This is a genomic window from Cupriavidus sp. UME77 (assembly GCF_014170355.1).
Lineage (GTDB): Bacteria > Pseudomonadota > Gammaproteobacteria > Burkholderiales > Burkholderiaceae > Cupriavidus > Cupriavidus basilensis.
Genome location: NZ_LZZU01000090.1, coordinates 170,751 through 228,114, shown reverse-complemented (window position 1 = coordinate 228,114; position 57,364 = coordinate 170,751). Strand labels below are relative to the sequence as shown.

General features: G+C 64.0%; 50 protein-coding genes and 1 pseudogene (2 of these 51 only partly in view). 31 read left to right on the top strand and 20 right to left on the bottom strand.

What is annotated here, in order from left to right:
• Positions 1–429, bottom strand: partial view of a catalase/peroxidase HPI gene (gene katG, locus A9975_RS34745; protein WP_183036688.1) — the 5' portion only. The gene continues 1,827 nt to the left of window position 1, outside the view; 429 of the gene's 2,256 nt are visible here — the first part of the coding sequence; it begins with the start codon at positions 427–429; its stop codon lies beyond the left edge, outside the window.
• A gap of 298 nt (positions 430–727) precedes the next feature.
• On the opposite strand from katG, the gene A9975_RS34740 reads away from it, so the two are divergent.
• The 3 genes from A9975_RS34740 (at position 728) to A9975_RS34730 (ending at position 3,037) form a co-directional block, all read left to right on the top strand.
• Entirely contained in the window at positions 728–1,201 is a 474-nt protein-coding gene (locus A9975_RS34740) for an aminoacyl-tRNA deacylase (RefSeq protein WP_183036687.1), read from the top strand.
• A 26-nt stretch (positions 1,202–1,227) separates the two neighbouring features.
• Complete coding sequence (locus A9975_RS34735) at positions 1,228–2,250, top strand: class I fructose-bisphosphate aldolase (protein WP_183036686.1); 1,023 nt, start codon at positions 1,228–1,230, stop codon at positions 2,248–2,250.
• Between the two features lie 328 nt (positions 2,251–2,578).
• A complete protein-coding gene (locus A9975_RS34730) occupies positions 2,579–3,037 on the top strand; it encodes a CHRD domain-containing protein (protein WP_183036685.1) in 459 nt (152 codons plus the stop codon).
• Positions 3,038–3,410: 373 nt separating this feature from the next.
• Here the strand turns inward: A9975_RS34730 and A9975_RS34725 are convergent, their stop codons facing one another.
• On the bottom strand, positions 3,411–4,232 hold the full coding sequence (locus A9975_RS34725) for an aminotransferase class IV family protein (RefSeq protein ID WP_183036684.1): 822 nt from the start codon (positions 4,230–4,232) through the stop codon (positions 3,411–3,413).
• A gap of 152 nt (positions 4,233–4,384) precedes the next feature.
• Between A9975_RS34725 and A9975_RS34720 the strand changes: the two genes are divergently transcribed.
• Complete coding sequence (locus A9975_RS34720; protein ID WP_183036683.1) at positions 4,385–5,320, top strand: LysR substrate-binding domain-containing protein; 936 nt, start codon at positions 4,385–4,387, stop codon at positions 5,318–5,320.
• A gap of 23 nt (positions 5,321–5,343) precedes the next feature.
• Here A9975_RS34720 and A9975_RS34715 read toward each other — a convergent pair whose 3' ends face one another.
• The 7 genes from A9975_RS34715 to A9975_RS34685 all read right to left on the bottom strand — a co-directional run bounded on the left by A9975_RS34715 (position 5,344) and on the right by A9975_RS34685 (position 14,809).
• Positions 5,344–8,115 carry a LuxR C-terminal-related transcriptional regulator gene (locus A9975_RS34715; protein WP_183036682.1) on the bottom strand — a complete coding sequence of 924 codons (2,772 nt, stop codon included), beginning with the start codon at positions 8,113–8,115 and terminating at the stop codon, positions 5,344–5,346.
• Between the two features lie 94 nt (positions 8,116–8,209).
• Positions 8,210–10,096 carry an acyl-CoA synthetase gene (locus A9975_RS34710; RefSeq protein WP_183036681.1) on the bottom strand — a complete coding sequence of 629 codons (1,887 nt, stop codon included), beginning with the start codon at positions 10,094–10,096 and terminating at the stop codon, positions 8,210–8,212.
• A 15-nt stretch (positions 10,097–10,111) separates the two neighbouring features.
• Positions 10,112–11,245 (bottom strand): DUF5938 domain-containing protein, encoded by a 1,134-nt coding sequence (locus tag A9975_RS34705; protein WP_183036680.1) that lies wholly within the window; start codon positions 11,243–11,245, stop codon positions 10,112–10,114.
• 57 nt (positions 11,246–11,302) lie between these two features.
• Entirely contained in the window at positions 11,303–12,070 is a 768-nt protein-coding gene (locus tag A9975_RS34700) for an SDR family NAD(P)-dependent oxidoreductase (protein ID WP_183036679.1), read from the bottom strand.
• Complete coding sequence (locus tag A9975_RS34695) at positions 12,067–12,828, bottom strand: SDR family NAD(P)-dependent oxidoreductase (RefSeq protein ID WP_183036678.1); 762 nt, start codon at positions 12,826–12,828, stop codon at positions 12,067–12,069. The genes A9975_RS34700 and A9975_RS34695 overlap by 4 nt, the downstream gene beginning before the upstream one ends.
• Before the next feature lie 192 nt (positions 12,829–13,020).
• Entirely contained in the window at positions 13,021–13,404 is a 384-nt protein-coding gene (locus A9975_RS34690; protein ID WP_183036677.1) for a hypothetical protein, read from the bottom strand.
• Positions 13,405–13,585: 181 nt separating this feature from the next.
• The gene (locus A9975_RS34685; RefSeq protein ID WP_183036676.1) at positions 13,586–14,809 is read right to left on the bottom strand and encodes an MFS transporter; all 1,224 of its coding nucleotides are present in this window, start codon (positions 14,807–14,809) and stop codon (positions 13,586–13,588) included.
• A gap of 121 nt (positions 14,810–14,930) precedes the next feature.
• Between A9975_RS34685 and A9975_RS34680 the strand changes: the two genes are divergently transcribed.
• The 3 genes from A9975_RS34680 (at position 14,931) to A9975_RS34670 (ending at position 20,436) form a co-directional block, all read left to right on the top strand.
• Entirely contained in the window at positions 14,931–15,860 is a 930-nt protein-coding gene (locus A9975_RS34680; protein WP_183036675.1) for a LysR family transcriptional regulator, read from the top strand.
• 401 nt (positions 15,861–16,261) lie between these two features.
• On the top strand, positions 16,262–17,497 hold the full coding sequence (locus A9975_RS34675) for an ABC transporter substrate-binding protein (protein WP_183036801.1): 1,236 nt from the start codon (positions 16,262–16,264) through the stop codon (positions 17,495–17,497).
• The gene (locus A9975_RS34670; RefSeq protein ID WP_183036674.1) at positions 17,494–20,436 is read left to right on the top strand and encodes an EAL domain-containing protein; all 2,943 of its coding nucleotides are present in this window, start codon (positions 17,494–17,496) and stop codon (positions 20,434–20,436) included. Before A9975_RS34675 ends, A9975_RS34670 begins: the two co-directional genes overlap by 4 nt.
• A 144-nt stretch (positions 20,437–20,580) precedes the next feature.
• Here the strand turns inward: A9975_RS34670 and fusA are convergent, their stop codons facing one another.
• The 3 genes and pseudogenes from fusA to A9975_RS34660 form a co-directional block, all read right to left on the bottom strand.
• Positions 20,581–22,629 (bottom strand): elongation factor G, encoded by a 2,049-nt coding sequence (gene fusA / locus A9975_RS34665; RefSeq protein WP_183036673.1) that lies wholly within the window; start codon positions 22,627–22,629, stop codon positions 20,581–20,583.
• Positions 22,630–22,820: 191 nt separating this feature from the next.
• Positions 22,821–23,057: pseudogene (locus A9975_RS38400) on the bottom strand (SgcJ/EcaC family oxidoreductase); the annotation flags it as partial.
• Between the two features lie 125 nt (positions 23,058–23,182).
• Positions 23,183–24,124 (bottom strand): LysR family transcriptional regulator, encoded by a 942-nt coding sequence (locus A9975_RS34660; RefSeq protein WP_183036672.1) that lies wholly within the window; start codon positions 24,122–24,124, stop codon positions 23,183–23,185.
• A gap of 139 nt (positions 24,125–24,263) precedes the next feature.
• On the opposite strand from A9975_RS34660, the gene A9975_RS34655 reads away from it, so the two are divergent.
• On the top strand, positions 24,264–25,490 hold the full coding sequence (locus tag A9975_RS34655) for an FAD-dependent monooxygenase (protein ID WP_183036671.1): 1,227 nt from the start codon (positions 24,264–24,266) through the stop codon (positions 25,488–25,490).
• A 467-nt stretch (positions 25,491–25,957) separates the two neighbouring features.
• Positions 25,958–26,326: a DUF1484 family protein gene (locus tag A9975_RS34650; protein WP_183036670.1), complete on the top strand. Its 369-nt coding sequence runs from the start codon at positions 25,958–25,960 to the stop codon at positions 26,324–26,326.
• Between the two features lie 111 nt (positions 26,327–26,437).
• Here A9975_RS34650 and A9975_RS34645 read toward each other — a convergent pair whose 3' ends face one another.
• Positions 26,438–26,836: a hypothetical protein gene (locus tag A9975_RS34645; RefSeq protein ID WP_255504213.1), complete on the bottom strand. Its 399-nt coding sequence runs from the start codon at positions 26,834–26,836 to the stop codon at positions 26,438–26,440.
• A gap of 43 nt (positions 26,837–26,879) precedes the next feature.
• Positions 26,880–27,113: a hypothetical protein gene (locus A9975_RS34640; RefSeq protein ID WP_183036669.1), complete on the bottom strand. Its 234-nt coding sequence runs from the start codon at positions 27,111–27,113 to the stop codon at positions 26,880–26,882.
• Positions 27,114–27,457: 344 nt separating this feature from the next.
• On the opposite strand from A9975_RS34640, the gene A9975_RS34635 reads away from it, so the two are divergent.
• The 9 genes from A9975_RS34635 (at position 27,458) to A9975_RS34600 (ending at position 37,322) form a co-directional block, all read left to right on the top strand.
• On the top strand, positions 27,458–27,826 hold the full coding sequence (locus tag A9975_RS34635) for a hypothetical protein (RefSeq protein ID WP_183036668.1): 369 nt from the start codon (positions 27,458–27,460) through the stop codon (positions 27,824–27,826).
• 408 nt (positions 27,827–28,234) lie between these two features.
• Positions 28,235–29,875, top strand: a complete 1,641-nt coding sequence (locus A9975_RS38395) for a type VI secretion system Vgr family protein (protein WP_255504212.1) — start codon at positions 28,235–28,237, stop codon at positions 29,873–29,875.
• The gene (locus tag A9975_RS38390) at positions 29,872–30,813 is read left to right on the top strand and encodes a DUF2345 domain-containing protein (protein WP_370565967.1); all 942 of its coding nucleotides are present in this window, start codon (positions 29,872–29,874) and stop codon (positions 30,811–30,813) included. Before A9975_RS38395 ends, A9975_RS38390 begins: the two co-directional genes overlap by 4 nt.
• 8 nt (positions 30,814–30,821) lie before the next feature.
• A complete protein-coding gene (locus A9975_RS34625; protein WP_183036667.1) occupies positions 30,822–32,825 on the top strand; it encodes a zinc-dependent metalloprotease family protein in 2,004 nt (667 codons plus the stop codon).
• Positions 32,780–33,754 carry a hypothetical protein gene (locus tag A9975_RS34620; RefSeq protein WP_183036666.1) on the top strand — a complete coding sequence of 325 codons (975 nt, stop codon included), beginning with the start codon at positions 32,780–32,782 and terminating at the stop codon, positions 33,752–33,754. Before A9975_RS34625 ends, A9975_RS34620 begins: the two co-directional genes overlap by 46 nt.
• A gap of 5 nt (positions 33,755–33,759) precedes the next feature.
• Positions 33,760–34,878, top strand: coding sequence for a hypothetical protein (locus tag A9975_RS34615; RefSeq protein WP_183036665.1), 1,119 nt, complete (start codon positions 33,760–33,762; stop codon positions 34,876–34,878).
• Positions 34,879–34,883: 5 nt separating this feature from the next.
• Positions 34,884–36,119, top strand: a complete 1,236-nt coding sequence (gene tssL, locus A9975_RS34610; RefSeq protein WP_183036664.1) for a type VI secretion system protein TssL, long form — start codon at positions 34,884–34,886, stop codon at positions 36,117–36,119.
• Between the two features lie 17 nt (positions 36,120–36,136).
• Positions 36,137–36,418 carry a PAAR domain-containing protein gene (locus A9975_RS34605; RefSeq protein WP_183036663.1) on the top strand — a complete coding sequence of 94 codons (282 nt, stop codon included), beginning with the start codon at positions 36,137–36,139 and terminating at the stop codon, positions 36,416–36,418.
• 4 nt (positions 36,419–36,422) lie between these two features.
• A complete protein-coding gene (locus tag A9975_RS34600; RefSeq protein ID WP_183036662.1) occupies positions 36,423–37,322 on the top strand; it encodes a hypothetical protein in 900 nt (299 codons plus the stop codon).
• 484 nt (positions 37,323–37,806) lie between these two features.
• Here the strand turns inward: A9975_RS34600 and A9975_RS34595 are convergent, their stop codons facing one another.
• Positions 37,807–38,958, bottom strand: a complete 1,152-nt coding sequence (locus tag A9975_RS34595) for a class I SAM-dependent methyltransferase (RefSeq protein WP_183036661.1) — start codon at positions 38,956–38,958, stop codon at positions 37,807–37,809.
• 212 nt (positions 38,959–39,170) lie between these two features.
• A complete protein-coding gene (locus A9975_RS34590; RefSeq protein ID WP_183036660.1) occupies positions 39,171–40,112 on the bottom strand; it encodes a CysB family HTH-type transcriptional regulator in 942 nt (313 codons plus the stop codon).
• Positions 40,113–40,268: 156 nt separating this feature from the next.
• Here A9975_RS34590 and A9975_RS34585 point away from each other — a divergent pair, with 156 nt between their 5' ends.
• The 7 genes from A9975_RS34585 to cobA all read left to right on the top strand — a co-directional run bounded on the left by A9975_RS34585 (position 40,269) and on the right by cobA (position 47,372).
• Positions 40,269–41,042, top strand: a complete 774-nt coding sequence (locus tag A9975_RS34585; RefSeq protein ID WP_183036659.1) for a sulfite exporter TauE/SafE family protein — start codon at positions 40,269–40,271, stop codon at positions 41,040–41,042.
• Positions 41,043–41,071: 29 nt separating this feature from the next.
• Positions 41,072–42,751 (top strand): nitrite/sulfite reductase, encoded by a 1,680-nt coding sequence (locus A9975_RS34580; protein WP_183036658.1) that lies wholly within the window; start codon positions 41,072–41,074, stop codon positions 42,749–42,751.
• Positions 42,752–42,768: 17 nt separating this feature from the next.
• Positions 42,769–43,350 carry a DUF934 domain-containing protein gene (locus A9975_RS34575; protein ID WP_183036657.1) on the top strand — a complete coding sequence of 194 codons (582 nt, stop codon included), beginning with the start codon at positions 42,769–42,771 and terminating at the stop codon, positions 43,348–43,350.
• Positions 43,347–44,135, top strand: coding sequence for a phosphoadenylyl-sulfate reductase (locus A9975_RS34570; RefSeq protein ID WP_183036656.1), 789 nt, complete (start codon positions 43,347–43,349; stop codon positions 44,133–44,135). Before A9975_RS34575 ends, A9975_RS34570 begins: the two co-directional genes overlap by 4 nt.
• Positions 44,136–44,146: 11 nt before the next feature.
• Positions 44,147–45,109, top strand: coding sequence for a sulfate adenylyltransferase subunit CysD (cysD, locus tag A9975_RS34565; protein WP_174427934.1), 963 nt, complete (start codon positions 44,147–44,149; stop codon positions 45,107–45,109).
• A gap of 140 nt (positions 45,110–45,249) precedes the next feature.
• Positions 45,250–46,554: a sulfate adenylyltransferase subunit 1 gene (locus A9975_RS34560; protein WP_043348915.1), complete on the top strand. Its 1,305-nt coding sequence runs from the start codon at positions 45,250–45,252 to the stop codon at positions 46,552–46,554.
• Positions 46,555–46,601: 47 nt separating this feature from the next.
• A complete protein-coding gene (gene cobA, locus A9975_RS34555) occupies positions 46,602–47,372 on the top strand; it encodes a uroporphyrinogen-III C-methyltransferase (protein WP_183036655.1) in 771 nt (256 codons plus the stop codon).
• A gap of 308 nt (positions 47,373–47,680) precedes the next feature.
• Here the strand turns inward: cobA and A9975_RS34550 are convergent, their stop codons facing one another.
• Genes A9975_RS34550 through lptF form a run of 3 tightly spaced genes read right to left on the bottom strand, consistent with a single transcriptional unit; the run spans position 47,681 to position 50,399 of the window.
• Complete coding sequence (locus tag A9975_RS34550) at positions 47,681–48,085, bottom strand: sirohydrochlorin chelatase (RefSeq protein ID WP_183036654.1); 405 nt, start codon at positions 48,083–48,085, stop codon at positions 47,681–47,683.
• A 38-nt stretch (positions 48,086–48,123) separates the two neighbouring features.
• The gene (lptG, locus tag A9975_RS34545) at positions 48,124–49,278 is read right to left on the bottom strand and encodes an LPS export ABC transporter permease LptG (protein ID WP_183036653.1); all 1,155 of its coding nucleotides are present in this window, start codon (positions 49,276–49,278) and stop codon (positions 48,124–48,126) included.
• Positions 49,275–50,399, bottom strand: coding sequence for an LPS export ABC transporter permease LptF (gene lptF / locus A9975_RS34540; RefSeq protein ID WP_183036652.1), 1,125 nt, complete (start codon positions 50,397–50,399; stop codon positions 49,275–49,277). The genes lptG and lptF overlap by 4 nt, the downstream gene beginning before the upstream one ends.
• 139 nt (positions 50,400–50,538) lie before the next feature.
• Between lptF and A9975_RS34535 the strand changes: the two genes are divergently transcribed.
• The 3 genes from A9975_RS34535 to A9975_RS34525 all read left to right on the top strand — a co-directional run bounded on the left by A9975_RS34535 (position 50,539) and on the right by A9975_RS34525 (position 53,267).
• A complete protein-coding gene (locus A9975_RS34535; RefSeq protein WP_183036651.1) occupies positions 50,539–52,101 on the top strand; it encodes a leucyl aminopeptidase in 1,563 nt (520 codons plus the stop codon).
• Between the two features lie 105 nt (positions 52,102–52,206).
• Positions 52,207–52,677 (top strand): DNA polymerase III subunit chi, encoded by a 471-nt coding sequence (locus A9975_RS34530; protein ID WP_183036650.1) that lies wholly within the window; start codon positions 52,207–52,209, stop codon positions 52,675–52,677.
• Positions 52,674–53,267, top strand: coding sequence for a hypothetical protein (locus A9975_RS34525; RefSeq protein ID WP_183036649.1), 594 nt, complete (start codon positions 52,674–52,676; stop codon positions 53,265–53,267). Before A9975_RS34530 ends, A9975_RS34525 begins: the two co-directional genes overlap by 4 nt.
• 197 nt (positions 53,268–53,464) lie before the next feature.
• Here A9975_RS34525 and ilvD read toward each other — a convergent pair whose 3' ends face one another.
• Positions 53,465–55,138 carry a dihydroxy-acid dehydratase gene (gene ilvD, locus A9975_RS34520; RefSeq protein WP_183036648.1) on the bottom strand — a complete coding sequence of 558 codons (1,674 nt, stop codon included), beginning with the start codon at positions 55,136–55,138 and terminating at the stop codon, positions 53,465–53,467.
• A 164-nt stretch (positions 55,139–55,302) separates the two neighbouring features.
• Here ilvD and A9975_RS34515 point away from each other — a divergent pair, with 164 nt between their 5' ends.
• From A9975_RS34515 to A9975_RS34505, 3 genes are all read left to right on the top strand, one after another.
• Complete coding sequence (locus tag A9975_RS34515) at positions 55,303–56,334, top strand: LysR family transcriptional regulator (protein ID WP_183036647.1); 1,032 nt, start codon at positions 55,303–55,305, stop codon at positions 56,332–56,334.
• 72 nt (positions 56,335–56,406) lie between these two features.
• Entirely contained in the window at positions 56,407–57,219 is an 813-nt protein-coding gene (gene lgt, locus A9975_RS34510; RefSeq protein WP_183036646.1) for a prolipoprotein diacylglyceryl transferase, read from the top strand.
• Positions 57,220–57,254: 35 nt separating this feature from the next.
• Positions 57,255–57,364, top strand: the start of a protein-coding gene (locus A9975_RS34505; protein ID WP_183036645.1) for an HAD family phosphatase. It continues 592 nt past the right edge of the window; 110 of the gene's 702 nt are visible here — the first part of the coding sequence; its start codon is at positions 57,255–57,257; the stop codon falls past the right edge of the window.

Genomic DNA, 57,364 nt, shown 5'->3' with positions numbered 1-57,364 from the left:
GGAAATCTTCTGGCCATATTTCTGCTTGATGGGCCAGAGCAGCCGGCGAGCCTTGTCCAGGCTGACATTGTCCGGCCAGCTGTTGAGCGGCGCGAAACGCTGCTGGCCCCGGCCGCCACCGCCACGGCCGTCACCGATGCGGTATGTGCCGGCGCTGTGCCAGGCCATACGGACAAACAAACCGCCGTAATGGCCGAAGTCCGCCGGCCACCAGTCCTGCGAGTCGGTCATCAGCGCCGCGAGGTCCTTCTTGACTGCGGCGAGGTCGAGGCTCTTGAACGCCTCGGCATAGTTAAAGCTCTTGTCCAATGGATTGGACTTGTCGGAGTGCTGGCTGAGCAACTCTAGCCGCAACTGTTTCGGCCACCAGTCCCGGTTGGTGGTGCCGTCACCGGCGGCGTGGTTGAAGGGGCACTTTTCGTTAGACATGCTCTCTCCTTCGGAGGCGTACCAAACGTGAGTTCTAGTGTGAGTTCTAGCGTGAGTTCTAATATTTCCGCGTCAATGCTTCCACTCGGGACCTGCGTCGGCAGGCCTGCCGCACACAAAATATAGTTGAAAGCGCTCGTCAACCAAATGAGAGGTTTGCAATCGCATCAATAGTGCATCGCTATTGGTGGTCGCTCGCAACCGTGCTGGGGTTAGCCCCACCGATTGTCGCCCGGTGCTTGACCTATAGTTCCGATACGTAAGCAACTGCAGCGATCAGCGCTCGGAGGTTGCAATCATGACCATGGCTACCACGCTGGCAAGATGCCTGAGCAAGAAGCAGAGCCGGTTTGAAACCGTTCCTCGCCCAGGCAGCCCAAGCCGCCCGGCAACCGCGCAAACAGCGTATGTCCCCGGAGACCGGCGCGCCCGAACTGTGGTGCTGGAGGACAACCGAGGCTACCTCGCCGCGGTGATCCCTTCCACCCACCAGCTCAAGCTGTTGGATATCTGCGAACAAACCGGCCGCAAGCTGTCGCTGGCGCATGGGGATGGCGTGCGCGAAGTGTTCAGGGACTGCGACATCGGCGCGCTCCCGCCGGTCGGCATGGCGTACGGCACGCTGACCTGGCTCGACGACAGCCTGCTGACGCATCCCGACGTCTATTTTGAAGCGGGCGACCATGAGGAACTGGTGCACATGAGCACCGAGCAGTTCACCGCCCTCATGGCCGAAGCTCGGCGCGGGCATTTCGCGCACCGGATGATGTAGGGCGCCGCGCAAGGTCGGCGCGCATCATGGATACACGCAGCGAACTGCAAGCCTCCGTGGATGCCCTGGTTCAAGCGGGCAAAGGACTGCTGGCCGCCGACGAGAGCGGGGCGACGATCGCCAAGCGGTTCGAGCGCATCGCTGTGGCATCGAGCGAGGAAAGCCGCCGGGCGTGGCGCAACCTGCTGCTGTCGACAGCAGGTCTTGGTGAATACATCAGCGGCGTGATCCTGTACGAGGAAACGCTGGGCCAGCGCGCCGACGATGGCACGCCGCTGCCAGAACTGGCTGCGCGCCATGGCATCGTGCCCGGCATCAAGGTGGACAAGGGCAAGCTCGCGCTCGCCCACGCACCCGGCGACGAGATCACCGAAGGCCTCGACGGGCTGGCCAAGCGGCTTGCCGTCTATCGCCAGCAAGGCGCGCGCTTTGCCAAGTGGCGCGCGGTGTACAACGTGTCCGACAAACTGCCTGGCCGGCTTGCCATCGAGGCCAATGCGCAGGCGCTGGCGCGTTATGCCGCGATCTGCCAGGAGATGGGCGTGGTGCCGATCGTCGAGCCCGAGGTGCTGATGGATGGCGCGCACGCCATGGCGCGTTGTGCCGAGGTCACCGAGGCCGTGCTGCATGAAGTCTTTCACGCCTTGCACCGGCATGCGGTAGTGCTCGAACACATGCTGCTGAAACCCAGCATGGTGCTCCCCGGCAAGGAGGCCGGGCACGCGGCGCCGGCCGAGGTTGCCATGCAGACCGTGCAGGTGCTCAAGCGCACGGTGCCCGCGGCGGTGCCGGGCATCTTCTTCCTGTCCGGCGGCCAAACGCCCACCGAGGCCACCGCCAATCTCGACGCCATGAACCGGCTCGCCCCGTTGCCCTGGCGGCTGTCCTTCTCCTACGGGCGCGCCTTGCAGGAGCCGCCCCTGCTGGCCTGGCGCGGCGAGGCCGCCAACGCGGCGCAAGCGCAACTAGCGCTGCTGCAGCGCTCACGGCTGAATGGCATGGCGTGCCTGGGGCAATATGACGCGGCGCTGGAGACCGCCGCGAGCTGAGCATTCGGTAGCCGCGGCCAGGGCAGGGCGCTCAAACCGCGAAACAGCGCGCCAGCGGGATGTCAAGTAGCGCTCGGACGCACGGCGCCATGCAGGCCTGGCCGCCAACCACGGTGCTGGATTTGACTGACAGCCGGATCTATCCTTTTCTCGGACTCGTGCCAGCGACCGGTCGGCTGACAGATCTACCCGCCACCGGATGCGCCGGCGCCGGGTACGCTCGCCGCCACGCAACCACAGCAGGCGGCCGCTGTTCAACCGGTGCAATACCGCAATACCGCAATACCGCAATACCGCAATACCGCAATACCGGACTGGAGACAATCAAATGCGTGTTTCAATATCGCGGCGGAACTTTATGTGGCTCTCCGGCCTCGCCTTGGCGGGGGCAATGACGCTGGCGCGGGCGGCGCCAATCTCGTTTACCGTGCCGCTCACCGGCGCGCAGGAGGTGCCTCCTGTCGAGACCAAGGGCAGCGGTGCCGCCGACCTCACCTATGACCCCGGCACGCGGCTTGTCACCTGGACGGTCACGATCAACGGTCTGTCCAGCGAGGCCACCATGGCGCATTTCCATGGGCCCGCCGCAACTGGCAAGAACGCTGGGGTGAAAGTCTGGCTATCCGGGAAGGGCGCTCCGGTCACCAGTCCCCTCAAGGGCCAGGCCACCCTCTCCCCGGCTGACGCACAGGAGTTTCTTGCTGGCGAGATGTACATCAACGTGCACACCAAAGATCATCCCGCCGGCGAAATCCGTGGCCAGGTGCTGCCACCTAAAAGCAACTGATAGCAACTGACCGCAGCTGACAGCAACTGAAGCCGCGCTTGCGCTCAGGTCGGGGCAGCTCAGAGATACGCCGTGAGAAGCGCCGCCGCGGCGGCGCCAACGCCCAGCGCAAGCAGCGCCAGCAGCGCGGATGCCAGTCGCGGCGTGGCGATGCGCGTCCCACAGGATGGTGTGCAGCGCCGTGATCGCATTGGCGACCGATGCGGGCACCCATTCGGTGAGCGGCCCCTTGTCCGCGATGTCGTTGTTGATGTAGAGCCCGCTGAGCGTTTCGCCCAGCATCAACGCGAGCAGCAGCACTATCCACCCGCCAGCCGGGTTGTGGCCGACTTGCACGTCGGCCTCGCGACAATGGGCAATCGTTGCCACGGGCTCACGGCAAGACGGGTTCCTCCATCTGATAAGCCCGGTGAAGCAGCGCCAGGAAGCTCGGCGCCTCAGGCATGGGCGCGGAACCGATCCGGCTCACCGCCACCCCCGGCGTCCAGGAGTTCATCACCGCCGCACCGGCCAGGCCAGGCAGATCGGCCAGCGTCACGGGCTGGACGCGCTGACGCACACCGAGGCGATCCAGTTGCCGGCGGACGATCCCCATGGTCGTGCCTGCCAGCATCCCGGCCTCGGGCCACACGACCGTTTCCGCCTCCTCGTCCCAAAACACCAGGTTCCAGATGGTCCCCTCGCTAAGCCGCCCCTGAGCGTCAACGAAAGCGGCATCGTCGAAGCCTTGGCCCACGGACAGGCGCAGGAAATACGTCTTGGCCACTTCGCCAACGTGCTTCAGGGCGGGGAGCACCCGCTCGTGGGGGACGGCGGCCAACCCCAACGGCCCCTGTGGGCCGGACGCGGGCGGCCCGATACGCACCAGCACGTCAAGCTCGACATCCGCGCCGGCCACGGTGAACTCGCCCGCCGGCGAGCACACGGTGGCCACCAGCGAGACGTCCGCCGGCGCGCATGCCAGCGCCGCGCGCAAATAGGCACGCACCTGATCGTCGGGCAAGGCGCGGCCGAACAACGCCATCGAGGCAGCCCTGAGCCGCTCGAGATGCAGATCCAGCCCACGGACCCGGCCGCCGCGCACCTGCATCGCGGTGAAATGCGCGTAGCCCGCAAAGGCGAGGGGGGCCAACTCGGCGAGCGTTGCCGGCAGGCCGTTGTGTTGAACGATAAAAGAAGACTGGCTGGCTGACATGGGTGGCTGTGACTCCGGTAGTGGCGTGCAATGGGCTTGGCGAACGTCGCGTCCCGCCTGCATGCGCAGGCTTGGCCGCAACTATCGGCTCTTGACCGCGCTTTGAGAAACGAGTATTTCTTGCCGGATCATTAAGAAAGGCTTGAAGATCAATGAAGCGCATGCTGCCGGGCACACGAGCACTGAGGACCTTCGAGGCGGCCGGGCGGCACCTGAACTTCACGCGCGCGGCGCAGGAGGTGGGCTTGACGCCGGCGGCCGTCAGCTACCAGATCAAGGAGATCGAGGACCAACTGGACATCACGCTGTTCGCGCGCACCAGCCGCAGCATCCAGCTGACGCCAGCCGGCGCCGTCCTGTTCGAGGCGGCCGCCGACGCGCTCGACACCTTGCAGCGGGCCACCAGCCGGGCGAGGAGAATGGCTCGGGGACCGGCGCATCTGCGCATCTCGCTAGGCGCGATGTTCGCCACCAACTGGCTGCTGCCCCGGCTTGCGCGGTTCAGGGCCGCCAACCCGACGCTCGAACTCACCTTCGATATCTCCGATCAGGTACGGGACTTCGACGCGGACGACGTGGATATCGCGATCCGCTTTGGCGCCGGGCACTACGAAGACACATGCTCGGACCGGCTGTTCGACACGGTTGTGGTCCCGATCTGCAGCCCGAAACTGCGCGAAGCCGGTGCCCGGCTGCAAACGCCGCGCGACCTGCTTGGCCACACGCTGTGCTATGTCGACTGCCCGGTCGACGGCATGGCCTGGCCCGACTGGCGCATGTGGATGGCCGCGGCCGGCGTCGACGATTTCGACGACAGCCGATGCGTTGCCTTTGCCGATTCGAGCCATGTCGTGCAGGCCGTGATCGACGGCGCCGCCATTGGCCTCGTGGAACTGCCCATGATCGCCAATGACCTGGCCCAGGGCCGCCTGGTGCGGCTATTCGAGATTGGCGTGAGCATCGCGCCGGCGTATGCCTATCATCTCGTCTATCCGGCGCGCAGCAGCCAGGATCCGCGCATCCTTGCGTTCAGCCAATGGATGCGCAATGAGACGGCGCACCCTGGCCAGGGCAGTCATGCCGGCTGACGCCGGACCGCGCGCAGCACGGATCAGAGCAGTGAGTGCTCCTGCGCGCGCGCCAGCGCGCTCGTGCGGTTGCGCACGCCAAGCTTCGCAAAGATGTTGTGCAGGTGCCATTTGACCGTGGCTTCCGACACGAACAGGCTTTGCGCCAGTTCGCGGTTGCCAAGGCCAGCCTTGAGCAGGCGCAGGATCTTCAGTTCGCGCTCCGTCAGCTCCATGGTCCCGGCCGGCGTGGGCGGCGCGCTGCGCACGCCCGTCACGCTGCGGCCGGCCGCCTGGAGCAACTGCTGCAGGTAGCCAAGCGGCACCCGCGTATCGGCGGCGCCCTGCAGTGCATCGCGGCCTGCGGCCATGGTCTCCACCATGGCGAGCAGCAGGGCATCGGCATCGAGCAAGCTGCGCAGCAAGCCGTGCTGCGCGGCAAGCTGCAACGCCTCGTCCAGCGTACGCATTGCCTGCGCCCGGTCACCCGTGCGGTGCTGCTGCACCGCCTTGAGGGCCAGCAGGCGCGCCAGCTGGCCCTGATGGCCGTCGCGCTGCGCGCGGCGGATGGCATCGTTGAGCGCGCCGAAGGGACCCGGCCCGGCGCCTTGCGCGAAACGCAGGCGCAGCCGCATCAGGCAGACGATGTCCTCGTCGGCGGCCGCCAGCAGCGGCGCGGTCTGCGCACCACGCGCGACGAAGCCATACGATTGGGCGAGCTTGAGCGCATCGTCCGGAGCCCCAGCCTGTAGCCGCAGCGTGCAGCGCTCAGCCGCCAGGATCAGCGACAGTCGCGGCAGCCTGAGCCGGTGCCCTAGCGACTCGCCTTCAAGCAAGCAGGCATCGGCCGCCGTGTGCTCGCCGCGCAGGCGCAGCAGCCGCGCGCGCGTGAGGTAGCCCGCCGTGGTCATCTCGACCAGCCCGTGCTCGTCGATGAAGGGCAGGCCCTGGTCGATGAAGCGCTGCGCCTGCGCCAGGTCGTTCTGTTCATAGCAGACTTCGGCGGCCAGCAACGTGAGCATCGAACCCGCGTACGACGCGACGCCGAGGCTGCGCGCAACGATGGCAATGCCGGCCTTCGCCTGAGCCATCGCCTCGTGCTGATCACCACGGCGCATGGCGATCATCATCGCCAGCGCCGAGGCCCAGGCCAGGCCGTAGTCGGCGCGGCACTCCTCAAATGCGCGCCTGGCCACGGCAAGGGCCTGGATACCTTGCTCGAAGGCATCGGACTCGCAGCAGCCGCTTGCCAGCACGTTGGCGACCACGCCGGTCAGGAAGGCGTCGGCGTGCGGCCAGCTCCGCAGCCAGGCTTCGCTGCGCGACTTGGCAAGCAGCGGCTCGCCGGTATGGGCCCAGTAGACGCAGCGGATCATCTCGATCACGCTGCGCAGCGCGCCCTCATCGTCCACAGCAGCGTCCACCGCACCGCTGTCCGCGCAGGCGGCTTCGAGGGCGCGCAGCTCCTGTTCGGCCTCTGGGTAGCGCCGCGTAAGCACCAGCGACCAGGCATGCCCGGTGCGGATCTTTGGCCGCGCATGCACCAGCGCCTGCGGCAGGCGGGTCAGCCAACCCAGCAAGGTGGCGTGTTCGCCGCGGTGTTGCACCAGCTCGCCCGAGAACGAGGCCACGAGGTCGGCCGCGCGTTCCAGGTCGTGGGCCTCGAACGCATGGCGCACGGCCTCATGCGGCAGCTTGTGGCGATGGAACCAGTCGCTGGCGCGCAGGTGCACCGCGAGCATGGCGTCGGCAGGCAGTTCGCGCGCCCGGCCGCGCAGGTAGTCGGCAAACAAGTGGTGGTAGCGGAACCAGGTGCGCGAGCGGTCCAGGCCCGAGAGGAACAGGTTGCGGCTCTGGACTTCGGCCAGCATCGCGCGGCTGTCGTCGCGGTCCAGCACCTCGTCGCAAAGCTCGGCGCAAAACCGGTCCAGCACAGACGTGCGCAGGAGGAACGCGCGCAGGTCGGGCCGCAGGCTGTCGAGCACCTGTTCGCCGAGGTAGTCGGTGATGTCGCGGTCGGTGCCCGAGAAATCCGCGAGGAAGGCCCTTCGGTCGTCGGACCCGCGCAGCGCGAGGGAGGCCAGCTGCAACCCGGCGATCCAGCCTTCGGTGAGGTCATGCAGCGTCTGGACTTGCGCGCGGTCCAGCGGCGTGCCGCTGACGCGGCCGACGAAGTCGGCGGCCTCGTCCAGGCCAAGGCCGAAATGCGCGGCATCGAGTTCGAGCAGCTCGCCGCGCAAGCGCAACTGGCTCACCGAGAGCGGCAGCCGGGTGCGGCTGGCCAGCACCAGGCCGATGTTCGGCGGGAGGTGAGCAATCAGCCATTCCAGCTTGCGGTGCAGGCCTTCGTGCTGCACCAGGTGGAAGTCGTCGAGCACCAGTATCAGCCGCCGATCGTGGCCGAGCAGATCGTGCAGCAGCGATGTCACCAGCGCATCGAGCGAGGCCATGTTGCCGCCATCGGCCTGCGCGAGCGTGTTGCGCCCCAGGCGCGCGTCGGCATGGTGCAGCGCCGCAGCGAGGTAGCGCATGAAACGCAGCGGGTCGTTATCCTCGGCGTCGAGGCTGAGCCAGGCCGTGGTGATGCCAAGCGGCTCCAGCTGCGCGGCGAACTGGGCCAGCGCCGTGGTCTTGCCATAGCCGGCCGGCGCCGTCACGCTCAGCAGGCGCTGCGCCAGGCCCGCATGCAGCAGGCTCGAGAGCTGCGGGCGCGCCAGCAGGCGCGCTGAGAGTTGCGGCGGAGCCAGCTTGGCCTCGACCAGCACCGCAGCCGATGTTTCGGCCGACCGCCTACCACGTGCCCGTTGCTGCGCCATGCTGGTTGTCCCCGGTCGATCTTTGGCGGCCCAGTTTGCCATATTGGGCGTCAACCCGGGCGTATTGAACGTCAGCCCGGGCATCAACCCGCGCTCACGCCGGCACTTCCTGCCATTCGATGCGCCAGTGCAGTGGCAGGCGTCCGAGTTCGGCCTCGGCCCGCTGCATCAAGGCCATGCCCTGTGCGCCGGCAGGGCGATGCGCGACCACATGCGATTCGATCCCGTGTTTCGCGTGCGGCTGCACATCCACCCGCACCTCGATGGCGCCGCAGACCTTTTGCAGCGTATCGGCCAGCGCCTTGGCGATCGCCAGTTCGCGCAGCTTCGGCTTGAAGATCTTGTTCACGGCCGTCAGCGGCATGGTCTCGAGGATCACCACGTCGACCGGCACCGCGGCGCGTTCGGCGATGGTGGCGCGGGCATGGGCCAGCAGTTCGGCGGCCTCGCAGGCCTGCCCCTTGCGCAGCGTCACATAGGCCATCGGCAGCTCGCCCGCATAGCCGTCCGGCTTGCCGACCGCGGCGGCAAGCTCCACTGCCGGATGCCGCATCAGGCCTTCCTCGATCATGCCCGGGTCGATGTTGTGGCCGCCACGGATGATCAGGTCCTTGGCCCGGCCCGTGAGCCAGAAGTAGCCCTGTGCATCCTGGCGCCCGAGGTCGCCGGTGTTGAGCCAGCCATCGGCCAGGCAGACGCCGTGGTTGTCGCTGTCCTTGACGTAGCCGGAGAACACATAAGGCCCGCGCAGCAGGATGGTGCCGATCTCGTCGACCGCGGCCTCGCGCCGCACCTCGCCATCGGCGCCCAGGTGCGCGACTTTCATCTGCTGGTAGGGCATGCGCAGTCCGATGGAGCCGACCGCGCGCTCGCCATCGCGAGGGTTCAGCGAGCTGACGCAAGTGGCTTCGGTCATGCCGTAGCCTTCGAGCAGCTTGAGGCCGGTTGCGCTCTCGAAACGCTGGAACAGCTCGGGCGACAGCGGCGCAGCGCCGCAGATGGCAAAGCGCAGCGAGCTCAGGTCGGCACCCTCGCGCGGCACATTGAGCAGCGCCGAGAGCACGGTCGGCACCGCGCTGAACAGCGTCGCACGGTAGCGCTGCACCGAGCGCCAGAAGGCCGCGAAGGTGCGCGGGTCGCGGTAGCCCGCGCTCGACAGCAGCACCACATGGGCACCGACGCTGAACGGCGCCAGGCCGGTGACCATCATCGCGTTGGAGTGGAACAGCGGCAGGCCGCAGAGCAGCGTATCCGCCGGGGTCATCGCCACCGCGGTGGCCACGCCCCAGGCATTGGCTGCCTCGTTGAAATGGGTGCGCCGCGCCAGCTTGGGCGTACCGGTGGTGCCGCCCGTGTGGAAATAGGAGGCGAGGTGATCGCCCTGCGGCGGCGCGGCGATCAGCGCATCGGCGGGTTGCGCGGCCAGCAGGGCATCGAAGTCCACCGCCCAGGGCGGGCAGGCGCCCAGTCCGCCCACGCGCACCACCGCGCGCAGGCTTGGCACCTGGCTGCGCAGCGCCTCCACCTTCTCCCAGATGCCGGCCTGGTCCTGGCGTCCCTGCGCCAGCAGCACCACGGTGCCGGCCGCATTGAGGATGCCGGCCATGTGGTCGACTTCGAGAAACGGGTTGACGGGGTTGACGATGCCCACCGCCTCGGCGCCCCACAGCGTGAAGTGCGTCTCGGGCAGGTTGGGCAGCAGGTAAGAGACCACGTCGCGCCGGCCCACGCCGAGGCTCGCGAAGGCATTGGCGGCCTGGGTGACGCGCGCGGCAAGCGCGGCGTAGTCGTAACGCACTTCGCCGTCGGCCGGGTCGCCCGAGGGCACGAAGGTGAGGGCGGGCGCGCGCGGCGTGGCGGCGGCCGCGCGGCGCAGCGCGGCATAGCTCGACACCGGCTGCGCTAGCCGGCGCTCGATCGGTAGCCGCTCCAACGCCTCGATATCGGCCAGGTTCCGCAGAGGCAAGACAGCCTTGGTCATGGGTGCCGGCCCGCCTCAGTGGTGAACGATCAGTTCGGGCTTCGCCACCAGGCCAAAGCTGCGCAACTGGCCCAGCAGCTCATGGTGCCCGAAGGCCTGGCAGCCCGAGGCAAAGCCGACCCGCTTCGGCGCCTGCTGCAGCAGCGCGTGGGCGGCATACGCCTGCAGCAGGCCGGTCTGCTTGTAGTTGCAGTTGCCAAAGATCACGCAGTGCGCGCGCCCAAGCGGGCCCGAGGCATGCACGGAGTCGACCGACTTGTTCAGGCGCGGGTTCTCGCGCGGCGGCATGCTGTTCATCACGCCGGCCGCGGTCTGGGCCAGCGCCGCATAGCGCTCGTCGGGGTTCATGCCTTCGGTGGCCTTGAGGGCGGCCTCGACGATCTTCGGCACGCCCAGCATCAGCGGCTTGTTGAACACCCCGCCCAGCACCTTGACGTTGGCCACGCGCGGGTCCTTGCGGAACCACACCGGGTGCGAGGTGCCGCCCCACGGCAGCGCAAGCGCCATCTCGTGCTGGCCCGGGATCGCGAGGTTGTAGAGGCCCGCGTCGGGCTGCCACTCCACCAGCCGGTTCTGCTGCAGGTGGAAAGCCTTGGACGTCGCCGCGTTGACCAGGATGGTCTGGGTCGAGGCGATGGTCGGGCTGCCGCCCCAGAACACGGCGATGTCCAGCGTGTCCAGTCCCGGCGTTTCCAGGCACAGCTGCGCGGCGATCTCGCCGGTGGTGTACATCTGCGCCAGGCCGGGCGACAGCAGCAGCCCGGCCTGCGCGAACTTCGCGCCGTACTGTTCGTCGAGCGTGATCAGCCAGTCCTGCTCGCCGGTGGTGTCCGTGTAGTGGCACCTGGCGGCCAGGCAGGCCTGGACCACTTCCGGCCCGAACTTCGCGAACGGGCCGACGGTGTTGAGCACCACGCTGGCGCCGCGGAACAACTCGGTCAGCGCCTCCGCGTTGTGCTGCACCTCGACGACTTCGTAGTCGGCGGTCTCGATGCCGGGCACATTGGATTGCATGGCAGCGTGGAGCTTTTGCGCGCTACGCCCGGCCGCGATGAAGGGGATGCCGTACTCGCGCAGGTACTCGCACACCAGGCGGCCGGTGTAGCCGCTGGCGCCATAGACGACGACCGGTTTCTTGTTGTTGCTCATGGAATGGCTCCTGAAATCTTGAAGTCTTGAAGTCTTGAAGTCCTGAAGGTATGACGCTCAAAGCAGGGACGAGCTCACGCCGCCGTCCAGGACGAAGCCGCTGCCGTTGGAAAAGCTCGAGCGTTCCGAGGCCAGGAAGACGGCGAGTTGGGCGACTTCCTCTGGCGTGCCGTAGCGGCCCTGGCGCTGCGCGATGACGGCGTTGAAGTCGGGGATGTTCAACTGCTGCTCGAACTCGCGCCGGTGCGAGCTGACCAGCTCTGTGTCGACAAAGCCCGGCAGGATGGCATTGACGCGGATATTCTGCGCGCGCAATTCGATCGCCGCCGTCTGCGTGAGCGACACCACGCCGGCCTTGGCCGCGGCATAGCTGCCGATCAGCGCGCAGGCCGCCTTCGCGGTGACCGACGCCATCGTGATGATGCTGCCGCCGCCGGCCGCGATCAGGGCGGGCGCCGCATAGCGGATGCACAGGAAAACGCCGTCGAGGTTGGTCGCGGTGACCTCGCGCCACTGCGCGTAGCTTTGCGTCGCGAGCGGGGCGACCACGGCGATGCCAGCGTTGGGCACCATGATGTCGAGCCGGCCGTGCTGCTGCACGCAGGCGGCGACCAGGGCCTCGACCTGCTCGGGCACGCGCACGTCGCAGGCCACGGCGCTGGCACCCGGCAGCGTGGCCGCGACCCGCTGTGCCGCGCCCAGGTTGAGGTCCGACACGACGACCTTGGCGCCTTCGGCCGCATACGCGCGGGCAATGGCTGCGCCGAGCCCACGGCCGGCGCCGGTGACGATTGCCACCTTGTCCTGGAGAAGAAGCTTGCTCATAGCAATCCGGCAGACAGCCCGCCGTCCATGATGTAGTGGGAGCCGGTGGTCCAGCTGGCGGCGTCGGAAGCCAGGAACGCGGTCATTTCGGCCACTTCCTGCGGCGTGCCGAGGCGCAATTGCTTGACCGCGACCAGCGCGCTGAACGGCACCCCGACGATGGCTTCCACGGTGGGGATCAGCCGGTCCACCATCGCGGTGCTGACAAAGCCGGGGCAGACCGCGTTGACACGGATGCCGGCGGGACGCAACTCGGCCGCGGCCGTGCGCGTGAGCTGGATCACGGCGGATTTCGAGGCCGCGTAGGAGCCGAACAGCGGCACGCCGTTGGTGCCGGCTAGCGACGAGATGTTGACCACCGCACCCTTGCCCGAGGCGGCAAGCGCGCCCAGCGAGTGCTTCATGCCGAGGAACACGCCCATCACGTTGATGCTCATGAGGCGGCCGACCTCTTCCTCGCTCTGCTCGAACAGCGGCTTGACGATCTCGATGCCGGCGTTGTTGACCAGCGTGTCGAGCCCGCCGAAGGCGTCCGTTGCCGCCTGCACCGCGCGGGCCCAGTCGGCGCTCCTGGTGACGTCGCAGGGCACGAAGCGCGCCTGCGGGCCCAGTTCGTCCGCGGCGCTGGCTGCCCCGGCCTCGTCGATGTCGGCCAGCATGACCCGTGCGCCGCGTTCGACGAACAGCCGGGCAATGGCAAGGCCGAGCCCCTGCGCCGCACCGGTGATGAGGGCGTTGCGGCCCTGTAGTTCGATCATGTCGTTGTCTCCTGTCCGCCTGTGATCGGCGGTGGAGACATTGCAACAGGCGCAGGCGGATGCGCAGCCCACCGAAAGGTTGGTTTTTTGTGCTGCGACGCAGCAGGGCCTGGCGCGCGCATTTGCGCTTGTGCGAGAGCCCGGAGGCTCCGGGGCGGCCTTGCTGCTACCTGACCGGGTAGTCGACGTGCTTCACGGCAGCGCGCCGGGAGGCAATACGCTCAACCCCGAAGCACCACTCGACGTCGTCCTGCGCTGGCTCCTGAGGACACCACCCTCGTCGAACTCGAAAAGGACCGTCGACGACCGGATCTCGCCGCCTGAGAACAGCGGGCCAATGAACGGAATAAAGCTCTCGGGGTGCGGCTTGGAGGTCGCGAAGGCGTAAATCAGTATCGTGGATCCGTCTCGCAGCGTCGTCGTGGAGGTGGGCGCCCCAAGCTGCGCGGTAACGTCGTCAAGGGTAGAGAAGTCGGGAATGAAGTTCGACAATTGCTCCGGCTTCACGTCGACGCCCGTCGACACACAGGCAGCCAACATGATGCAAGTCGCAATCAGTGCATACACACGCTTCATGCCGACACCGCCGTACTGTTGGGCCGTGACTGAGAACAGAACGTGCTGATGGCCATGATGCCAGCCAGGCCGCGCGATGCGTCCGGCACGTCATAGACAAAGGATAGAACTTTGCCGTGCGCTTCGCTGAGGCACCCGGCCTACGGGTTTCCACCGCGACAACGCTGATACCGTGCATGGATCAAGCGTTCCGCGCCGCCTCCGCGCGTGATGTCAGAACAATCAGGAAGGCCGCGACCAGCAACAGGGCTGCGCTCGCTTCGAAGGTGCTTTGGTAGCCGCTGCTGTCAAACAGCAAGCCCCCCACGGTAGAGCCTATGGCAATGGCAAGCTGGACAACGGCCACCATCAGCCCGCCGCCGGCCTCGGCGTTCTGCGCAAATGTCCTCGCCACCCAGCTCCACCATCCTACGGGCGCCGCGGTGGCAACCAGCCCCCAAAAACCCAGCAGTGCAACGACGGCAGCCGTCCAGCCTCCAAAAGCGATCAATGCCACGGCGATGGCGGCCATCATGATCGGTATGGCAATCAGCGTCTGGTAGAAGCGCCGCTTGAGTACCGTGCCGATGAGCGTGGTACCGACGAAGCCTGCAACACCGATCAGCAGCAAAATGAGCGAGAGCGCGGATACGCCAACCTGCGTCACCGTTTCCAGGAACGGCCGCAGGTAGGTGAACAACGTGAACTGCCCCATGAAGAAGAGGCCAGCCCCGAGCATCCCCAAGGTCACTACCGGATTCCGAAATAGCGCGAAGACGTTGCAGGAGCCGGCGCTACGCGGCTCCACGCGCATGGAAGGCAGGCTGATCCATTGCCACGCCAGCGCGATCAATGCCACCGGCACCAGGCAAAAGAAGGCGCCACGCCATCCAATGACCGAACCCAGGTAGCTGCCCAGCGGCGCGGCCACCACCGTGGCCAGTGCGTTGCCGCCATTGAAGATGGCCAAGGCGCGCGGCACTTGGCTGGCTGGAACCAGCCGCATGGCTGTCGCCGCCGACATGGACCAGAATCCGCCCACGACCACGCCAATGAGCGCACGGCCTGCCATGTAGGTGAAATAGTCAGGCGCCATCGCGACGACCGCGCCTGACAGGGCCATGACGCCCGTCAGCCCCAGCAGCAGTGTCTTGCGATTCATGCTGCCGGCAAGCGTGGAAATGAACAGGCTCGTCACCACAGCGAATGCGCCGGAGATCGCGATGCCTTGCCCCATCATCCCCTCGGTGACATGGAGATCCGCAGCCATGGGCGTCAGCAGGCTGACGGGCATGAATTCCGAGGCGATTAGCGCAAAGACGCACAGCGTCATCGCAAAGACGCCGCTCCAGAACGCCGGTTGCTCCCCAGCCTCTCGCTGGGTGGCGGTGTCGCCCGCAGGGGCGGTACAAACGTTCGTTGTCATGACATTGAAATTGACTTTCTCATGCCCTGTATCTTCGCGAACGCAAGCCGCCTTGACTAGCTAATGAATACTTAAATGGGATATAAGCTAGGCTACTGAATATGCCCTGGGAGACTGCGCCGTGGCCAGACGCAACCTCAACGATCTCTTGGCGTTCGTCACCGTGGCGCGCGAAGGCAGCTTCACCCGTGCCGCCGCTACGCTGGGCGTGACGCAATCGGCCCTGAGCCAGACCATTCGCGGATTGGAGGAGCGATTGCAGATCCGGCTGCTCACGCGCACCACACGCAGCGTTTCGCCAACCGTAGCGGGCGAACGGCTGGTGCAGGCCATCGGCCATCGCTTCGACGAGATCGAGGCGGAGCTCGATGCCTTGACCGAATTGCGCGAGAAGCCCGCCGGCACCGTGCGCATCACCTGCGGTGACAACGTGCTGCACAGCATTTTGCTGCCCAAGCTCACGCCGCTGCTGCGCGAGTACCCGGACATCAAGCTGGAGTTCGACGTGAACTACGGCTTGCGTGACATCGTGGCTGACCGGTTCGATGCCGGCGTGCGCCTGGGCAACACCATCGATAAAGACATGATTGCCGTGCCCATCGGGCCGCCGTTGCGTCTGGCGGTGGTGGCCTCGCCGGCATATTTTGCTGCCCACCCCATCCCCAGGACGCCAAATGACCTGACGGCGCACTGCTGCATCAATCAGCGCATGGCCACGTCAGGCGGGTTGTACGTTTGGGATTTCGAGCGCCGAGGCCGCCGGGTGAACGTGCGCGTCGATGGCCAGCTGATCTTCAACACCGCACAGCCCCAGGTGGACGCGGCGCTGGCCGGGCTGGGCATCACTCTGCTGCCCGAAGATGAGCTGACGCAGCATATCGAAGCAGGCCGGCTGGTGCGCGTGCTGGAGGACTGGTGCCCGAAGTTCGAGGGCTACCACCTGTACTACCCCAGCAGGCGCCAGCCCTCGCCGGCGTTTACGCTGGTGGCGCAAACGCTGCGCATCGTTGGCCCTGGTGCGGCAAGTGGGACAGCTGGAACAAGGCATTGAGCCATCAGCAATCCACCGGTTGAATCCCCAGTCAGGCGCGCCCGTTCGGCTATCATGCTGACCAGCCATATTGGCAACGATGCGTCATGGCGGGGAGTTCGGGTTTGTCCCGGTACAGTATTCGCGCTCGTTGTCGATATGCAGTGTGGGCACCACCCCGTTTACTTCGCCTAACCCGACGTCATGGCCAAACACACGCATCGTAGCCGTCGTAAGCGTTTCCTGATGCGGGTTGGCTCTGCATCCATGCTGTGTGTTCAAGCCCTATCGCTTTCCGGCACGTCAAAAGTGCCTGCTGAAGCACGGCTAATCCATTCCGAATCCGCAAAGTGAATCACCAGGCGCGACGCATCGGGTTTGCCTCCCTGCTGACGGGCCTGGTCAGCCTTCTTTTATTGCTGTTGTCCGGTTGCCAACAGCAAGACAACGCCTCGCCAGGCGCAGCCGTGCCGGCCACGACCTCCATTACCGCGCTGATATGGGCGCCGGACTGGCCGGAGGAGATGCTCCAGATTGCAGCGGAATTCAGCAAGCTCAATCCAGACGTCCGCGTGAACGTGCAGTTCATGATCGGCAATTCGGTCGAGGAGAATATCAAGCCCCGGATCGCCTCTGGCAACCTGCCGGATCTGGTGAGTGTCAACCCGAACGCCTATGCGGCTGAGTTGGCCGATCAGGGCATCCTGGCAGACGTGAGCACCACATCGGCGTGGAACAACATGCTCAGCCCGCTCAAGGGGGACTGGACCAGTCGCCAATCCAAGCGTTTTGGCATATCCGGCGGCGTGGCGACAACGCTGATCTACTACAACAAGGCGCTGTTCGAGAAGGCTGGGATCAAGGACCTGCCAACCAATTTCCACGAGTTCCTGATGGTTTGCGAGCAGCTCAAGCTTGCGGGCGTCACACCCATCATGTGGAGCGGCGGCTTTCCGAACATGCTCGGCAACGGTCCCTTCAGCTTTGGCTTTGCCAACAATGTGGTGGCGCGCGAGCCAGCCTGGAAGCAGAAAATCGGCGATGGCACGCTGGACCTGAACACGCCTCAGGTCGCCGATATCTTTGCCAGTATTGCGCTGATGCCGCAACGCGGCTACGTGCAAGACGCCTTCATGGCGACGGATTACGACGAGGGCATACGGCTGTTCAAGGAAGGCAAGGTCGCCATGGCTTTTCACGGCAGTTGGGCGGCTGGCCATTTGCTGCATGGCAACCCTTTCGAGGTTGGCGTGTTGATTCCGCCCTGGAACGCGCCCGGCAAGCGCGTGGTGCCTGTGATCGGCAGCGAAACCGGGTTTGCGGTGTGTGACACACCCAACAAGGCCGCAGCCATGCGTTTTCTCGAATTCATTGCCGGCAAGGGGTTCTCCATTCTCCAAAGAAAACGCCAGAACATCCCCCCATTCAAAGAAGGCGCGGGAACGCTCGCGAACGATCAGAGAATGGTCGACTACACCAACATGGTCAGCCGCTATCCGGTCACCGCCAGCCCCTACTATTCGGTTCTACCCTCCAACTCGATCGAGCAACTCCATCGATTGATGCAGGACGTGCTGACCGGGAAGATCACGCCCGCACAGGCAGCCAAACGCCTCGACGCGTCGGTCAAGAATGAAGCAAAGATGCACTACAAATGAGCTCAATCACAGGTTCGCTGCGAAGCGCCTTCGCCTATCTCTCGCTGGACCTGCTGCGCCGTGTCGAAATCCGCTACCGGCTGATGACCGCGTTCGGCCTGCTGTCGCTGATACCGATACTGATTTCGGGCTACATCTCGTATGTGGAGTCCACCGCCGCGATCAAGGAGAAGGCGGAGATCTTCTCCAAAGAGATGGTCAAGCAGGTATCCAAGAACATCTCGCTGCGCATGGAGCAGGTCGAGACGGAAAGCAGCCTTCTTGTCCTGTCTGACCGCGTGCAAAACGCGCTGACAAACGTGGTCAAAGGCAGTGCAAAGGAGCAGAACGAGGCGCGCCAGGATATGACCGGGCTGCTGCTGCAGCACTACGGCTCGGTTGACTTCATCAACCAGAAGTATCTGCTCGACAAGAACAACCGCATCATGGACACCCAGGCGTTCGCGCAACTCACGCGGGGTGTCATGCGCCTGGTCAAGCAGGCTCCCGAGCGCAATGGCCGGGCTTACTGGGGTAGTTACGACAACGGCGCCGGACAACAAAACCTCGGGATGGTGCGTGCCGTCATCGGCAAGAGCAACAATCAGCGCATCGGCAACCTGGTCCTGGTCATTCGCCCCGACTATTTCTCGACCATGTTCAATGACGTCGCCTTGGGCAGCGGAACGGAGATCTACGTGCTCGATGCCAGCAACCACAAGCTGGTTGTCCGCACCGACGGCATATCCACCAACACCGACAGCACGGCCGAGCCCGACCTGATCAGACAAATCGCGAACAACGCGCTAAACGGGGAGCCGAGCGGGTTCGTCGACTTCGAGGGCATGCGCCAGGGGCGCTACCTGGCCGCGTACACAGGCATTCCCGGCACCACATGGATCGTCGTCAGCACAATCCCCGAGAAGAGGCTGACGGCGGAGGCACAGTCCGTGCGCAATCAGATCGTACTGGTTGGCATCCTGGGTTTCCTGCTCTCGATCTTCCTGGCCTACTTTATTTCCCACAGCATTTCGGCACCACTCAAAGAGCTGGTGCGAAAGATGCACGACACCGGCAACGATGCGGGCGCCGAGGCGCAGGCGCTGGCGCGCACCGATGCCAGCGGCAAGGACGAACTAGACTGGCTCGCGCAGTGTTTCGAAAGAATGAGTGGCGCCATCAAGCAGAAGATCCAGAAGATCAACGAGATCAACGCCTCCCTGGAGCAGACCGTCGACGAGCGAACCGCGGAGCTCGTCACCAGGGAGCTCGAGTCGCGAACGTTGATCGAGAACTCGCCGGACACCATTACCCGCTACGACCGAGACCTCCGCCGCACTTATGCCAATCCCGCCTTCTGTAACGCGGCGGGGTGCAGCCTTGCCGAATCGCTCGGCAAGCGGCCCTCGGAAGTCCCCGGCGGCGCCAATGCGCTGATCTACGAGGGGAAGATCGCCGAGACCATTGCAAGCGGGAAAAGTGGGCAATTCGAGATGAGATGGCTCAGCAGGGATGGACAGGAACATTGCACCCATATCCGCCTGACGCCAGAGATTGACCGCTCAGGCAAGGTCAACTCGGTGCTGGCCGTGGGCCGGGATTTATCTGACCGGATGGCGTTCGAGGCGACCATCTGGAAACAGGCCAATTTCGATGCGCTGACCCATCTGCCGAATCGCCAGATGTTTCACAGCCGTCTCGAGCACGAAGCCAGCATCGCGGATCGCTCCTGGCAGCATATGGCCTTGATGCTGATCGACCTGGACCGCTTCAAAGAGGTCAATGACTCCCTGGGACACGACACAGGCGACATCCTGCTGATCGAGGCGGCCAGGCGCATCATTTCGTGCGTGCGCGAATCGGACATCGTCGCTCGCCTCGGCGGCGACGAGTTCACCGTCATTCTGCCCAACACGGGCGATACCGAAAGCATTGAACGCATCGCAAAGGCCATCATCCACAAGCTGGCCGAGCCCTTCGCGCTCGGCACGGATGAGGCATTTATCTCCGCCAGCGTCGGCGTCACGCTTTACCCCGACGACACCAGCGAGCTGGATGTCCTTTTCAAGAATGCCGACCAGGCCATGTATGCTGCCAAGAACGCCGGGCGCAACCGCTTCAGCTACTTCACGCCCGACCTGCGCGTAGCGGCAGAAAAGCGCCTGCGCCTCACCAGCGATCTGCGTGCCGCCCTGCCTGGCGGACAGTTCAAGGTCTACTACCAACCCATCGTTGACCTGGCCACCGGAGAAATCCGTAAGGCCGAGGCGCTGATCCGCTGGCTGCACCCCGAGCGCGGCACCATCAGTCCGCTGGACTTCATTCCCCTGGCCGAAGACACGGGGCTTATCGTGCCGATCGGGGATTGGGTGTTCAAGCAGGCCGTGCATCAGGCCCGTCAATGGCGCGGCCGCTTCCACCCGTTTTTCCAGATCAGCGTCAACATGTCGCCGATGCAGATCCGGCAAGACAGCCAGGTTTGTGCGCAATGGTCCGACTATCTCATGCGGGAAGGGATGCCGGGGCAGAGCATGGTGGTTGAAATCACCGAGGGCCTGTTGCTGGACGCTGAACTGAACAAGAAGCTGCTGATCTTCCGCGACGCCGGCATCGGCGTCTCGATCGACGACTTCGGCACCGGCTACTCGTCGCTGGCCTATCTCAAGCGCTTTGATATCGACTACCTCAAGATCGACCGTTCCTTCGTGCAGAACCTCGGCTCTGACGGCGACAATCAGGCGCTTTGCGAGGCCATGGTCATGCTGGCGCACAAGCTGGGATTAAAGGTCATTGCCGAGGGGGTGGAGACAACCGAGCAGCGCGATTTTCTCATCAACGTGGGCTGTGATTTCGCCCAGGGCTTTTTGTATTCCCAGCCGGTTCCGCCGGATCAGTTTGAGGGCCTGGTATGGCCGGATATCGAGAAACGGCAGGGTAGCCAGGCGTGCGTCACGATTTAGTGGCTGAAGGAGGCGGCTCGCCCGGACATGCAACGCCGCAAGGGCAGGGGACGGCTGAAGACAGCCGAGCCATAGCGCAAGCCCGGCAGTCTTCACCGCCATGCCCATTCCCGCATTGCGGCATTGCGGCATCCCGGCAACCCATCAATCCACGCCGTTGCCATGCGCCTTATGTTGCGACGCCATCACCTGCTGCTGGGCGGGCGGCACGGCTTCGTAGTGACTGAGCTGGATCGTGTAGTTGCCGTGGCCGCCTGTGATGCTGTTCAGGCGCGACTGATAGTCGTTCAACTCCGACAGCGGCACCTGTCCCGCCACCAGAACGCTATTGCCCGCCGCGGTGCGCGTGCCACGCACCTGGCCGCGCTTGGCGGAAAGGTCGCTGATGATGTCGCCCATTGCCGCCTCGGGCATCGTCACCTCGATATCCACGATTGGCTCCAGCACGCTCGGCCGCGCCTTGAGCACGGCCTCGATAAAGGCCTTGCGCCCCGCAGCTGCGAACGCCACCTCCTTCGAATCCACCGAATGGCTCTTGCCATCGAACACGGTCACGCGCACGTCCTGCATCGGAAAGCCCGCCAGCGGCCCGCACTCCAGCACCTGGCGGATACCCTTTTCCACGGCGGGAATGAACTGGCCCGGAATCGCGCCACCCTTGACCGCATCCACAAACTCGAACCCCGTGCCGCGCGGCAGCGGCTCCACGCGCAGCTGCACCTCGCCAAACTGGCCGGCGCCGCCCGTCTGCTTCTTGTGGCGATGATGCCCCTCCGCCTTGCCGCCGATGGTTTCGCGATAAGCGATCTTCGGCGGCCGCGTCACCACCTCCAGCTTGTACTGGCCGGTCAGTCGCTCCAGCGCGCAGCGCAGTTGCAGCTCGCCCAGGCCAAGCATCACAGTCTCATTGGTGCCCGCCGGATGCTCAATGCGCAGGCAAGGGTCTTCCGCGCCAAGCTTTTGCAGGACTTCTGACAAGCGCTGCTCGTTGCCGCGGCGCGCCGGCTCGATCGCCAGGCCATAGATCGGGGTGGGGAAGTCGAGCGGGGCCAGGTGGATGTTGCCATCCTCGCTGGCATCATGCAGCACGGCATCAAAGGCGATCTCATCGATCTTGGCCACGGCGCAGATATCACCCGGCCCGGCCTGCGGCACCTCAACGCGCTCCTTGCCCTGCAGCATCAGCAGATGCGCCACCTTGAACGGCTGGCGCGCATCGCCGATAAACAGCAGGCTGTCGCGCGTGACCGTGCCCTGGTGGATGCGGAACACAGCCATCTTGCCCAGATACGGGTCCATCGTGATCTTGAAGACATGCGCCAGCACATGCTTGTCCGGCACCGGCTCCGCGCGAATCGCCACCTGGCGCTCGCCCGCATCACGGTAAAACAACGGCGGATTGCCCTCGGCCGGGTTCGGCAGCAAGCGCACAAACACATCCAGCAGCTCCGTGACACCAGCCCCGCTGGCCGCCGAGGTAAAGCAGATCGGCACCAGATGGCCCTCGCGCAGCGCCCGCTCGAACGGCGCATGCAACTGCTCCGGCGCAATCTGCTCGCCCTGCTCCAGATACAGCTCCATCAGCTTCGGATCGATCTCCACCACCTGATCCACCAGTGCCTCGTGCGCCGACGCCACCGACAGGAAATCCGCCTCGCCCGCCGGGTTAAAGAAGCAATCCACCACCTCGCCACCGCGCCCCGCCGGCAGGTTGATCGGCAAGCACTCCTTGCCAAACGCCTCCTGGATATCCGCCAGCAGCTTGGGCAGATCCACCTTCTCCTTGTCGATGCCGTTGACCACGATCATCCGGCACAACTTGCGCGCCTGCGCCCAAGCCATCATGCGCCGGGTCGTCATCTCGATGCCGGTCTGCGCGTTGATGACGATGGCCGCCGTCTCCACCGCCGCCAGGGCGCTCATCGACAGCCCGGAGAAATCGGGGTAGCCGGGCGTGTCCAGCAGGTAGATGCGGGTGTCGCGATAGTGGAGGTGGGCCACCGAGGTGGTGAGCGAGTGGTGGTACTTGCGCTCCAGCGGATCAAAGTCGCAGACCGTGGTGCCGCGCTCCACGCTGCCAGGCATGTGCAGCGCACCTCCCTTGTGCAGCAGCGCCTCCACCAGGGAGGTCTTGCCGCACCCCGCGTGCCCCAGCAGGGCGACGGTACGAATTGCATCGGGACTATAAAGCATGGTCGCCCTCGTCCGGCAATGGCAGTGAGATCATTATTGGCGATATGGGGTGGGAACGCCATGTGGGGTGAATCTGGATCTGGGGTGGGGTGGCGGCGGTGTGCGTGGTGGGAGTGCGTGGAAGGGGATTCTTTTTTAGTGCACTGCACAATGATTGTTTCGTTCCTGCAATTCACTTGGCGATGCCGTCGTTACGGGGTCACTGCAGTTTCCGCTGCCAGCAGGTTTGCGTCGCGGGTAAGTCGCCAACGGCCGTCTGGGTCTTTGCGCAGGATGGTCAGCGTGTAGCCGGAGCGGTGCATGGCTGGGCTGCCGTCGGGCGGCGTTACGGTCATGCGGATGTGGTTGCGGAGATAGGCCTAGTTGCCTAGGACTTGGACTTCCTGGATGTCGTAGGTGCGACTACGGAAGTTCGGAGCTGAGTCGGATCGATCGAGCGCTGGCCGGCGACGAACTTCCGAGTTCGGCCAGAAGCGGACGTTGAAAAAGTCATGCCGAGCAACTGCTTACGCTCCGAGAAATTCCACTTTGAGCCCGGCGCGCCACTTCGGTCCTAAACCGTCCCACGCGGTCTGGGGTCCATGGGAAGGCTCGCCGATCCAGCCAACCGTACCTGTATCAATTCCAGCAGCGCCCGAACACGCGCAGTCACGGAATGGCGATGGCTGTATGCCCCCAACAATTGCAGGGGGGCGGGACACAGATCCAGTGGTACCTCCTGCAATCGGCCCGTAGCAAGGTCTTCCTGGCAGGGATAGGCCGCCACAATCGCGAAGCCGATGCCTTGGCGTGCGCCTGCCACGGCCAATTCCCCGCTGTTGACGCGGTAGCGGCTGCGTACCGGCACTTTGACGATTTCGCCTGCTGCGTCCTGAAACTGCCAGGGCTGGCCCTTCAGCGCACTGAGGGTGGTGATACAGGGCAGAGACTTCAGCTCGCGCACGTGGCGTGGCATGCCGGTCCTAGCCAGCAAGGAGGGTGCAGCAACCACGATACTGGGCAGTATGGCGAGTTCGCGGGTGATGAAGGCACTGTCCTCCTGATGGCCCCGGTGGAAGACGATGGAAAGGTCAACGTCCTCTCGAAGCACTTCCAGTCCGGTCATCCGGGTATCGCATTCCAGCTCGATGCCTGGATGGAGGCTACAGAATTCGGCGAGGATGGGAGCCAGCAGCCTTGGCGCTTCGCCGGGCATGCACATTTTCAGAGGACCACGCAGTTCGCGCTGTACCGCACCAAGCTCTTCCTGCGTAGAGAGCAGAGTATCGAGCAAGGGCTTGGCGCGTTCGTAGAGCAGTCGACCGGCTTCCGTCATACGCAGGTGGCGGGTGCTTCGCTCCAGCAGGCGCACGCCGAGTCTGCGCTCCAGCGCAGCGACATGGCGGCTGACGTTGGACGAGGGGATGGCCAACAGACGCGATGCGCCAGCAAAGCTCTGCTCATCAACAACTGCCGTGTAGACACGGACCGTATTCAGATCGAGTCCATCGCGCATTGATTATCCCGTTTTAGGTATGAAATCCTTCCATTTTTACACGCTAGTTCTCTTTAATGACGAAATCTAAGATGCCATTTTGCACGATGCGAAACGGTGAGCCGTGCATCGGGCACCGTATGGACAGGAGAGATTCAACGTGGAAATTGGAATACTTGGCGGCGGCATCGCGGGCCTGAGCGTGGCATTGGCCTTGCGCAAGCAGGGTTACAACCCTCGGGTCTATGAGCGCCGAGCGGAGCCGGCAACCCTGGGGGCCGGCGTGACGCTTTGGCCCAATGCCAGCTTTGTGCTGGAAGAACTGGGGCTATTGCAAGACATCGACGCCATTGGTGGTCGACCGCTAACAATGCACCGCCAGGATGCTGTGGGCAATGCATTGGGAGGCCTCGATATTGCCTTGCTGGACCGGACGATGGGATACCCGACCTACACGGTGCTACGCCGGCACTTGCAGGAGGTGTTACTAGATCATGTAGCCCGGGCCAGGATACCGGTGGAGTTCGGACACCGGGCGGTGCGGATTGAGCTGGATGCCAATGGCAGGGCTGTGGCCCATTTCGAGAACGGTGCGAGCATCCGCCCGGATCTGCTCATTGGCGCCGACGGCCGCATGGATTCTGTGGCGCGCAAGTTTGTCGCGGGTGACAACACACCTGTCTATCAGGGCTTCGTGAACTGGATTGGCGTAGCTCAGGGGCAGCATGCGTTAGTGGACGATATTTCGATTCAGGATTTCTGGGGGGCGGGCGAGCGCTTTGGTTGCGTCGCGATTCGACCCCAACTGGTGTATTGGGCTGCGGCCCAGGCTCGGCCCCTATCTGAAGCCATACCGACCGCAGATATACGCAAGGAGGTCGAAGATCTGTTCGCGGAATGGCCCGAACCGGTCTCGCATATCATCCGTGCCACGCCCGCAAATGCCATCCGGCTGATTGCGGTGCATGACCTGGAGCCGCTGCATACATGGAGTCGGGCAAATGTACTGCTGGTTGGGGATGCCGCACACGCGCCATTGCCGACGTCGGGGCAAGGGGCCTGCCAGGCGTTGGAGGATGCGTGGCATTTGGCCCGGTGCCTGAATGGCGCAAGCGGCTGCCTAGATGAGGCCTTTCGGGCATTCACGAAGATCCGCAGCCCCAAAACTGCAAAGCTAGCGGAGCAAGGTCGGGGCTTTGCACGCGGGCTGTTCGCCACCGATCCTGAAACCTGCCGCATGCGCAACGAGCGGGCCAAGGCGTCCGATCCTGTGCGTGACGTGCAGGTCTTGGCCGCCGCATGGGGACAGGGCCTACCAATGCCAAGCTGCACCGACAGCACGCCAGCGCAAGGGGGGGGCTTCGGCAGCCTGTACCGTATTGAATGACGTGCGCTAGATGTCCTTCATCGGGTTTTATGCAAACGTTTCTTTCAATCCATCCAGTCAGCTCGCATGCAGGCATCTGCCGGTAAGCGCTGCATAGCAAACATTGGTTATTGAAACTCGAACGGCGGCAACGGGCGACTACGGAAGTTCGGTGCCGAGTCAGGGCGATCGAGCGCTGGCCAACGATGAACGTCCGGGTTCGAACCCGGACGTTGACACGTCGCTTCCCTTCAATTCAAAACAGGCATCAGCGCAGGGCCGGCAAGCGACCGCTACAAGCGCCATCGCGCCGATCACGTGTCCGGATGCAGAAGTCGTCCACAGCGCAAGTCCGCTCCGGATTGACATCCTCCCCAAACCTCCCCGACAATCCTCACTCACCTCAAACAAAGGTGACCAGGAGTGGAAACCTGCGAAAGCATAGGCGACCAGCCGCCGCACGCGGCTAATTTTTCTATGGAATCGCAATGTCCAACTCCTCCGCTCACATCGACCAGTCCATCCCCTCGCAGTACCTCGAGCGCACGCTCACCCTCTCCCGGCAATCCGACCTGCTCGCCGACCTGATCCGCATCACCTTCCCAGCAGACACCCCCACAAAGCTAAGCGTCCAGGAACTAGCGTACCAACTAGACGCGTTGCGCAACGACGCCCAAGGCATCGCGCAGGAAAGCTGTGCCGACTTGCTACGCGTTAGCGCAGGCCTTGGCTCCGTTCTGAGATTGCTGGATTACGACAGTGACGAGGTAGAAGACAGCCACGGGTTGCACTGCTTGCTGACGCCGTTGAAGCAGCAGTTGGATGCGGCTTTGAACCGGGTGCAGGGGTTGCTTTGAGGTAGGGGGAGGAGGGGCTGCATAGGTTCGGCGCGTGTCGCTCCTGTGCCCCCTCCCAAACTGTCGGTTCACGGCTGTCATTCCACGAACGGAAGCAGGCGCCTTCGCTCGCTACGGGAGTCTAGCCCGTAGCCAGTCCCAACGTGTCGGGGGCAGTGTTACATAGCCCTTACCATCGCGCGCGCCGATGTCATACAGCACATGGTCGTGAAACCAAAGTAGGCGCGGAGCGTCGGGGTCAAGGTACGTGCGTTCTGCGAGTAATTCATCGCTACGCGCAGCATAAAGGCGAAACAAAGTTCCATACTCAGGCGCCAAGTAGCAAGTTTCACCGATGTAGTCGCCAGAATGCTCCCGTTTGCATTCGTGCGCCGTTGATCTGTCTCTAGCATCCAAGCCATAGAGAACAAGAAATACAGCAGCGGCGGCGAGCGCCGCCAGCCTGATCGCCGAACGTAGCCGAGGTTCGGCTTTGCGAGGCTCGGCTTTGATTTTGGTGTCTATTTTCATAGATCGAACTCCACAACAAGCGGATCTTGACGGGCGCGTTCAGCTATTCGCGAAACGCCAGAATCGTCTTTCGATGCGCGATGTCGGCGGGTGCATAGGCGCCTTCGGTTTTGGCGGTGTGGGCGGCGATGGGGCGGTTGCGGAGGAGGGTGGCAGGGTGTCCCGTAGGAAGTGAGAACGCTTCCACATCCTCAATGGTGCAGCATGCCGGCTCGCGCCTGAGCACCCACAGTGTGCTGAATGAACCGAACGGTAGCCGCTTTTCTGATCGTTTCATAGCCGCCCTCATCGCCAAATTTCTCATCGTATTTCGTACTTGTCCGATTGCGGCATAGCGTTTCTCGCTGCACGATACCCTCCTGGTATTTATGAAAATCACTTGCGGATCGGTGCGCCAGCACTGGCGCAAGGTACATCAGGTTCAAGCCTCATGGCCTTGCGGATCTTGCAACTTCACCTGCAGCGGAGCGTTTTCGCATGGGTATTCGTTTGCCATCGGCTTCCAATCGTACTGTCCGCGTGGTGGGTCCGGGCATGCCAGAAATCCTTGGGCGACCCGATCCTATATTCAGACCGGATGGTCTTGGATCTTTTCAATCCGATCATAGTGGAGTTTGAGCTATGATGCGCCTCGTTAAATTTCTGGCTAAGTTGCTGGTCATTCTCGTGGCTCTGGTTAGCTCGCTGATTTATGGCTGCAACGCGCTGAACCGATCAGCCCGGTATCAATGCGAGCAAGAACGTTCCCCTACAGGCCAATACCTAGGTGAAACCTGCTTTCTGCCACGCGAGTACGGCGCGCTATTCCGCCTGTATGAAGCGCGCACTGGGGAGTTACTGGCCGAGCGCACATATATTGAACCTGAACCGCACAAAAATTTGATTTGGAATCCAATTTTCGTGCAATACGATTTGGGGGCGACCGAAAATAATGGCGTCGTGGACCTACCGCCGACCTGGCTGGATCGCGTAAGGGCGAAATTGCCGTAGATCTGCATCTGGTGCGCTGAGCTTAGCGCCCTCGATGTGGGGCTCATCCTCAATCCACCCAAGTTAAGCCTCAGCAAGCCTTGTAGGCGCCATGTCGATGAGGTTTGTGGCGAGGCGGACGTGGCTTAGCGCGATCCGGTCGCACGCGATGGGTAGCCGAATTGGCGGCATGCTTGTTCGCAGTGCCATCCAAGATCTCTGCAATTTCCGCATTACTGCGAATTGTCTGGGTTCAATTCCAGAATAGTCTCATAGACACCCCCGTTTCCAAGCCGATAGGCTTGTGAAGCTAAATGCATCGGAGTAGCGGATTTTTTTCGGGAGCCCAAGTCACGTAAGGTGGCCGGGTTTTTTTCGCGTTGCGTCAGGAATGCGCCGAGGGCGCCTGACATCACGGAGCTTACTTGCATGGGTAACCGCTTGCCGCTCTTTTCTCGTACCGTCACCGTGTCCGGTGAGGGGTTGCCGGAACTGATGGGACAGCCGCTGTTATTGTTTTCCCGCATATCCGGTACTGAGGGCATTAACACCCTTTTCGAGTACGAACTGGAGTTAAAGACCCCCGACGACCGCAATGCCCTTTACGGCCCGGCAGGCGACCTTGATATGGAAGCCATGCAGGGCAAGGAACTCACCGTCAGTATTGAACTGGACGGATCTGGCACCGGCCAAGCCGGTGGCCTGGGTCAGGGCACGCGGGAAATCACCGGCCTCGTCACCGAAGTTCGGGGGCCGTTCTATGACAACGAGCGCATTCTGTACCGGTTGACCCTGCGTCCGTGGCTGTGGCTGGCAACACTGACGAGCAACTACAAGCGGTTCCAGAACATGACCGTATTGGAAATCGTCGAAGCGGTACTCAGCAACTACACCTTCCCCGTCGAGCGTCGCCTGCTGGATAGCCAATATCCTCAGCGCGAATATCAATTGCAGGCCGGTGAAACCGATTACCAATTCGTGCGGCGCCTGCTCGCGGAATGGGGCATATCGTTTTTCTTCGAGCATTCAGATGGTCACCACCGCCTGGTGCTGACCGATGGCAACGGGGCTTTCAAGGTCATTCCCAGTGCCGCGTATCACACCATTAGCTGGTATCCATCCTCTGACCGGGTTGACGAAGAACACCTCTATCAGTTTGAGGCGCGCGACCGGTTGATCACCGGCAAATGGACGCACGGAGATTACGATTTCAAGCAACCGCGCGCTGACCTCAACGTGTCTGCCGAAGATCCGCGCGACACCAGCCATTCGACCTACGAATTGTTCGACTGGCCGGGTGACCACGCCGAGCCCATGGGCGGCAAGCAAGCCCGCGCCGAGGGCGACATGCGGGCGCGCATCCGCATGGAAGCCATCCGGCAGCATGGACACCGTGTGCGCGGCAAGGGGAATGTCCGCGCGATGGCGCCGGGCAATACGTTCACGCTCGCGCGCTCCCTGCGCAGGAAGTCCAACTGCGAGTACCTGATTTTCGATACACGCCTGCTGATCGAGGATGTGGGCGAGTTCTCCGGCAGCGGCCAGCAATGGCGCTGCGAGGTGGAATTCGAGGCACAGCCGACCCGCGAGATGTTCCGGCCCGAATGGGTCAAGAAGCCCCACATCGGCGGCACGCATGTCGCGAAGGTCACCGGTCCGGCCAATCAGGAAATCTGGACCGACAGTTTCGGTCGCGTGCGCTGCGAGTTTGCCTGGGACCGCTACGGCAACAACGACGAGAACAGTTCCTGCTGGATTCGCGTCGCCAATTTTGCGTCGGGAAGCCGCTTCGGCAACACGCACCTGCCGCGCATCGGACAGGAGGTCGTTGTGGCCTACCTGGGCGGCGATCCGGATCGGCCGATCATCGTCGGGGTGGTGAACAATCAGGAAAATCTACCGGCGTGGAACCTGCCGGATCAGCACGCGCTGTCCGGCTACCAGAGTAAAGAGTTATTCGGCGAAGGCCGCAACCAGACGCTTTATGACGACACGCAGGGCCAGCAGCAGGTGCAGGTCGCCTCGGCCCACCAGAACAGCCGCTGGCGCTCGGCCACAACGTCCGCGTGAACGATTGGCAGGGGCGCAAGGAAAAGCGCGGCGAGGGCTTCGAGCTGCGCACCGATGACAAGGGGGCCATCCGCGCAGACGGGATGCTGATTACCACCGAGGCCCGACGCAAGGCAGACGGCCATGTGCTGGCAATGCAGGAAACGATCCGCCGGCTGGAACAGGCACTGGCCGAAGCCCGCAACGTGCTGGATGCCAGCGTGGCGGCACTCGCGCAGACCGATGAACAGAAGAATGTGGCGCAGGCCATTGCCGAACAGAACGACGCCATCAAGGGCACAGGCGAAGCGCTGGGCGAACTGTCACAGCCGATGATGGTCATGGCGAGTCCTGCCGGGATCGCCAGTACGACACCGAAGACCACACACCTGCACAGCGGCGACCATACGGCGCTGACCACCGGCAAGCATTTGTCTATTTCTGCGGGTCACAGCATTGTCGGCAGCGCGGCCAAAGGTGTCTCGCTGTGCGGCCATACCGAAGACGTGAAGCTGATCGCCCGCAAGGGCAAAGTCGCGGTGCAGGCGCAAGACAACGAAATGGAAGTCGTGGCGCGCGACACCCTGAAGGTCACCAGCACCGAAGGCAGGATCGAAGTCACCGCCGCCAAGGAGATCGTGTTCAACGTTGGAGGCACTTACTACCGCATGACGCCCAGCGGCATCGAGAGCGGCACCAGTGGCGCATGGACGGTTCGCGCGGGCAGCAAGCAATTGACCGGCCCGAAGACTGCCAGCGTGCCGATGCCGAGCTTCGGCAAAGGTTACGAGGGCTTCTACAAGCTGCATTGGGATGGCACTGACCACCTTGCACCGCACCAGTCGTACCGCATTACGCGCGCCGATGGCAGCCTCATCGAAGGCGTGACCAATGCGCAGGGGGAGACTGCGCTCAAGCTAGCCGAGTTCGGCGAAACCGTAAAGATTGAAATTATATAAGACCGCTTATGGCAACCCATTCCACACATCCTTCGCAAAAGCCGCCCGCAACAACGCCCGCGCAGCCTGCATCGTATCCGGAGTTGACCCTCAAGCCGGGCGGCGCGGTGTGCAAGGTGGCGATACCGCTGCGCCCATTGCGCATCTATTTCCAGCTGTTTCCGGGTATCTCCCGGACTGAAGCCGAGCGCGGGTTGGCTGGCCTCAGCTACAAACTGCGCATCCCTGGACAAACGGATAGCGAAGGCACGACAGAGGCCAACGGCAAGATTCTCTTGCCGGGCCTGCAACCTGGCATCACAGGCGAACTGGAGATTCTTGGCACGCTGATCCAGTTGACCGCGCGTGACTACAGCGATGACGAGAAGACCGACGGCACAACGACGATGGGCATCCAGGGTGCCAAGCGTCGCCTGATGGTGCTGGGTTACTACGACAAGCCTTATCGGTCCGTACGTCCCGGGCAAGTGGCTGTGTCGCAGATTCCCGATGACAAGTTGGACCACATCGAAATCGAGGACGCGATCCTGCGCTTTCAGGTGGACAGTGGCTTTGAGCCCAATGGCGAAATTGAGCGGCACGAACTCGCCGATAGCAAGATCGATCCGTCGCAATCGTTTGGCTTTCACCGCGATCTCACTGGCTCGAGCGTCAAGCAGTTTCACCCCGACTTCGTCGCCAAGCTGGCAGCGGGCGGCGGCAGCGCCCCTCCGGGCACCATGGAGCCATGTACCGTCCCGCCTCCGCCACAACCGAAAAACAAAGGCACAGTCGGATCTGCCAAGCCGGGACCGTCGCCAAAACCGCTGGCACGCGAAATCTACGATGGACACCGGTTTGTACCGGTGCGTTTCGTGCGGTACAACGAATCGACCACCTTTCATCCGGGCAGGCCCGAACTGGACGAGCGCGGCTACCGGGAGCATGACGGGCCAATCGTGAGCCTGATGGCTGGACAGAGAATTGACCTGTTGCTGCTGCGCCTGCATGTCGGGGCAAGCGTGCCGCTGAGCTTCGTCAGCACGGATGAGAGCACGGTCAAGATCAGTCAGGCGACGGGTGACTTGATCGAACTGTCAGGGGTACGTGGCGGAGAAGCAGCGTCTCCACGAACGGCCAGTATTGAAGTGCGCTTCGGCAGTTCCACTGGGCCACTACTGCACACCCTGGCTGTGCAGGTCTACGACCCCATCAACGTTGCTGTGGCGGTGCATTTTGTGTCTATTGGGCAGGCCGGCAGGCCGGAGATTCCACGGGTTCCTCCGTCCCTTCAGCGTCCAAAGCTCGAACCCATCTTCAACAAGATCAATGACATCTGGCGGGCAGCGGGGATTCGCTTTGAGGTCGAGCAATGGCTGAATGACACCATCGACTTGACGCAGGCAGGGGCGATGACCGTCAAGCCTGCCAAAAACGGGCAACCTGCGGTGAACGAGTTCCCCGCGGTGACCAATCTGAATCGCAAGGCGAGGCATCTGAACATGTATGTGGTGGAATCCACAATCGGTAGTGGCATTGGCTGGGGGCTTTGCAATACCGCCCTGGTGGCCGCCGAGCAGATGCATGGCGGCCAGCCTTCCAGTCAGGATCAGCTCATCCAGACGTTCGCCCACGAGATCGGGCATTTTCTCGGACTGTGGCACCCCGCAACGCATAACCCCGAGGGGGACGATGTTCAAGTGCAAATTCAAGGCAGGGATGAACGCCACAACCTGGAGGATTTCTGGTCCCGCCGGATGCTGATGTATGTCTATACCGGTTTGAACGGCATCGGTCCACTGGACGCCAATACCCGGCAACGAGGACGGCAACAGGATGTTGGCAATGGCTGGCATGTGGGCGGCAAGATGCTGTGCTGCAAGACGGTGCCGAAGGTTGTGTCAAGCGATCCATTTTCTGAAATTGTAACGGCACGCAGGATCGCACTACTCAACAAGTCTGAATCGTCAACGGAGAAGAAAACGGCATGGTCACCACCGTCCGACAACGCTGGGCAAGGCGTTTTTGCCTGAGTCTGCTGCTTGCCAGCACCATTGCATTGCCACAAACATGGGCTGCGCAAGATCAAGTCATACAGGAGCAACCGAATATGCCTAGCCTGGCACAAATGATCAACCACCGGCAGTGGGATGAAGCTTATGCCTATGTTCGCCGGCAACAGAATGCGATCGTGCCGGAAATCCGCGCTATCGCGGATGACCCAAACACAAGCAGCACCACGAGAGACATTGCCTATAGCTTTCTGCGAAAGGTGCCTACGCTGGAATCAGCTCTTTTGTTGGCGCATGGGCTGGGAGAGGGCGGTAGAGACAACAGCGTATTCGGCCTGATCGAAAACCCCCGTGCCGAGGTCTACCCGATTCTCAAGGCAAAGTTGCAATCACCAAAAGAGGAAGAAAACAAAAACCTTCTACTTACCATGGCACAGATGCCGATGCCACCGGAGCAGCGCATTGCCGACCTGAAGCCCTATGTGGGAGCAAAGGACTATGGAGTGCGGGTCGGCGCGGTCTTCGGCCTCGCGCTGCTGGACGACCCCGGCAGTATGGAGTTGATGGCACGCGCCCTAGGTTCGGGGGTTCGCGGCAAGAAGGAAGTCCCGCTCGTGATCTTCTATCAGTTCCGCGCATGGCGCACGCCGAAATTTGTGCCGGTGCTGATTCCCGTGCTGAACGACCCCATGCCGATCAAGGATATCGGACTGCGCCGCTATAACGCGGATGGCAGCGAATCGGCCATGACGCCAGATGAACTGCGCTATCTACGCGCCCGCGACTACGCGCTGAACATCATTGTCAAGACGCTGAACATCGACGTGCCGTTCAAGATCGAGGACGACGTAACCTATTCCAAGGAGCAACGCGAGTTGGTCAAGCAGAAGCTGCGCGACTTGGGCTACACGGCGACCGATGAGCCTCATCCGGTCACGAACGGAGTCTAAGAAAGATGGCCGCCATGGACCCGCAAGGCATCCCCTCGCCCGAGCCGGCTAACAAACCGGCAGCCGGTAACGATTCGCAGCCGACGCGAGCCGAAGGCGTCAAGCCGACGCCTCGCTGGATTCCGCCGCCGCGAACTCTTGAGCAGCGTATGGTCACCACCGTCCGACAACGCTGGGCAAGGCGTTTTTGCCTGAGTCTGCTGCTCACCTGCACCGTAGCGGTACCACAGGTGTGTGCTGCGCAAGATCAAGTCATACAGGAGCAAACGAATATGCCTAGCCTGGCACAAATGATCGACCACGAGCAGTGGGATGACGCTTACGCCTATGTTCGTCGGCAACAGAATGCCATCGTGCTGGAAGTCCGCGCTATCGTGAGCGATCCAAGAACGAGTAGTACCACAATGGAAATTGCCTACGGCTTTCTGCGGAAAGTTCCCACGCTTGAATCGGCGATGTTATTGGCGCAAGGCTTTAGTCAAGGAGGAGGTCAAGCAAGCGTACTTGGCCTGATCGAGAACCCTCGTTCCGAGGTTTACCCAATTCTGAAGGGGCAGATGCGACCACCTGCAAAAGAAGGCGACAGGGATCTCCTGCTCACGATGGCGCAAATCCCCGTGCCACCGGAGCAGCGCATCGCCGATCTGAAGCCCTATCTAGCGGCAAAAAACTACGGGGTGCGCGTCGGCGCGGTCTTCGGCCTCGCGCTGCTGGAGGACCCCGGCAGCATGGAACTGATGACGCGTGCGCTGGGTGCGGATGACCGTGACGGGAAAAGGGACCCACTCATGATCTTCTACCAGTTCCGCGCATGGCGCACACCGAAATTTGTGCCGGTGCTGATTCCCGTGCTGAACGACCCCATGCCGATCAAGGATATCGGACTGCGCCGCTATAACGCGGATGGCAGCGAATCGGCCATGACGCCCGAAGAACTGCGCTATCTACGCGCCCGCGACTACGCGCTGAACATCCTTGTCAAGACGCTGAACATCGACGTGCCGTTCAAGATCGAGGACGACGTGACTTATTCCAAGGAGCAGCGCGAGCTGGTCAAGCAGAAGCTGCGCGACTTGGGTTACACGGTGACTGATGAGCCCCATCCGGTCACGAACGGCGTGTAAGCAAGATGGCCGACATGGACCCTCAAGGCATCCCCTCGCCCGAGCCGGGCAACAAACCGGCAGCCGGTAACGATTCGCAGCCGACGCGAACTTTTGAGCAGCGTTTCGCCGATGTGCAGCGTGCCCAGAATCCAATATTGGAGGCAGCACGGCGCTTGGTTCGCTGTCTGTGCGACCTACCGGAGCGCATGGCGCCGGCGGAAACGGAACGTCTGCGCGAGTTGATCAACGAAGAGCTCGACACGTTCAAGGCACTGGTCGAGCGCGCCAACGTCAAGCGCGAACATGTCATTGCCTCGCACTATGCCATCTGCACGGCGCTGGACGACGTAGCCTTGCAGCACGAATGGGGACAGGGCTGGTGGGCCAACCACAGTCTGCTGGTTCAACACCACCAGGACAATCAGGGCGGCGAGAAGGTATACCAAGTGCTGGGCCGCTTGGTGGAATCGCCCCACGAGCATATTGCGGTCCTCCAACTGATCTACCATTTGATGTCCCTGGGATTCATGGGGCGTTATCGCGGGATGACCGACGGAGACCGGCAGCATTACACGATTCGGCAGCGCTTGTACGACTTGCTGCTGAAGCACTACGGCCCCGTCCCCAACGAACTGTCGCCGCACATTGAACCCGCGCCGCCGGGGCGCTTTCGCCATCTGTACAGCGTGTCGCCGTGGGCGACGGCTTCGGTGCTTGCCCTAGTTGCCTTGGGGTTGTTCGCTTGGATGAAATACGATTTGCTGCTCAGGCAGAATGAATTGGTGCGGCAGATCGAGGCCATTGGCAGGATGACGCCGCCACCGCTGCCCCAGGCGCTGCATCTGGCCGAATTGCTCAAGGATGAGATCGCACGCGGCGTGGTGGCGGTCCATGACAACGACCGGGACACCACCGTGGTATTCCGGGGCGATGACATGTTCCGTGCCGGTCAGGCTGATGTGAACAAGCGACTGTTGCCAGCGCTCAACAAGGTGGCCAGAGAAATCAACAAGGTGCAAGGCAAGGTGCAAGTGATCGGCCACAGCGACAACCAGCCCATCAAGAGCGTGCGCTTTGCGTCCAATCAGGCGTTATCCGAAGAACGCGCCGCCGTCGTCAGTGAGTGTCTTGCAAGTCAAGGGGTCGCCAAGGGCCGGCTCGAAGCGATTGGCAAGGGCGATAGCGAACCCGTTGGCGATAACAAGACCATCGCTGGTCGCGCTGCAAACCGGCGTGTCGAAGTGGTGGTCACCCAATAGTCGCCAAGCCAATCCAAATGCCAAAGAAACGCATCAAGAAAGGCGATAAGACCACGCATGGCGGCGAAGTCATCCGTGGGTCCGCCAGCGATTTTCTGGACGGCCAGCCATTGGCGCGCCTGGGTGACCTCGTCAGGTGCCCGCTCGGCTACCCGGATGGCCGGCCGCACGGCACTAACAAGATCGTGGAGTCGAGCTCCGGGCTAACGGTCGAAGGCGGCGTCGTGGCATGCGAGGGGGACCGCTCAGAGTGTGGCTGCCAATTGATTGCGAACACCGACACGAGTGCGGGGGCATAGTCAGATGCGCGATTTTTCCTGCCTGTCCTGGTCCCCTGAACTGGCTGATATGGAGACGGGAATGATCGCCGCCAAGGTTGCGAAGCGAGTCATGCTGCGTGCAGACGGCGGTCTTTATGGCATCGTGAGTGCCGGCGTGATGGGGGTTGCCTATCCCACCGAGCCGGTGACGCTGCGTTTGGACCGCGTGGCGAGCATGGACATCGGTGACCCGGCCCAGGTCATTGAACATGACATGACGGGTGTGGCCGGCATGGTTTCGCATGACATTCACTTTCACGATGGCAGCCGTGCCCAATACGCCGTCAATGCGCATGGGAAAATCGTGGCGTTCGAAGCAAAATGGATCGCGCTGGAGATCAGCGCAGACAACCACGTAAAGCTGGTATCGACACCTGTGCAATCCTGGGCGGCCAAGCTGCGCGCACGTCTCGATGAACGCAAGACCTTGCGCCTTGCTTTGCTTGCCGGGAGCATGCTGGCGCTCGGCCTGCTGCTAGGCTGGTTTCTGCCGGCGTGGCTGGCTGTGTCGAAGCCCTTTGCCTTGGGGTGCCTGCTAATCATCGGGTTGGCGTTGGGCGCGGCAGGATTCGCCTGGCGCATTCCTCGCAGCCTGCCTGTTGCACTTGGCGTCTTCAACGCCATTGCATTGCCCCTCGTGTGGGTGCTATTTCAGCTAAGGCCGCTAGCCCCTGGGTTACCGAGCCCAACGATTCACCGCGATGCGGCGGTCTTGTTTTCCTTGGAATTCGTCTTGCTGGCGGGTCTGATACTGACGATTCTGCACTACCGTAGACATGCCCCTGCGACCGTTCATGTTGTGCATCGGATCGACGGCAGGTATCTAGTCGAACAAGCGTCATCCTGTGTACTTGGCATCAGGTTGAATGGCGAAACATTTTGAGGCGCGCATGATAGTGCCGGTCGATTTATGCGCCTCAGAGACTTCTTTAGGCGAGCGCGCCGGGTATCAGCGAGGTGATAAGGGGATGATCTACATCTACGCGCAACTCTAGGGCGCAATGGAAGACTTGATGCTTTCGGAGCGACCATCCATCCGATACCCCCTGCCGGGGGAAAGGTGCGTGCTTGTCCAGCAGGCTGCGAAGGCGATACCGGCTTCACGCGTCCGATGTGGGGAGAGGGACGGCTGGGTGACGGAGATCGATGCCTTTGATCCGCCTATCGCGTTTTGAGTGCGCGCGTCGTGTGGAGGGGCCGGGGAGGGGCCTTCGCAGGTTGGATGGGTGTCGCTCTTGCGGGCTCCCGCCCTCTCCCCCGCCCCTCTCCCGCAGGGCGGGAGAGGGGAGACAACAGAGCGCAACATTAAAGGCTCTGGTTGTCTTCAGACCAAGGCGACGAGCGTCGCCCGGTTTATCAGCCGCAGCTTACTTGATACCCAAGCGCCACAACGAAGTCACCTCTGCCGCACGCGCAGCGTGCAGCGGGTCGGTCATGTCCGCTGCCTTCGGGTGGTTGGGCTTGACCTCCAGCCGCCCCAGCACCTTCAGCCCGGCTGCATCGATCCAGCCCAGCAACTGGTCCCGCGTGCGCAGGCCCAGGTGTTCGGCCAGGTCCGACAGCAGCAGCCAGCCTTCGCCCTTGGGTTCCAGGTGATCGGCCAGCCCGGCGATAAAGCCCTTCAGCATCTGGCAGTCCGGGTCATACACGGCGCGTTCAATCGGCGAGTTGGGGCGTGCCGGCACCCACGGCGGGTTGCACACCACCAGCGGGGCGCGGCCTTCGGGGAAGAGGTCGGCTTCCACCACTTCGACCTGGGCGGCGGCCTTCAGGCGGTGGATGTTGTCGCTGGCGCAGGCGAGTGCGCGCGGGTCCATGTCGGTGGCGATCACGCGTTTGACGCCGCGCTGGGCTAGCAGGGCGGCCAGCACGCCGGTGCCGGTGCCGATGTCGAAGGCGAGGTTGAGGGCGCCGGCGGGTAGCTGGGCCTTGGCGACCAGGTCGATGTATTCGCCGCGTACGGGGGAGAACACGCCGTAGTAGGGGTGGATGCGTTCGGCCAGGGCGGGGATTTCCACGCCTTTTTTACGCCACTCGTGGGCGCCGATCAGGCCGAGGAGTTCGCGCATGGATGCCACGTAGGGGGCGTCGACCTCGCCGTAGGCTTCGAGGCAGGCTTCGCGCACATCGGGGGAGCGGCGCAGGGGCACGAGGTGGTCGGCGTCAAAGGGCAGCAGCAGCATGGAGAGCGTGCGGGCGCGCTGGGACTGGGCCTGGCGGTGCAGGTGGAAGGCTTCGGTGGGGGTGGGCTTGGCCTTGGGCACCTTGGATGCCTTGGCGGCTTTCTTGGGCTTGTCGGCGCGGCGGGCCAGCGCTTGCAGCAGTTGGCGGGCGTTTTGGAAGTCGCCGCGCCAGAGCATGGCGGTGCCTTCGCAGGCGAGGCGGTAGGCGGTGTCGCCGGTGGTGGTGTCGTCAGCGATGACGACGCGCTTGGGCGGGGGCGTGCCGGCTTCGGATTGCCAGTTTGCGCTGCGTTCTTCGCCGTTTTCGGTCCAGTGGATGGTAGCTTGCTCTGTCATAGGGTCTTTCTGGCTGCCTGGGGCGGCCAATGGGTTGTGCTGCGTTGTGCTGATAAGTCTGGCCAACCGGGGTTGGCCATTCAAGGTGATCCGTCCCCGCGTTGCGCCGGTGGCATATCCGGGGCGCCGTGGCGGGGCTGGCATGGCGCGGCTGGTGGCTGTCTCTCTGTCTCTATATGGTCAGCCGCGCAGGATTGGGTAGGGGTGATGCGTCAGAGTTCGTAGGCTTCGTGGTCGCCCGACATGGCTTGTTCTACCAGCTTGCGGTTGAGCGTTGGGGAGAACAGCTCAATAAAGGTATACACAAAGCTGCGCAGGTAGGCGCCTTGCTTCACCGCCAGGTGCGTCACATTGGTGCCGAACAGGTGCCCGGCGGGGATGCCGCGCAGGTTGCGGTCGCGCTCGGCGTCAAAGGCGACGCCGGCGACGATGCCCACGCCCAGGCCGATTTCCACATAGGTCTTGATGACGTCGGCGTCGATGGCTTCCAGGATGATGTCGGGCTTGAGGTGGCGCAGCTCGAAGGCTTTGTCGATCTTGGGGCGGCCGGCGAAGTTGGGGTCGTAAGTGATGAGTGGGTAACCCATCAGGTCTTCCAGCGCCAGGTGCTTCTTTTCTAGCAGGGGGTGGTCGGGGGGCATGACGACCACGTGCTGCCATTGGTAGCCGGGCAGGGAGATGAGGTTTTTGTCGGCCGAGATGCCTTCGGTGGCGATCCCGATGTCGGCGTGGTCGTGCAGCACCATGTCGGCGATCTGGGCGGGGTTGCCCTGTTGTATGGATAGGCGCACCTTGGGGTAGCGCTTGGTAAACTCCGCGATCACCCGGGGCAGGGCGTAGCGCGCCTGCGTGTGGGTGGTGGCGATGGTGAAGTTGCCCTGGTCCTGGGCGGCGTAGTCCTTGCCTACGCGTTTCAGGCTTTCCACTTCTTGCAGGATCTTTTCTACCGACTCCAGGATGCGGCGGCCGGGCTCCGTCAGGCTGCGGATGCGCTTGCCGTGGCGCGTAAAGATGTCCACGCCGAGCTCTTCTTCCAGCTCGATGATGGCCTTGGAGACACCGGGTTGTGACGTGTAGAGCGCTTTAGCGGCTTCAGTCAGGTTGTAGTTCTGACGTACGGCTTCGCGCACAAAGCGGAACTGATGCAGGTTCATATAACTGTGTTCGTATAAACAAACAACTTCTTATTAGTTTGAGATATGAGGGCAGTTTATTACGATTCTCGAACTTTGTTAATGAACGGTCGGAACCTCCGTGTGCTTGCCTCACTTTTAGGCAGCAACGGGCGCTTACCGGCCCGGTGAACCCCAATGTCTCTTGCCTATACCGTTTCCGGTCTGCTAGTAGGCGTCCTCGTCGGTCTGACCGGGGTAGGCGGGGGTTCGCTCATGACGCCGCTGCTGACGCTGCTGTTCGGCTTTTCGCCGGCCACGGCGGTTGGCACCGACCTGGCTTTTGCCGCCATCACCAAGGGTTTCGGCACGCTGGCGCACCGCGCCCACGGCCATGTGCAGTGGCAGGTGGTGCGCCGCCTGTGCATCGGCAGCCTGCCGGCCGCGGTGGTGGCCATCCTGGTGCTCAAGAGCGCCGGCGAGCTTAACGCGCAGTGGCTGCACGCCATCCGCATGACCATCGGCGTGTCGGTGATCCTGACGGTATTGTCGCTGTTGTTCCGCAGGCAGCTGCTGGCGTGGCTGTCCCGCAACCCCCAGTTCCAGCTTGAAGGCCGTGCCCAGACCATTGCCACCATCGTGGTGGGCGCCGTGATTGGCGTGCTGGTGACGGTGTCCTCGATCGGCGCCGGTGCGGTGGGCGCCACCTTGATCCTGCTGCTCTATCCCCGCATGAAGCCTGCCGAAGTGGCGGGCACCGATATCGCCTACGCCGTCCCGTTGACGGCGCTTGCGGGCCTGGGCCATGTGTGGCTGGGCACGGTGAACTGGACCCTTTTGCTGGCCTTGCTGGTGGGCTCGATCCCCGGCATCTGGCTGGGCGCGCAACTGTCGCGGGCGTTGCCCGAGCGGCTGGTGCGCGCCGCGCTGGCTACCACGCTGACGCTGGTGGCCATCAAGCTCGTCTCCTGAATTTAACGAATACTGAACGGACCCACACCATGTATCAGTACGACCAATACGACCAGCGCATCGTCAACGAACGCGTAGCCCAGTTCCGTGACCAGGTGCGCCGCCGCCTGTCCGACGAACTGTCCGAGGAAGAGTTCCTGCCGCTGCGCCTGCAAAACGGCCTGTACATGCAGCGCCATGCCTACATGCTGCGCGTGGCGATTCCGTACGGCTTGCTGTCGAGCAAGCAGATGCGCATGCTGGGCCATATCGCGCGCGAGTATGACCGCGGCTATGGCCACTTCTCCACCCGCCAGAACATCCAGTACAACTGGATGGAGCTGGAGCGCGTGCCCGACGTGCTGGCCGAACTGGCCAGCGTCGAGATGCACGGCATCCAGACCTCCGGCAACTGCGTGCGCAACATCACCACCGACCACTTCGCTGGCGTCGCGCCCGATGAGTCCGTGGACCCGCGCGTGCTGGCTGAGCTGCTGCGCCAGTGGAGCACGTTCCAGCCGGAATTTGCGTTCCTGCCGCGTAAGTTCAAGATCGCCATCTCCGCTTCGGCCGATGACCGCGCCGTGGTGCAGATGCACGATATCGGCATCTACGCTTACCGCAACGCCGAAGGCGAAACGCGCCTGCGCATCCTGGCCGGCGGCGGCCTGGGCCGCACCCCGATCCTGGGTTCGGTGATCAAGGACGACCTGCCTTGGCAGCATCTGCTGTCGTACGTGGAATCGGCCATTCGCGTGTACAACCGCTATGGACGCCGCGACAACAAGTACAAGGCGCGCATCAAGATCCTGGTGAAGGCTATCGGCGCGGAGAAGTTCGCGCAGGAAGTCGAGGAAGAATGGCAGCACAGCAAGGGTGGTCCCGCCACCATCACGCAGGCCGAGTTCGACCGCGTGGCGCAGTATTTCGCGCCCCCGGCCTACGACAAGCTGCCGGACACCGACGCTTCGTATGAAAAGCACCTGCTGGAAGACAAGGCCTTTGCCCGCTGGGTGAGCCGCAGCGTGCATGCGCACAAGGTGCCGGGCTACGCGGCGATCACGCTGTCGACCAAGCCCGGCCCGGCATCGCCCCCGGGAGATGCCACCGATGCGCAGATCGACCTGGTGGCTGACCTGGCCGACCGCTACGGCTACGGCGAGCTGCGCGTGGCGCACGAGCAGAACCTGGTGCTGCCGGACGTGAAGAAGCGCGACCTGTACGCGCTGTGGCAAGAGGCCAAGAAGGGCGGCCTGGCTACCGCCAACATCGGCCTGCTGACCGACATCATCGCCTGCCCGGGCGGCGATTTCTGCTCGCTGGCCAATGCCAAGTCGATCCCCATCGCGCTGGCCATCCAGGAGCGTTTCGACAACCTGGACTACGTGCACGACCTGGGCGAGATCTCGCTCAATATCTCGGGTTGCATCAACGCTTGCGGCCACCACCACGTTGGCAACATCGGCGTGCTGGGCGTGGATAAGGACGGCGAGGAGTGGTACCAGGTTACGCTGGGCGGCGCGCAAGGCAACCAGAGCGCCATCGGCAAGGTGATTGGCCCGTCGTTCAAGGCTGAGGAAATGCCGGACGTGGTGTCGCACATCATCGACACCTATGTGGCCAACCGCCATGAAGACGAACGCTTCATCGACGTGCTGGGCCGTATCGGCATCGCCCCGTTCAAGGAACGCGTCTACGCCGACAAACAACGCGAACGCGCCGAAGCCTGAGCACCGGAGATAACGACATGGCAAAGATTATTCAACTGCAACGCGGCGAAGGCGCCAACCCGGTTCCGGTCATCATCGATGACGCATGGACGGTGCTGCGCGGCGCCGAGGGCGCGGCCCTGACCGACGAACAGATCGTCGCCGCCGCGCAAGGCAAGGACGCTGTGCTGTTCCCGCTGACCGCATGGCTGGCACACAAGGACGGCGTGCTGGCTGGCCGCGCTGCCGACATCACCGGCATCTGGCTGGCGCCGGAAGACGAGCCGGCCGACGCGCAGGCCGCGTTTGCCAGCGTGGCCGTGGTGGCGGTGGATTTCCCCGTGTTCCGCGATGGCCGTGGTTTTTCCACCGCCTACCTGCTGCGCACCCGTTACAACTGGACCGGCCAGCTGCGCGCCATTGGCGACGTGCTGCGCGACCAGCTGAACTTCATGAAGCGCTGCGGCTTTGACGCCTTTGCGGTGCGCGCGGACAAGAACATCGATGACGCCATCAAGGGCTTCACCGAGTTCACCGTGGCCTACCAGGCGTCGGTGGATGAGCCGCTGCCGCTTTTCCGCCGCAACCGCGCCGAAGCGCTGGGCAAGGAAACGGCATGAGCGAGATTGCAATCGTCGAGGCTCCGGTCTCGTCACTGCGCCCCCCGGCGCTGTGGACCGCGCCGGAGTACACCGGCAGCGTGGCGGATCTGGAGGCCAAGGAGCGTGCGCTGGGCCTGCGCCTGGCGCAGATCGCCGGCCGCTTTTTCCGCGCCCGCTTTGCGTCCAGCCTGGCGGCCGAAGACATGGTGGTGACCGATGCCATCCTGCGCGGCACCGAGGCCGTGCGCGCCGGCATTCGCGTGTTCACGCTGCAAACCGGGCGCCTGCATGCCGAGACGCTGGCGGTGCTCGATGAGGTCAAGGCACATTACGGCTACGACATCGAGCGCTTCACGCCGGACCCCGAGGCGGTGGAGAACTACCTGAAGAACCACGGCCTGAATGCGTTCTACGACAGCGTGGACCTGCGCAAGAGCTGCTGCGGCATCCGCAAGGTGGAGCCGCTGAACCGCGCGCTGTCCCACGCGGACGCCTGGCTGACCGGCCAGCGCCGCGAGCAGGCGGTGACGCGCTCGGAGCTGCCGTTCGAGGAAATGGACGAGGCACGCGGCATTCCCAAGTTCAACCCGCTCGCCGACTGGAGCGAGTCCGAGGTGTGGGCTTACCTGAAGCGCCACAACGTGCCGGTCAACGCGCTGCATGCCAAGGGTTACCCCAGCATCGGCTGCGAGCCTTGTACGCGCGCCGTGCGCGCTGGCGAGGATGTACGCGCCGGGCGGTGGTGGTGGGAGAGCAAGGACTCGAAAGAGTGCGGGCTTCACGAACAGAACATCAAGCATTGAGGCCAGACGAAATGGGCATCATGAACGAACTGACCGGCGCGCCGGAAGTGGCGCACCTGCTGCAAGTGCAAAACGATCACCTCGACAAGCTCGAGGCGGAATCCATCTACATCATCCGCGAGGTGGTGGCGGAGTGCCGCAACCCGGCGCTGCTGTTCTCGGGCGGCAAGGACTCCATCGTCATGCTGCACCTGGCGCTCAAGGCCTTCCGCCTGGGCGATCGCAAGACCGAACTGCCGTTCCCGCTGGTGCATATCGACACCGGCCACAACTACCCGGAAGTGATCCGCTTCCGTGACCAGCGCGTGGCCGAGCTTGGCGCGCGCCTGGTGGTGGGCCATGTGGAAGATTCCATCAAGCGCGGCACCGTGCGCCTGCGCAAGGAAACCGACTCGCGCAATGCCGCGCAAGCCGTGACGCTGCTGGAAACCATCGAAGCCAACAAGTACGACGCGCTGATGGGCGGTGCCCGCCGCGACGAAGAAAAGGCGCGTGCCAAGGAACGCATCTTCTCCTTCCGCGACGAATTCGGCCAATGGGACCCGAAGGCCCAGCGCCCGGAACTGTGGAGCCTGTACAACGCCCGCATGGCGGCCGGCGAGCAGATGCGCGTGTTCCCGATCTCCAACTGGACCGAGCTGGACGTGTGGCAGTACATCGCCCGCGAAGCGCTTGAGCTGCCCCCGATCTACTACGCGCACCAGCGCGAAGTGGTGAAGAAGAACGGCTTGCTGGTGCCGGTCACGCCGATCACGCCGAAGCAGGACGGCGACGTCAGCGAAGTGATCTCGGTGCGTTTTCGCACCGTGGGCGACATCAGCTGCACCTGCCCGGTGGCCAGCGTTGCGGCCTCGCCGATCGAGATCATCGCCGAGACGGCCGTGACCGAGATCACCGAGCGCGGTGCGACGCGGATGGACGACCAGACCAGCGAAGCGTCCATGGAACGCCGCAAGAAAGAAGGCTACTTCTAACCCGGACGCATAGGCGGGCACATCGCGTCGTTGCGAGAGTGCTCGTGTACCAATGTACACGTCGCCCTCACGCGCCTAGCGCTGCCTCCCGCCTATGCGCCGGAGCGAGCGCTGCGAGAGGGAAGAAGAAAGGATTTGACATGAGCACCCAAGCACTACACCAAGGCCTGCTGCGTTTTATCACCGCCGGTTCGGTCGACGATGGCAAGAGCACCCTGATTGGCCGCCTGCTGTACGACAGCAAGGCTGTGCTGTCCGATCAGCTGACCGCGCTGACCAACGCCAAGAACAAGCGTACCGCCGGCGAGCAGATCGATTTCTCGCTGCTGACCGATGGCCTGGAAGCCGAGCGCGAGCAGGGCATCACTATCGACGTGGCCTACCGCTACTTCTCCACCGCGCGCCGCAAGTTCATCATTGCGGATACGCCGGGGCATGAGCAGTACACCCGCAACATGGTGACGGGCGCCTCTACCGCGCACGCCGCCATCGTGCTGGTCGACGCCACCCGCGTGACGGTGACCGACGGCCGCGCCGAGCTGCTGGCGCAGACCAAGCGCCATTCGGCCATCCTGAAGCTGCTGGAGCTGCAACACGTGATCGTGGCCATCAACAAGATGGACCTGGTGGAGTTCAGCGAGGAGCGCTTCAACCAGATCCGCGCGGCCTACACCGAGCTGGCCAGCCAGCTGGGTTTGAAGGATGTGCGCTACGTGCCGGTGTCGGCGCTGCGTGGCGACAATATCGTCAACGCCAGCCAGGCCATGCCGTGGTACCAGGGCGAGCCGCTGCTGCCGCTGCTGGAGGCCCTGCCGGTGGAAGAGCCCGCACCCGAAGGCGACGCCGCGCTGCGTTTCCCGGTGCAGCTGGTGATCCGCCAGGACGGCGCCCAGGCGGATGACTTCCGCGGCTATGCCGGCCGGGTCGAGGCAGGCACCGTGCGCGTGGGCCAGAAGCTGCGCGTGCTGCCGGCCAACCGCGATGCGCTGGTGGCGGAAGTGCTGACCCCCAACGGCGTGGCCGAATCGGCCAGCGTGGGCGAGACCGTGACGGTGCGCTTGTCGGAAGACGTGGATGTGTCACGCGGTGATATGTTCGTGGCTGCCGCCGCGGACAGCGTCTCAGCCAAGAAGCTGACCGCCGACCTGTGCTGGTTCGATGACGAATCGCTCAATCCGGCCCGAAAATATGTGCTCAAGCACACCACGGCCAGCGTGTTCGCGCGCGTGTCGTCGGTGGATCGCGTGCTGGACGTGCATACGCTGCTGCACGAGACCGACCGCCACGAAATCGGCCTGAACGATATCGGCTCGGTGCAGATCTCGCTGCAAAAGCCCATCGTCTGCGACAACTATGGCGACAACCCGGCGACCGGCGCGTTCGTGCTGATCGACGAAGCCACCAACCACACGGTGGCCGCTGGCATGATCCGTGCGTTCGCCTGAGGCGAGTGCATAGGCAAATCGATCCAGTGAGCGCGAAGGAGCATGGCATGGGCAAGGTCTATCTGATCGGCGCGGGTCCCGGCGCCGCTGACCTCATTACGGTGCGCGGTGCACGGCTTTTGGGCGAAGCGCAGGTGGTGCTGCACGATGCGCTGGTCTCGCCCGAGATGCTGGCATGGTGCCCGCAGGCGCAACTGATCGAGGTGGGCAAGCGCTGCGGCCAGCGCTCCACCGCGCAGTTGTTCATCAACCGCCAGATCGTGGACCAGGCCAGCAAGTTCGAGCGCGTGGTGCGCTTGAAGGGCGGGGATCCGATGCTGTTCGGCCGCGCCGACGAGGAGCTGCAGGCGCTGGAAGAAGCCGGCATCGAGTACGAGATCGTGCCGGGCATCACCGCCGCGCTGGCAGCGGCTTCGGCGATCCGCAAGCCGCTCACCAAGCGCGGCGTGTCGCGCAGCGTGGCGTTTGCGACGCAATCCAAGGCGGCCGACACGATCGACGTGGAGGCGGATGTCAAGGCCGATACGGTGGTGTATTACATGGGCCGCGACCAGGCGGCAGCCATCGCCGCGCAGTTGATCGCGCACGGCAAGCCGGCTTCCACGCCCGCCTGGGTGGTCGAGGCCGCTACCTCGGCGCACCAGCGCAGCCGCCAGTTCACGCTGCGCCAGATGGCGGCGGGCGAGGCGGCGGCCTGGATCAATCCGGTGCATCCCAGCCTGCTGATGATCGGCGAAGCGCTGGCCTCGCGGGCTAGCGAGGCGGTGCCGCAGGATGTGGATGGCGACGTTGCATACGCGGAAACTCGCGCGGCCTGAAGCACTGGGCGCGATGTAAAAAAGCCGGACAACGTAGCGTTGTCCGGCTTTTTCTTTGTGTGCTTGTTTGCTTGTGTGCTTTCGGGCTGCGCCGGTTTACTCCCCTCTCCCGCTTGCGGGAGAGGGGCTGGGGGAGAGGGCGGGCGCTCGTTACGCCGTCGTGCCGCCAAGAACCACGGGCTTCGCTTCGAGTGGCTCCTAGCTAAGCAACCCCTCTCCCCGGCCCTCTCCCCCTGAGGGGAGAGGGAGTGAAAGCCGGCGTCATGGTGCGCGGCTTTGGCCCGTTCTTCGGCTTCGTTCGATGTCTTTCAGGTGCGCTGTTCCGCGCCGCTGAGCGTCGCCACGCAATAGGCCGCAATCGCATCCAGCACGCTGTCATCCTCGCCGACCGCCGCCGCGCAGCGGATCGTCACACCCGGAAGCTTGCTCCGGCAATCATCCAGCAAGGCCGGCAGGTCCCGCCGCAGATGCCCGCCCTGGCCAAAGAACACCGGCACCACATTGATGTCGGTAACGCCGGCGGCGGCCAGCGCCGCCAGCGTATCCGGCAGCGAAGGCGTCATCAGCTCCAGGAAGGCCAGGCGCACCGCGCAATCCGGCAGTGCGGCTGTCAGCTTGGCATGTAGCCGGTCAAACGGCTCGCGCCAGCGCGCATCGCGCGCGCCATGGCCAAACAGCACCATGGCCTGGCGGGGAAGGGGCGTGGTATTCATCTTCGAGCCTTAATGTGTGCGTGCGTGCTGGCGGGCTCTTAATGCCGGTCCACCCAGCGCAATGCGCCAAGCGCCACCAGCAGGTACAGCGTGCCGGGGATCAGCGCCGAGACGATGGGCGGCCAGGTATGCAGCAGCCCCACGTGCGAGAACAGGGTGTTGGACAAGTGGAAGGACAGCCCCAGCATGATGCCGCCGAACACTTTCACGCCCACCGCGCCGGCCCGCGCGTGCAGGTAGGCGAAGGGCAGGGCCAGCGCCACCATCACGAACAGGGTCAGCGGGTAGATCACCTTCTTCCAGAAGGCGATCTCGTAGCGCTGGGTGTCTTGCTTGTTGTCGCGCAGGTGGCGGATATAGCGGAACAGGTCCACCGTGGACATCCGCTCCGGCTCCACCAGCAGCACCGACAGGATCTGCGGCGTCAGCTCGGAGCGCATGGCCATGGTGGGCACGCTTTGCTGCTCGCCGCGGAAGGCCGGTGCCAGGGCGTCCGCCTTGCCGGGCTCGCCCCTGGGCAGTTCCAGGAAGTGGGTCTCGGTCACGCCGGTGAGCTGCCAGGACTGGCCGCCCTCGTAGCGGCCTTCCTTGGCCACGCGGATCACGCTCAGGCGGTATTGGTCGTCGAACTCGTAAATGGTGACGCCGGTGATGCTCTGGTCGGGCCGCAGGCCGGCCACGTTGACGAAGCGCGTGACCTCATGGCCCTTGGCGCTATCGCGGTCGCGGTCCTTGACCCACACGCCGGAGCGAAAGCCCGCCGACACCGTGGCGCCCAGTGCTTCGAGCTTGACCTTCTGCGCGTACTGCTCGGCCTTGGGGCCGATGAATTCGCCGAAGATAAACGTGGCGATGGCCAGAGGAATCGCCAGCTTGAACAGCGAGAACAGCGCCTGGCGCGTATTCAGGCCGGCCACCCGGAAAATGGTGTACTCGGACTGGCTGGCCAGTTGCGAGAACACATAGATGGCGCTGATTAGCACGGCGATCGGCAGCACCTCATAGATGCGGGTGGGTGCCTGCAGGATGACGTGGAAGAACGCCACCAGCGAGGTGTAGCGGCCGGCCACGCTCTCCAGCTCGCTGAGCATGTCGAAGAAGACGAACAGCGCCAGCACCGCAAACAGGATAAAGGCGAAGACGCCGTAGATCAGCCGCGCGAAATAACGCTCGTAGACGCGCAATACCTTCATGCCTGGTTCCCCCGGGCGCCGCCCTTGCGGGGCAGGCCGAAGACCGCGCGCCAGCCACCCAGGCTGCGGTTCTGGCGGTAGCGGAACAGCATCACCGCGCCCAGCAGGGCGATCAGGTGGAACGGCCACCAGGCCAACGCGAACGGGATGGAGCCGGAGCGCACCCAGGCCTGCGAGAGATTGATCACGTTACTGTAGGTCAGGTAGATCAGCACCGCGAAGACCAGGGGCGTGTAGCGACCCAGGCGCGGGTTGACGTAGGCAAGCGGGATGGCGATCAGCACAAAGTTGAAGGCCAGCAGCGGCAGCGACAGGCGCCACAGCAACTCGCCCAGGTTCTCGTTGGTGCGGTTGCGCAGCAGGTCGATGGTGTCGCGGCTCTTGGTCGGCAGGTTGGCGTCCGACTCAGGTGGTTTGTTGTCCACCTTGACCGCGTACTGGTCGAACTCGACGATGCGGTAGTCGATCTTGCCGGGCGTGCCGGCATAGCGGCGGCCGTTTTCCATGACCACCATGCGGTCGCCGTTGGGCATGGTCTGGAACTGGCCCTGGTGGGCCAGCGCCACGCCGATCTTGTCGGCCTCGGCGTTGGCCACGAAGACGTTGCGCGCGTGCTTCATGTCGGCGTCGATGCCTTCGATGAACAGCACGTAATTGCCCTTGGCCGGCTCGATGAAGCGGCCGGCGGCAATCATGGACAGCACGCCGCGCTGCTCGAAGCGGTCGCGGAACAGCGCGCTTTGCTGGTTGGCCCACGGCCAGGCGAACATGCCCAGCAGCAGCGACATGATGATGAAGGGCGCGGCGAACTGCAGCACCGGCTTGACCAGGTCGCGCAGCGAGATGCCGGCCGAGAACCACACCACCATCTCCGAATCCTTGTACCAGCGCGTGAGCACGATCAGGGTGGAGATGAACAGGGTGGCGGACAGCAGGATCGACAGGTAGCCGATGGTGGCCAGGCCGATCAGCATCAGGACGTCATTGGGGCTGGCCTGGCCATTGGCGGCCATGCCGAGAATACGGATCACGAGCGAGGTCAGCATGAAGGTCAGCATGACCAGAAACACCGCGCCGGCGGTGTATGCGAGCTCGCGACGCAAGGCTTGTTGAAAGATCATGCGGAGTCGGTTCCGGGCTGCCGGCCGGCGCGGGCGATGTCGGTGCCGGGGGGCTTGCTAGCAAGCATAGCGGACCGCCGGCAGCAAATCGCGGATAATAGGAGCTTTCGTGGTGGACAAGCCCCTGGAAGGAAGCGCGATGGAATTTAGCACAAAAGCCTTGGATTGGAGCAAAGCAGGCCAAAATGGTTTCCTGGCAACCAAGACCGATTGTCTGGTCGTGGGCCTGTTTGAAGGACAGAGCCTGGCCGGTGTGGCCAAGGCGCTCGACGTGGCAACCAAGGGTTTGGTCTCCCGGCTCGTCAAGCTGGGCGATTTCGAGGGCAAGCGCGGTACCCAGCTGATGCTGCACGAAGTGGCCGGCGTGGGCGCTGCCCGCGTGCTGCTGGTGGGCTTCGGCAAGGAAGCCGAGTTCGGCGACAAGGCGTTCGCCGAGGCGGTGCGCACCGCGCTGCGTGCCTTGTCCGGCACGCGCGCGGCCAATGTGCTGTGGTGCCTGGCCCAGCAGCAGGCTCCGCAACAAGCCGGCAACGCCCGCGACCTGGCCTGGCGCCTGATCACCACCGTCACCCTGATCCGCGAGGCGGGCTACCGCCTGCTGGAGCGCCATCCGGGCCTCAAGCGCGCCAACGCCGGTGCCAAGGGCAACGGCAACGGTGCCGACAAGCCCACCGGCCTGCGCAAGGTGGTGCTTACCGTCGACGCGGCTGACGCCAAGGCGGCCGCCCAGGCCGTGGTGCGCGGCGCGGCCATCGCCAACGGCATGGAGCTGACCAAGGACCTGGGCAACCTGCCGTCCAACATCTGCACGCCGACCTACCTGGCCAATACGGCGCGCGGCATCGCCAAGCGCCACAAGCTCAAGGTGGAAGTGCTGGGCCGCAAGCAGCTTGAGGCCCTCAAGATGGGCGCCTTCCTGGCGGTCACCAAGGGCGCGGTGGAGCCGCCGCAGTTCATCGTGCTGCGCTACGATGGCGCCTCGGCCAAGCAGGCGCCGGTGGTGCTGGTGGGCAAGGGCATCACCTTCGATACCGGCGGCATCTCGCTCAAGCCCGGCGAGGGCATGGACGAGATGAAGTACGACATGTGCGGCGCCGCCTCGGTGCTGGGCACGCTGCAGGCAGTGGCCGAGATGGGCCTCAAGCTGAACGTGATCGCGGTGGTCCCCACCTGCGAGAACATGCCGTCCGGCAACGCCACCAAGCCCGGCGACGTGGTCACCAGCATGTCCGGCCAGACCATCGAGATCCTCAACACCGACGCCGAAGGCCGCCTGGTCCTGTGCGACGCGCTGACCTATGTGGAGCGCTTCAAGCCGGCCGCCGTGGTGGATGTGGCAACCCTGACCGGCGCCTGCATCATCGCGCTGGGCCACGTCAACAGCGGCCTGTACGCGCGCAACGATGGCCTCGCGGAGCAATTGCTGCAAGCCGGCCGCAAGGCCATGGACACCGCCTGGCGCATGCCGCTGGACGATGACTACCAGGACCAGCTCAAGTCCAACTTCGCGGATATGGCCAATATCGGTGGCCGCCCGGCTGGCAGCGTGACCGCCGCCTGCTTCCTGGCGCGCTATACCGAGAAGTACGACTGGGCCCACCTGGACATCGCCGGCACGGCCTGGAAGAGCGGTGCCGCCAAGGGCGCCACCGGCCGCCCGGTGCCCCTGCTGGCGCAGTTCCTGATGGACCGCGCTGGCTGAAGCTGGATGGTTAAGCTTGATGCTTGACCGCAGGGACGGGCCGGCGCCGGCATCTGCGCGGGTCCGTCCCTGTTTAGCTTCATTCTCACAGGATTGCTTTCAACCATGACGCGTATCGATTTCCACAGCAACGTGCCCGACAAGCTCGGCTACGCTTGCCGGCTGATCCGCAAGGCGTACGGCGCCGGCCAGAAACTGGTGGTGCATGGCGCGCCGGAGCAGCTGGCGCAGCTCGATGCGCGCTTGTGGACATTCTCCGCGCTGGATTTCCTGCCGCATTGCGGCGTGGACAGCCCGAACGCCGAGGTGACGCCGATCGTGCTGGCGGCCGCGCTGGACCAGGCCCCGCACCATCAGTTGCTGATCAACCTTGGCGCCGAGCCGCCGGCGCAGTTCGCCAGCTTCGAGCGCATGATCGAGGTGGTCGGCAGCGACGCCGGCGACCGTGCCGCCGGGCGCGAGCGCTTTCGCCTGTACCGCGAGCGCGGCTATCCGCTGGCGCACCACGATATCGCCCAGGCCGGCCAGGGCGCACAGGGCGCACAGAGCGTACAAGCCAAGGGGGATGCCGCATGACCGAACGCACCACCTCGCGCGTGATCCCGCGCATCGGGCCCAACGACAGCATTCCACTGCTGACGGAAGTGATCGACCTGCCCACCGAAGGCGCCAGGCAACCGGCGCCGGACGCGACGCCGGCGGGGGCCGCGCAAGCGGTCGCGTGGTCGGATTCCGGCGCTGGCGGCTCGGGCCATGCCCAGCCCGTGCATGACATGACCTGGCCTGGCCCGGTCACCCATGTCGTCATGCCCCGTGAGACCGGCGACGGCATTCCCGCGCCGGAGATCCCGGCGCTGCACCAGCCAACCCCGTCGACCCAGGATGGCGCCTACTCGGTCTCGCACGTCACGCACCACGCCAGCCCGCCGCCCAGCCCGGACGAACTGCGCGCCGTGCGCAGCGAGCTGCTGACCCGCGTGATGATGCGGTTTCGCACCGAATGGCCGCAGGTGGTGGAGGCCCATACCGAAGCCACGCTGCAATCGCGCCTGGCCCCGCTGACCGCGCAACTGGCGGCGGAACTGACGCAGGCGATGGAGGCCCGGCTGGTGGAATGGCTGGACGCTACGCTGGAAGAAATCGAGCGGGATCCAGGCGGCATGTGAAGGTCCCGGGCACCGAACGAAGCCGGCGAACAGGCCAAAGCCGCCGGCGATGACGACGGCGGTCTCTCCCTCTCCCCCGGCCCCTCTCCCGCAGGCGGGAGAGGGGAGCAACCAAGCGGGAGGTTGAGTCTGCTGCCATAAAAAAAGCCCGCGATCGCTCGCGGGCTTTTGTCCTTCTGGGGATGAAGCACTCAGCCTCAGTCCGTCACAGCGCCCTTGCTGGCGGTCGAGGCCAGCTTGGCGAACTTGGCCAGCACGCCACGGGTGTAGCGCGGTGCCGGCTGCTTCCAGGCGGCGCGGCGCTTGGCCAGCTCTTCTTCGCTCACGTTGAGTTCCAGCAGCAGCTTGTGCGCGTCGATGGTGACCGAGTCGCCTTCCTGCACCAGCGCGATGTTGCCGCCCACGTGCGCTTCCGGCGCGACGTGGCCGACCACCATGCCCCAGGTGCCGCCCGAGAAGCGGCCGTCGGTGATGAAGCCGACCGATTCGCCCAGGCCCTTGCCGATGATGGCCGAGGTGGGGGCCAGCATTTCAGGCATGCCGGGGCCGCCCTTGGGGCCCAGGTAGCGCAGCACCAGGATGTCGCCGGCGTTGATCTTGTCGGCCAGGATGGCGTCCATGGCGCTTTGCTCGTCCTCGAACACGCGGGCCGGGCCGGTGATGACCGGGTTCTTCAGGCCGGTGATCTTGGCGACGGCGCCTTCCTGCGCCAGGTTGCCCTTCAGGATGGCCAGGTGGCCTTCCCTGTAGAGCGCCTTTTCGATCGGCATGATCACGTCCTGGTCGGCGCGCGGGGTGTCCGGCACGTTTTCCAGTTCCTCGGCCAGGGTGCGGCCGGTGATGGTCAGGCAGTCGCCGTGCATCAGGCCTGCCTTGAGCAGGATCTTCATGACCTGGGGAATGCCGCCCGCGCGGTGCAGGTCGGTTGCCACGTACTGGCCCGACGGCTTCAGGTTGCAGATCACCGGCACCTTGCGGCGGATGCGCTCGAAGTCGTCGATGCTCCATTCCACTTCGGCCGAGTGGGCGATCGCCAGGTAGTGCAGCACGGCGTTGGTGGAGCCGCCGGTGGCCATGATCAGCGCAACGGCGTTCTCGATGGACTTGCGCGTGATGATGTCGCGCGGCTTGATGTCCTTCTTGATGGCCTCGACCAGCACGCGTGCCGATTCGGCGGCGCTGTCGACCTTTTCCTGGTCCGGGTTGGCCATGGTCGACGAGTACAGCAGCGACATGCCCAGCGCCTCGAACGAGGAGCTCATGGTGTTGGCGGTGTACATGCCACCGCACGAGCCCGACGACGGGCAGGCGTTCTTCTCGACACCCTCGAAGTCTTCCTGGCTCAGGCGGCCGGCGGTGAATTCGCCCACGGCCTCGAACGACGACACGATGGTCAGGTCCTTGCCCTTCCAGTTGCCCGGCTTGATGGTGCCGCCGTACACATAGATGCCCGGCACGTTGGTGCGCGCCAGCGCGATCATGCCGCCCGGCATGTTCTTGTCGCAGCCGCCGATCACGACCACACCGTCCATCCACTGGCCCTGGGTCGCGGTCTCGATACAGTCGGCGATGACTTCGCGGGAGATCAGCGAGTACTTCATGCCTTCGGTGCCCATCGACATGCCGTCCGAGATGGTCGGGGTGCCGAAGATCTGCGGATTGGCGTCGGAGGCCTTGATGGCCGCCACGGCGGCGTCAGCCAGGCGCTGCAGGCCGGAGTTGCACGGCGTGATGGTGGAGTGGCCGTTGGCGATGCCCACCATCGGCTTGTCGAAGTCTTCCTTCTTGTAGCCCAGCGCGTAGTACATCGAGCGGTTGGGGGAGCGCGCCACGCCTTGCGTGATGTGCTGCGAGCGTTTGTTGTATGCCATGGGAATCTCCGGGGGAAGTGTGCCGGCCTGCGCGGGGCGCCTCAGGGTTCCGAGGACCGGGCAAGCTCTTGCCATGTTGTGGACGAGAGCATGCCGCTTGCCTTTTATCGTGTCAAATATATTATTCAACCTTTATTGAGTCGAAAAACATATCAGGAGCGCCTTTGGACCTGCGCCAGTTGCGTTACTTCGTTACCGTGGCGGAGGAGTTACATTTCGGCCGCGCCGCGCGGCGGCTCACCATGACGCAGCCGCCGCTGTCCCAGCAGATCCAGGCGCTGGAGGAGGAGATTGGCGTGCAGCTGTTCGCCCGCACGCGGCGCTCGGTGGCGCTCACCCCTGCCGGCCAGCAATGGCTGCCCGAGGTGCGCCGCGTGCTGGCCGATGCGGCCGCGCTGCCGGGCCTGGCCCAGCGGCTGGCGCGCGGGGAGGCCGGCACGTTGTCGCTGGCCTTTGTCAGCACGGCCGACTACGGCATCCTGCCCGACCTGCTGCGGCGCTTCCGGGCGCGGCACCCCAATGTGCAGCTGCAACTGCGCGAGGCCACCAGCGATATCCAGCTGGAGGCCCTGATGGACGGCGGCATCGACGCCGGGCTGGTGATCCGCCCGCAGTTGCCGGCCATGCCGCATGGCGTGGCCTACCTGCCGCTGGTGCGCGAGCCGCTGGTGCTGGCCGTGCCGCAAGGCTGGCGCCCGGATGGCTCGGCGGCGGCGGAGGGCGCGCAGTCCGGCGTTTCCCTGAAAGATGCGGCGCGCGAGCCGCTTATCATCTTTCCCCGGCGAAGCGCGCCGGCGTTTTATGACATCATTACGGGCTGTTATGCGCGCGAAGGCCTCACGCCGGTGATCGCCCAGGAGGCCATCCAGATGCAGACGATCGTCAGCCTGGTGTCCGCCGGCATGGGGGTGGCGCTGGTGCCGGCCTCGCTTTGCAACCTTCGCCGCACCGGTGTGTCCTACCTGCCGTTGCGCGACGCCGGGCCCGATATCGAGACCGGGCTGGTGTGGCGGGAGGCGGGGGCCGACGGCGTGAGCCCCGTGCTGAGATCGTTTATCGAGATCGCCGGCGCGCTGGCCGCTGCCATGACACTGACGCAAAACGCTGGCATAACACCGGGCACGGAGCCGGGCACGGCGGCGGGCGCAGAGCTTGGCACTGCCGCTGCGGCAACGCACCCGACGGACGCAGCCTGAACCCTGATATCGCGCCGGACGCCAGTTTGCCCGTGCGCGATCTCTCTACCTACAACCCTAACCACGGCACACATGCTGATTCATCCCCAATTCGACCCGGTTGCGATTCATCTCGGCCCGCTCGCCATCCGCTGGTACGGGCTGATGTACCTCGCCGGGTTCATCATGTTCCTGTGGTTCGGGCGCCTGCGCATCCGCCAGCCGCATATCGCGGCCCAGGGCTGGACGGTCAAGGACCTGGACGACATGCTGTTCTTCGGCGTGCTGGGCGTGATCCTGGGCGGGCGGCTGGGCTACGTGTTCTTCTACAAGGCCGATTACTACCTGAGCCATCCGCTGGAGATCTTCAAGGTGTGGGAGGGCGGCATGGCCTTCCACGGCGGTTTTCTGGGCGTGATCGTGGCGATGTGGCTGTTCGCCAAGCTGCGCGGGCGGCACTGGATGGAGGTCACCGACTTCATCGCGCCGATGATCCCCTGCGGGCTGGCGGCCGGGCGCATCGGCAACTTCATCAACGGCGAGCTGTGGGGCCGTCCCACCGACCTGCCATGGGGCATGATCTTCCCGCAGGCGGGCGACAACATTCCCCGCCATCCTTCGCAGCTTTATCAATTTGCCGGCGAAGGCGTGGCGCTGTTCATCATCCTGTGGCTGTTCGCCAGGAAGCCGCGCCCCATGGGCGCGGTCTCGGGCGTGTTCCTGATCGGCTACGGCGGGTTCCGTTTCCTCGCCGAGTTCGCGCGCGAGCCGGATAACTTCCTGGGCCTGCTGGCGCTGAACTTCTCGATGGGCCAGTGGCTGAGCCTGCCGATGATCCTGGCCGGCATTGCCTTGGTGGTCTGGGCGAACCGTCACGGGCAGGCGGCGCGGGCCCCGGTCCGTTGAAGCTGGCGCGGATGACCCCGCAGTTGAGTCCGCAGATGAGCCCGCAGTTGACTCCGTTCACCGCTGCCATCTTCGACATGGATGGCCTGCTGATCGACTCCGAGCGCGCCATCATGCAGGCGTGGATTGGCGCCGCGCGCGAGAT

Bases quoted from the DNA above. Each gene is read 5' to 3' on its own strand.
- A9975_RS34740 (WP_183036687.1), top strand. From the start codon at position 728: ATGACCATGGCTACCACGCTGGCAAGATGCCTGAGCAAGAAGCAGAGC.
- A9975_RS34595 (WP_183036661.1), bottom strand. From the start codon at position 38,958: ATGACAGAGCAAGCTACCATCCACTGGACCGAAAACGGCGAAGAACGC.
- A9975_RS34550 (WP_183036654.1), bottom strand. From the start codon at position 48,085: ATGAATACCACGCCCCTTCCCCGCCAGGCCATGGTGCTGTTTGGCCAT.
- A9975_RS34670 (WP_183036674.1), top strand. From the start codon at position 17,494: ATGAGCTCAATCACAGGTTCGCTGCGAAGCGCCTTCGCCTATCTCTCG.
- A9975_RS34615 (WP_183036665.1), top strand. From the start codon at position 33,760: ATGGCCGCCATGGACCCGCAAGGCATCCCCTCGCCCGAGCCGGCTAAC.
- A9975_RS34645 (WP_255504213.1), bottom strand. From the start codon at position 26,836: ATGAAAATAGACACCAAAATCAAAGCCGAGCCTCGCAAAGCCGAACCT.
- lgt (WP_183036646.1), top strand. From the start codon at position 56,407: ATGCTGATTCATCCCCAATTCGACCCGGTTGCGATTCATCTCGGCCCG.
- A9975_RS34700 (WP_183036679.1), bottom strand. From the start codon at position 12,070: ATGAGCAAGCTTCTTCTCCAGGACAAGGTGGCAATCGTCACCGGCGCC.
- A9975_RS34605 (WP_183036663.1), top strand. From the start codon at position 36,137: ATGCCAAAGAAACGCATCAAGAAAGGCGATAAGACCACGCATGGCGGC.
- A9975_RS34730 (WP_183036685.1), top strand. From the start codon at position 2,579: ATGCGTGTTTCAATATCGCGGCGGAACTTTATGTGGCTCTCCGGCCTC.
- A9975_RS34705 (WP_183036680.1), bottom strand. From the start codon at position 11,245: ATGAGCAACAACAAGAAACCGGTCGTCGTCTATGGCGCCAGCGGCTAC.
- fusA (WP_183036673.1), bottom strand. From the start codon at position 22,629: ATGCTTTATAGTCCCGATGCAATTCGTACCGTCGCCCTGCTGGGGCAC.
- A9975_RS34735 (WP_183036686.1), top strand. From the start codon at position 1,228: ATGGATACACGCAGCGAACTGCAAGCCTCCGTGGATGCCCTGGTTCAA.
- A9975_RS34640 (WP_183036669.1), bottom strand. From the start codon at position 27,113: ATGAAACGATCAGAAAAGCGGCTACCGTTCGGTTCATTCAGCACACTG.
- A9975_RS34590 (WP_183036660.1), bottom strand. From the start codon at position 40,112: ATGAACCTGCATCAGTTCCGCTTTGTGCGCGAAGCCGTACGTCAGAAC.
- A9975_RS34585 (WP_183036659.1), top strand. From the start codon at position 40,269: ATGTCTCTTGCCTATACCGTTTCCGGTCTGCTAGTAGGCGTCCTCGTC.
- A9975_RS38395 (WP_255504212.1), top strand. From the start codon at position 28,235: ATGGGTAACCGCTTGCCGCTCTTTTCTCGTACCGTCACCGTGTCCGGT.
- A9975_RS34580 (WP_183036658.1), top strand. From the start codon at position 41,072: ATGTATCAGTACGACCAATACGACCAGCGCATCGTCAACGAACGCGTA.
- A9975_RS34575 (WP_183036657.1), top strand. From the start codon at position 42,769: ATGGCAAAGATTATTCAACTGCAACGCGGCGAAGGCGCCAACCCGGTT.
- lptG (WP_183036653.1), bottom strand. From the start codon at position 49,278: ATGAAGGTATTGCGCGTCTACGAGCGTTATTTCGCGCGGCTGATCTAC.
- cobA (WP_183036655.1), top strand. From the start codon at position 46,602: ATGGGCAAGGTCTATCTGATCGGCGCGGGTCCCGGCGCCGCTGACCTC.
- A9975_RS34625 (WP_183036667.1), top strand. From the start codon at position 30,822: ATGGCAACCCATTCCACACATCCTTCGCAAAAGCCGCCCGCAACAACG.
- ilvD (WP_183036648.1), bottom strand. From the start codon at position 55,138: ATGGCATACAACAAACGCTCGCAGCACATCACGCAAGGCGTGGCGCGC.
- A9975_RS34720 (WP_183036683.1), top strand. From the start codon at position 4,385: ATGAAGCGCATGCTGCCGGGCACACGAGCACTGAGGACCTTCGAGGCG.
- A9975_RS34685 (WP_183036676.1), bottom strand. From the start codon at position 14,809: ATGACAACGAACGTTTGTACCGCCCCTGCGGGCGACACCGCCACCCAG.
- A9975_RS34710 (WP_183036681.1), bottom strand. From the start codon at position 10,096: ATGACCAAGGCTGTCTTGCCTCTGCGGAACCTGGCCGATATCGAGGCG.
- A9975_RS34600 (WP_183036662.1), top strand. From the start codon at position 36,423: ATGCGCGATTTTTCCTGCCTGTCCTGGTCCCCTGAACTGGCTGATATG.
- A9975_RS34535 (WP_183036651.1), top strand. From the start codon at position 50,539: ATGGAATTTAGCACAAAAGCCTTGGATTGGAGCAAAGCAGGCCAAAAT.
- A9975_RS34695 (WP_183036678.1), bottom strand. From the start codon at position 12,828: ATGATCGAACTACAGGGCCGCAACGCCCTCATCACCGGTGCGGCGCAG.
- cysD (WP_174427934.1), top strand. From the start codon at position 44,147: ATGGGCATCATGAACGAACTGACCGGCGCGCCGGAAGTGGCGCACCTG.
- A9975_RS34530 (WP_183036650.1), top strand. From the start codon at position 52,207: ATGACGCGTATCGATTTCCACAGCAACGTGCCCGACAAGCTCGGCTAC.
- lptF (WP_183036652.1), bottom strand. From the start codon at position 50,399: ATGATCTTTCAACAAGCCTTGCGTCGCGAGCTCGCATACACCGCCGGC.
- A9975_RS34690 (WP_183036677.1), bottom strand. From the start codon at position 13,404: ATGAAGCGTGTGTATGCACTGATTGCGACTTGCATCATGTTGGCTGCC.
- A9975_RS34725 (WP_183036684.1), bottom strand. From the start codon at position 4,232: ATGTCAGCCAGCCAGTCTTCTTTTATCGTTCAACACAACGGCCTGCCG.
- A9975_RS34570 (WP_183036656.1), top strand. From the start codon at position 43,347: ATGAGCGAGATTGCAATCGTCGAGGCTCCGGTCTCGTCACTGCGCCCC.
- A9975_RS34635 (WP_183036668.1), top strand. From the start codon at position 27,458: ATGATGCGCCTCGTTAAATTTCTGGCTAAGTTGCTGGTCATTCTCGTG.
- A9975_RS34715 (WP_183036682.1), bottom strand. From the start codon at position 8,115: ATGGCGCAGCAACGGGCACGTGGTAGGCGGTCGGCCGAAACATCGGCT.
- A9975_RS34620 (WP_183036666.1), top strand. From the start codon at position 32,780: ATGGTCACCACCGTCCGACAACGCTGGGCAAGGCGTTTTTGCCTGAGT.
- A9975_RS34525 (WP_183036649.1), top strand. From the start codon at position 52,674: ATGACCGAACGCACCACCTCGCGCGTGATCCCGCGCATCGGGCCCAAC.
- A9975_RS34650 (WP_183036670.1), top strand. From the start codon at position 25,958: ATGTCCAACTCCTCCGCTCACATCGACCAGTCCATCCCCTCGCAGTAC.
- A9975_RS34560 (WP_043348915.1), top strand. From the start codon at position 45,250: ATGAGCACCCAAGCACTACACCAAGGCCTGCTGCGTTTTATCACCGCC.
- tssL (WP_183036664.1), top strand. From the start codon at position 34,884: ATGGCCGACATGGACCCTCAAGGCATCCCCTCGCCCGAGCCGGGCAAC.
- A9975_RS34660 (WP_183036672.1), bottom strand. From the start codon at position 24,124: ATGCGCGATGGACTCGATCTGAATACGGTCCGTGTCTACACGGCAGTT.